Consider the following 56,460-nt stretch of genomic DNA (forward strand, 5'->3'; position numbering starts at 1 on the left):
CCAGGACCCCTTCGTTCACGGGGTATGGGCGTTCATGGGGCAGGAGTTGCCGGGCCATGGCCAGGTCCCCGTCCCGTACATGGGCGTGGATCGTACGTCCTCAAGGACCGGACAGGGCGCCGGACGCTCAGTCGCGCTCGCACACGAAGATCGCCGTGCCCGGGATGAGACCGCCCCGCAGCGGGGACCAGCCGCCCCACTCGGAGGTGTTCCAGACCGGCCACTCCGGCTCCACCAGGTCGACGAGGCGGAAACCCGAGGAGGCGATGTCCCGGACCCGGTCGCCGAGCGTGCGGTGGTGCTCGACGTACACCGCGTGGCCGTCCTCGTCCTGCTCGACGTACGGCGTCCGGTCGAAGTAGGAAGCGGAGACCGAGAGCCCTTCGGGGCCGGGCTCGTCGGGAAACGCCCAGCGGATCGGATGCGTCACCGAGAAGACGAACCGTCCGCCCGGCCGCAGCACCCGCCGCACCTCGCGCAGCACCTGGCGCGGATCGGCGACGAACGGCAGCGCGCCGTACGCCGAGCACGCCAGGTCGAAGGCGGCGTCCGCGAAGGGCAGCGCGCCCGCGTCGGCGCAGACCAGGGGAAACGATCCGCCGATGCGCAGCGCGTGCTGGAGCTGGCGGTGCGAGAGGTCCAGGGCGACCGGCCGGGCGCCCTGGACGGCCAGCCAGCGCGAGCACTGGGCCGCGCCGGCACCGATCTCCAGGACGTCCTTGCCCTTCAGCTCCTCCGACGGGCCGAGCAGCTCCGCCTCCACCTCGTCGAGGCCCTCGGGACCCCACACGAAACGGTCGTCGCCGAGGAACGTGCCGTGCTCGATCTGGTACTCGTCGGCGTTGCGGTCCCACCAGCCGCGGTTGGCCCGGCTGCTCTCCACGGTCCCGGCGGCACGCCGGGTGGCTTCGGGTTCGGCCTCGGTGCCGGTCGTCGCACCGGCCTCTGCGAGGTCGAACGAATCGGGCTCTTGGATGATCGGCTCCCTCGTCGTACTCTTCCGTGCAACCCGTCAGGGGTGTCTGTCACGGAGGAGGTCTCCCGGGCGTACGTGGCCTGGTGAGACGTTTCTTGTGCCGGGTATGCGGCGATCCGCCCCGGGTGTGCGCCTTCGCGCATTGACCCTGCCCGGCTGCCCCCGTATGCTACAAGTTGCGCTGCGGGCCTGCGCACCTCAGACGTAGCAGGCTGCGCTCGCATCTGTTGTATGTCCCCTCGGTTTTCGAGGCGCCACCAGTGGTTTTGGGTGTCGCTTCCTTGGCTGTCCGGCTTCATCAGAGCGAAACGGGCTCCTGGCGCAAGCAGTACCTACGACTTCAATGTCCGTACCGGAGCCCTTTCCCACATGACGAGCAGCACCGAGACCACCGCCACCACCCCGCAGGTAGCGGTCAACGACATCGGTAACGAGGAAGCCTTCCTCGCCGCGATCGACGAGACGATCAAGTACTTCAACGACGGCGACATCGTCGACGGCGTCATCGTGAAGGTCGACCGGGACGAGGTCCTGCTCGACATCGGTTACAAGACCGAAGGTGTCATCCCGAGCCGCGAACTCTCGATCAAGCACGACGTCGACCCGAACGAGGTCGTCGCCGTCGGTGACGAGATCGAGGCCCTTGTCCTCCAGAAGGAGGACAAGGAAGGCCGCCTGATCCTCTCGAAGAAGCGCGCCCAGTACGAGCGTGCCTGGGGCACCATCGAGAAGATCAAGGAAGAGGACGGCATCGTCACCGGTACCGTCATCGAGGTCGTCAAGGGTGGTCTCATCCTCGACATCGGCCTCCGCGGCTTCCTCCCGGCCTCCCTGGTCGAGATGCGCCGTGTGCGCGACCTCCAGCCGTACGTCGGCAAGGAGCTCGAGGCCAAGATCATCGAGCTGGACAAGAACCGCAACAACGTGGTCCTGTCCCGCCGTGCCTGGCTGGAGCAGACCCAGTCCGAGGTCCGCCAGACGTTCCTCACGACCCTCCAGAAGGGTCAGGTCCGTTCCGGTGTGGTCTCCTCGATCGTCAACTTCGGTGCCTTCGTGGACCTGGGTGGCGTCGACGGTCTGGTCCACGTCTCCGAGCTGTCCTGGAAGCACATCGACCACCCCTCCGAGGTCGTCGAGGTCGGCCAGGAGGTCACCGTCGAGGTCCTCGACGTCGACATGGACCGCGAGCGCGTCTCCCTGTCGCTGAAGGCGACCCAGGAAGACCCGTGGCAGCAGTTCGCCCGTACCCACCAGATCGGCCAGGTCGTGCCCGGCAAGGTCACGAAGCTGGTTCCGTTCGGTGCGTTCGTCCGCGTCGACGAGGGCATCGAGGGTCTGGTCCACATCTCCGAGCTGGCCGAGCGCCACGTGGAGATCCCGGAGCAGGTCGTCCAGGTCAACGACGAGATCTTCGTCAAGGTCATCGACATCGACCTGGAGCGTCGTCGGATCTCGCTGTCCCTGAAGCAGGCCAACGAGTCCTTCGGTACCGACCCGGCGTCGGTCGAGTTCGACCCGACCCTGTACGGCATGGCCGCGTCCTACGACGACCAGGGCAACTACATCTACCCCGAGGGCTTCGACCCCGAGACCAACGACTGGCTCGAGGGGTACGAGAAGCAGCGCGAGGAGTGGGAGCGCCAGTACGCCGAGGCGCAGCAGCGCTTCGAGCAGCACCAGCAGCAGGTCATCAAGAGCCGCGAGGCCGACGCCGCTGCCGCTGCCGAAGGCGGCGACGCCGCGGGTGCGGCTCCGGCCGCGGGCGGCGGTTCGTACTCCTCCGAGGGCGCCGACACCTCCGGTGCGCTGGCCTCGGACGAGGCGCTGGCCGCGCTTCGCGAGAAGCTCGCGGGCGGCCAGAGCTGATCGCTCGCCGGTGGGCTTAGCAGCCGATAACTGAGGGGCCGTACCTTTCGAGGTGCGGCCCCTCAGCGCTGTCCGGTTGTTCTTCGGCCGCCGGCCGGTGGCGGCTTGTCGCGTGTTCTTCGGCCGCCGGCCGGCGGCGGCTTGTGGCGTCTTCTTCGGCCGCCCGCCGGCGGGTGCTTGCCGCGCCGTTTCCCGCGCCCCTCGCGGAACGGCGGAGTCGCGCGTCGAAACGTGTGGGATACACCAACAGCCGCGGGGCCGTAACGCCGCGCTGGGACGCTTCCCCGGTCTTCGTTCAAGATCGGAAGGGGATCCGTCATGGCACAGCCTCAGGACAGGTCGGGGACGAGCCGGCGGGCGTTTCTGAGAAACGTCGGTCTCACCGGTGGCGCCGGCGCCATGTTCGCCACCATGGGAGCCCTCGGGCTCGCCCCCACCGCCCAGGCCGCCCAGCGCGAACAGCCCTTCCGGGCGCTCCGCGCGAGCGACTTCACCCTCACCGGGCGCGCCCCCGCCAAGGTCGTCGTCCTCGGCGGTGGCATCGCCGGCCTCGCGACCGCGTACGAACTGGGCAAGGCCGGCTACGACTGTACGATCCTGGAGGCCAGGGACCGCACCGGTGGACGCAACTTCACCGTGCGCGGCGGCGACTCGACCACCGACCTCTACGGCAACACGCAGACCGCGCGGTTCGCCGACGGCCACTACATGAACGCCGGGCCGGCCCGGATCCCGCAGTGGATGATCACCCTCGACTACTGCCGCGAACTCGGCGTCCCCATCCAGGTGTTCACGAACGTCAACGCCGACGCCTACATCTACAACGAGTCCGCCGGCATGACGAAGCCCGAGCGGTACCGCACCGCCAAGGCCGACGTGTACGGCTACGTCTCGGAGTTGCTCGCCAAAGCCACGAACAAGGGCGCGCTGGACGCGGCGTTGACGGCCACCGACCAGGAGCGGCTCGTCGAGTTCCTCAAGGACTGGGGCGAACTCGGCGACACACTGGCCTACGAAGGCGGTGAGCGGCGCGGATACACGACCGTACCGGCCGCCGCCGGCACCCCCGGCGTGCTCCTCGGCGACGTCCCGACCGCCTCCGCGGTGCTCGCGAGCGGCGTCGGACGCTACTTCTCCTTCGAGTTCGGCTTCGACCAGGCGATGCTGATGTTCCAGCCGGTCGGCGGCATGGACCACATACCGAAGGCGCTCACCCGGGCGATCGGCGCCGGGCGGATCCGTACCGGGGCCGCCGTCTCGAAGATCACCGACACGGGTCACGGCGTCACCGTGACGTACACCCAGGGCGGCCGTACCAAGGTCGTCGAGGCCGACTACTGCGTTGCCGCCATGCCGCCCAACATCCTCGCCAAGGTGCCGCACAACCTGGGCTCCTCGGTGCAGAGCGCCCTGGAGGCGATCACTCCCTCGTCGGCGGCCAAGATCGGCCTCGAATACCGTTCCCGCTGGTGGGAGCTGGACCACAACATCTACGGCGGCATCACCGAGACCGACCAGGACGTCACCCACATCTGGCACCCCTCCTACGGCTTCCACGGCGAACGGGGCGTCCTCATCGGCTACTACAACTACGGCGGCGACGCCGACTCCTACGCCAAGCTCACCCCGGCCCAGCGCGAACAGCGCGCCGTCGCCGCCGGCGTGAAGATCTACGGCGACAAGTACCGCACCGAACTGGCCTCCTCCTTCTCCCACCACTGGCGCCAGACGCCCCACCTGGAGGCCGCCTGGCACGACACCCCCGGCGGCCCCGACGACCCGCGCTACAAGCCCCTGAACGATCCCACCGGCCGCGTCTGGTTCGCCGGCGACTGGCTCAGCTACACGGACGCCTGGCAGCACGGCGCGTTCAGCTCGGCGCGCAAGGCGGTCACGGCACTCCACGCGCGCGTGATGGCGGCCTGACCCCGGCACGCGCGCGTGACCGCGTCCGGCGCGGACGCACGCGCGCGTGCACGCTCTCCCGGCAGGAGAAGGACCCCGGCAGCAGAACGCTCCTGGCAGGAGAAGACTCCCGGCAGGAGAAGGCGGTGAGAGACGCCTGTTCAGCGTGGCGGCGGGAATGCCGGTGGCCCGTGCCGCGTTGACCCGTACGGACACGAGGAGGAGCGGTCACAGTGTTTGATCCGCAGGGTTTGTACGCATGGGAGCCGAAGGGCCTGGCAGTCGTCGACATGGCGCTGGCCCAGGAGTCGGCCGGTCTTGTCATGCTCTACCACTTCGACGGATACATCGACGCGGGTGAGACCGGCGACCAGATCGTCGACCGGCTCCTCGACTCGCTGCCCCACCAGGTCGTCGCCCGCTTCGACCACGACCGGCTCGTGGACTACCGGGCCCGGCGCCCGCTGCTGACCTTCAAGCGGGACCGCTGGACCGAATACGAGGAGCCCGCCATCGAGGTCCGGCTGGTCCAGGACGCCACCGGCGCGCCGTTCCTGCTGCTGTCCGGTCCCGAGCCCGACGTCGAGTGGGAGCGCTTCGCCGCAGCCGTACGGCAGATCGTCGAGCGGCTCGGTGTCCGCCTGTCCGTGAACTTCCACGGCATCCCCATGGGCGTCCCGCACACCCGCCCCGTGGGCCTCACCCCGCATGGCAACCGCACCGACCTGGTCCCCGGACACCGCAGCCCCTTCGAGGAGGCCCAGGTGCCCGGCAGCGCCGAGGCGCTGCTCGAGTTCCGCCTCATGGAGGCCGGCCACGACGTCCTGGGCGTCGCCGCGCACGTGCCGCACTACATCGCCCGCTCGCCCTACCCGGACGCCGCCCTGACCGTCCTGGAGGCCGTCACGGGCGCCACCGGCCTGGTCCTGCCGAGCATCGCGCACGCCCTGCGCACGGACGCGCACCGCACCCAGACCGAGATCGACAGCCAGATCCAGGAGGGCGACGAGGAGCTGACCGCTCTCGTGCAGGGCCTTGAGCACCAGTACGACGCGGCCGCGGGCGCCGAGACCCGGGGCAACATGCTCGCCGAGCCGGTGGAGATCCCCTCGGCGGACGAGATCGGCCTTGAGTTCGAGCGCTTCCTCGCGGAGCGGGAGGGCGACAACTGAGGCCCTGCCTTCCGCACACGGCCCGCGCCGGCCGGGCGGCAAGCCTCGGCGGGGGTGGCGAACCCGTGGCCCGGGGCGCCGAGCCCCTGGCCGAGGGTGTCGTGCGTCGGGCGGGGGCAGGGCCGGGGCCCGTCAGGGACGGTGTCAGTGGCAGGGCCTAAGCTTCGGGGCATGCTGAAAGTTGGCCTCACCGGCGGGATCGGCGCCGGCAAGAGCGAGGTGTCGCGGCTGCTCGTCGGGCACGGCGCGGTGCTGATCGACGCGGACCGCATCGCGCGTGAGGTCGTCGCGCCCGGGACCCCCGGTCTGGCCGCCGTGGCCGAGGCCTTCGGTCCCCAGGTGCTGGCTGCGGACGGCAGCCTGGACCGGCCGAAGCTCGGCTCGATCGTCTTCGCCGACCCCGAGAGACTCGCCGTACTGAACTCGATCGTGCACCCCCTCGTCGGAGCCCGCTCCCGCGAGCTGGAGAGTGCGGCCGCAGCCGACGCCGTGGTGGTCCACGACGTCCCGCTCCTCACGGAGAACGGCCTCGCCCCGCTCTACGACCTCGTGATCGTGGTGGACGCCGCTCCCGAGACCCAGCTGGACCGGCTGACCCGGCTGCGGGGGATGACGGAGGAGGACGCCCGCGCACGCATGGCCGCGCAGGCGACGCGTGAGAAGCGCCTGGAGATCGCGGACATCGTGATCGACAACGACGTCCCCCTGGACGCGCTCCGCCGGCGCGTCGGGGAGGTGTGGGCCGACCTGGTGCGCCGGGCCCGGGCGGCCGGTTCGAACGAGCGGAATGCGTCTTCGAAATAGCGGGCACCCGTCCGGGCGTTGAACCGCGTCAGTGAGGGAAGGACTTCGCCGTGCCCGAGACCAGCGGTTCGACCGGACGTACTCCGGAGACGCATGTCATCGACTTCCGTGCCGCCGAGCAACTGCTCAACGCACGGGACCCGCGGGGCGCGGTGAAGCTGCTCGACGGAGTCATCGCCGCCCACCCCGAGAACACCGCCGCCCGGCTGCTGCGCGCGCGTGCCTTCTTCGCCGCCGCGCAGCTGCGCCCCGCCGAGCTGGAGTTCACCATCGTCCTGGAGCGCGAACCGGACAACGCGTTCGCCCACTTCGCGCTCGGCCGCACCTACGAGCGCCAAGGCCGCGCCGGCCTCGCGATACGCCACTTCCGGCTGGCGGCCGCCCTGGACCCGAACCCGGAGTACCTGAAGGCGGCCCGCTTCGACAGCGGCGCGTGAACCGGCGCCGTGAGGGCCGGTGCCAGGTGAGGCGGTGCCGCCTGCGTGGATGTTCCCTCACGAGTGACGGTGCCGCGGCGGGTGCCGGTACGGCGGCGGGCGGATGTCCGCGGGCCGGTACGGCGGCACGTCCCGGCCCGGCTGGAAGTGCGGGCCCTGCCGGATGTGCCTGATGATCACGACCATGTCGACGGTGGCCACCAGCCACACCACCCCGCAGGCGGCCGCCCAGCCGGGCCGCCCGAGCAGTGCGAACAGCACCGTGCCGAAGACCGCCCAGGCCAGCCCCCACACGCTCAGCCACAACCGCGCCCGCAGCGCACTGCGGGCGGTCACCGGTTCACTGCCTGTACGCATTCCGGATCACTGCTCCTGTCTGCAAACGTACTCTTCGAGTGGACTTTCACCAAGGGGGACCCCGCCGTGCTGCCGGACGCCGACGACCTGCCTGACCTGCTTCTCGACCTCGCCGTGCCGCACGAGGACATCAACGAGGTGGTGGCACTGCGGCGGACCGTGACCGCCGATCCCGGGTTGCGGCGGCTGCTGGAAGAGGGCGCCGAGGACGTGACCGGTGCCGTGCGGGAGGTGGACGACCCGGCCGGGCTCGCTGACCGGGCCGCCCAGGCTCCGGCCGCGCTGGGCGATTACTTCCTCGTGTACGTCTTCCTGGCGGCGGTGCCGCACGCCCGCGCGGTGCACCGGGCACGCGGCATCCCCGACGACGTCTCCCGCCACACGCTCGCCGACCTCGGCCGTGGCATGGCACTGCATCGCAGGCGGTTCGGCGGCGGTGGGCTGGGAGCGCGCCAGGGCCACTGGCTCACCCGCCACTTCTGCGGTCGCCTCTACCAGCTGGGACGCCTGCAGTACGAGCGGACGGGGCTCGGCGAGCGCACGGCACAGGCGATCAGTGCGGCCGGAATCGAGGTGACCGGCGGCGAGCCCTCCCTGGACCTGCACATCCCCGACTTCCGCGGGCCGCTCACCCCGCTCGCCTGCGACCGCTCGCTGGACCACGCCCGGGAGTTCTTCGCCCGGCACTTTCCCGAGGAGCCCCACGCCGTCGCGACCTGCCACTCCTGGCTGCTCGATCCGCAGCTGCGGCGACACCTCCCGGCGGGCTCCAACATCGTCCGCTTCCAGGAGCGGTTCCGGTCCGGATGGGAGGACCCGGAGCCGGCCGACACCACACCGGTCGGCTTCGTCTTCGGCGACCCGGACCTGCCGATACCGGACCTGCCCCGGCGGACGTCGGTGGAGCGGGTGGTCGGTGACCACCTGCGGGCGGGCGGCCACTGGTACGTCGGGCACGGATGGTTCCCGTGGGACCGGTGACAGCCGTCAACTGCGGCCTGCCGTCGAAAAGTTCCCGTCGGGCTTTCGAACTGCTCGAACGAGTGAACCGTCGAGATGCTGGAACCGCGGTGCGGCGACGGGCCGTTGTTCGGGCATGACGGTTGAAATGCGTGAGGGGTATGAGGGGACGGGGCCGGGAGCGATCACCCCGGACGGCTGCGCGGTCGAGCTCTACTCGCGGCTGACCGTCGGCGACGAGCCGGACATCATCGAGGCGGCGGTCCCGGCCGGCGCCCGCATCCTGGAGCTCGGCAGCGGTGTGGGGCGCATGACGCACCCGCTCGTGGAGCGCGGATTCACGGTCACGGCGGTGGACGAGTCGGCGGAGATGCTGGAGCGCGTGCGCGGGGCGCGCACGATACGGAGCACCATCGAAGGGCTCGGCCTGGGCGAGAAGTTCGACGTGGTGATGCTCGCGTCCTTCCTGGTGCACACCGGGGACGTGGAAGTGCGCCGGGGCATGCTGCGGACCTGCGCGGCGCACGTGGCGGACGGCGGCTGCGTGCTCATCCAGCGGGAGGGCGCGGACTACCACACGAAGGTGCCGAGGGAGCGGGTCGACCCCAGCGGCTACACCGTCCGGCTCGTGTCGGCCGAGCCGGTTGGGGACGGGGTGAACTCGGTGCGCGCGGAGTACGAGTTCCCGGACGCGACCTGGACCCAGACCTTCCTGGCCCGACCGCTCACCCGGGACCAGTTCGAGGAGGCACTCGCGGAAGCGGGACTGGAGGTGTCCGAGTACCTGACCGAGGACGGGACGTGGGTGAGGGCGGTGCCGTCGGCGTAGTGGTGCGCGACGGCCGGGCGGGTCACCGTCCGCCGGGGCGTCCACCGCTCGGGCGCCCTGCCGAGCCCATGCCGCCTCCGCTCATGCCACCGGGCCCGCTCATGCCGCGCAGCCGTTCCAGTTCGCGGCGATCGCGCTTGGTGGGGCGGCCGGTGCCGCGGTCGCGGATGCCCATGGGGGCGAGGGCCTCCCGGGGCGGGGGCGGCGGCGAGTTGTCGATGTAACACACGGCGGCCACCGGGGCACCGACCCGCTTGCGGATCAGCCGCTTCACGACGACGACCCGCTCTCGCCCCTCGTGGCGCAGCCGCACCTCGTCGCCGACGCGCACGGAGTGGGCGGGCTTGACCCGCTCGCCGTTCACCTGGACATGCCCGCCCCGGCAGGCGGTGGCTCCCATGGAGCGGGTCTTGACCAGGCGCACGGCCCAGATCCAGCTGTCGATCCGCACGTTCTCACCCGGAGCCGGCCCCGCGGCCTCGGCGGCGGCGACGGCCGCGGCGACAGCGGCGGGGTCGGCCGCGGCGACAGCGGCGGGGTCGGCCGCGGCGACTGGGCCGGGGGCCGGGGCACCGGAGGCCTCGGCTCCCTCGCCGCTCGCCTGCTCCCTGCCGTCGTCCGCATCCTCAGAACCCATAGCCCGACCTTAGCCCCCCGAGCCGGGCACCGACGGAACCGTTGCGCCGACGCCCGCCAGCGCACTCCGAGAGGGCGCGGGGCTGGCACCGATATGCGGCTACCGCCGCGTGGACACGATCAGCCCCCGGACAGCCCGCGGCCGCCACTCAGCACTTCGCGCGGACCGACATGGGTGCTCCCGCGCACTCCCGCCACCCCGACCGAGCCGCTCCGGCAAGCCTCGCCCTCGCCCCCGGCTCCCTTTCCCCGCCTCCGCCCGCCGGACCGGTCCTACCGTTGAAACGTGGACCCTACCCCCCTTACCCACCTCGACCAGCGTGTCAGCGGCTGCCGCGCCTGTCCCCGCCTGGTCGCCTGGCGGGAGGAGGTGGCGCGCACCAAGCGCGCCGCGTTCGCCGACTGGACGTACTGGGGCCGGCCCGTCCCCGGCTTCGGGCCCGCCGACGCCCGGCTGTTGATCGTCGGCCTCGCTCCGGCCGCGCACGGCGGCAACCGCACCGGGCGGATGTTCACCGGCGACCGTTCCGGTGACGTGCTGTACCAGGCGCTGTACGACGTCGGGCTCGCCTCGCAGCCGACGTCGGCGAGCGCCGGAGACGGCCTGGAGCTGAACGGCGTGCGCGTCACCGCGCCGGTGCACTGCGCCCCGCCCGCCAACAAGCCGACCCCCGAGGAGCGTGACACCTGCCGTCACTGGCTGGTCGAGGAGCTGACGCTGCTGCGGCCGACGCTGCGCGCCGCCGTCGTGCTCGGTGCCTTCGGCTGGCAGGCCGTGCTGCCGGCGTTCGCGGCGGCGGGCTGGACCGTGCCCCGGCCCCGCCCGGCCTTTGCCCACGGCGCCCGGGTCGGCCTTGACGGCCTGGACCTCTTCGGCTGCTTCCATGTCAGCCAGCGCAACACCTTCACCGGCCGCCTCACCCCCGAGATGCTCCGCGACGTGCTGCGGACGGCGGCGGAGGCGGCCGGGCTGGGGTGAGGGGCGGCGCTCGGCGGAGCCGGGAGACTCCTGTGCGAACCGGTGTTCCTGCCGGCGGGGGATTCGCGGCTAGCCGCCGGTGTCCTCGCCGAAGGCGCCGGCTTCGCCGCCGAAGAGGTGCCGCACCGTCGACCGGTAGTTGGCCTGGACATGGCCGAGCGCGCGGGCCCGGGCGCGGTCCGGGTCGCCGGAGGCGATCGCGGCGTACAGCTCGCGGTGCTCGGTGAGGAGCTGGGGCCACTCCTCGTTGCGCCGGGTGAGCCAGCGCAGGCGGCCGTCGACCGGCTCCATGACCGAGATGAGCAGGCTGTTGCCGGCCAGGGCCAGGATCCGGTCGTGGAAACGGGTGTTGATGTCGGTGATGGTCTCGGCGTCGCCCGCCTCGGTCGCGGTGGCCGCCCGGTCGAGCAGTTCCCGCAGCTCGGCCAGCGCCTCCGGTGTCGCCCGCGCCGCCGCCAGGCCGGCCGCGTACACCTCCAACGCCTCGCGCAGCTCGAAGAGTTCCTTGACGTCGGTCGGGGTCAGCCGGCGCACGACCGTACGGCGGGCCGACTCGAAGAGCACGAAGCCCTCGGCGACCAGGGCCCGGATCGCCTCCCGGACCGGCACCCGGGAGACTCCGAACCGCTCGGCGAGCTCCCGTTCCACCAGCCGGTCGCCGGGGCCCAGGCGACCCTCGATGATGTCCTGCCGCAGGGTCGCGAGAACACGCTCGCGCACCGCGCCCAACGGTTCGATCTTCGTGGTGGGGGAGCCCATGAGGTCATTTTCGCCGACCCGGGGGGCTTTTACGGAGCCGTAACGGGGCGGACATCGGTCGGAACGCTTGGCGGGAGCACCATGACGACAGTTTGGTATACCAAAAGCTGGTACACCGGTTGGTTCCCCTGGAGGCCCCGTGTCCCTCGCCGACCGCGCCGAAGCCACCGGCGCACCCGAGTTCGTCCCCGACCCCCGGCTCACCAACGAAGACCTCGCCCCCGCCGAACAGCGGAACTGGAAGGTCTTCGACCTCTTCGCCATGTGGATGTCCGACGTCCACAACCTCGGCAACTACACCTTCGCGGCCGGCCTGCTGGTCCTCGGCATGAACGTCTGGCAGGTCTTCACCTCCCTCCTCGTCGGCTTCGTGCTGATCTACGTCGGCATGAACTGGATGGGCAGGATCGGCCAGCGCCACGGCGTGCCGTTCCCGGTGGTCAGCCGGATCAGCTTCGGCGTCTGGGGCGCCAACGTCCCGGCGCTCATCCGGGCCGTGATCGCCATCATGTGGTACGGCATCCAGACCTATCTGGCGTCCGTCGCCGTCAACGTGATGCTGCTGGCGGCCTGGCCGGGCCTGAAGTCCCTGACGGAGAGCTCCTTCCTCGGCCTGGACACGCTCGGCTGGATCTCCTTCGTCTCGCTCTGGCTGGTCCAGGCGGCGATCATCAGCCGGGGCATGGAGTCGGTCCGCAAGTTCCAGGACTTCTGCGGCCCGGCGATCTGGCTGGTCATGATCGCGCTGGCGGTCTGGATCCTGGCCAAGGCCCACTGGACCATCTCGCTCACCTCCACCCCGCATCCCGTCTCCACCGGCGAGCAGTGGCGGCAGTGGTTCGGCGCGATCGGCCTGATCCTCGCCACCTACGGCACGCTGATGCTCAACTTCTGCGACTTCTCCCGCTTCGCGCCCGACTACCGGACCGTGCGCCGCGGCAACTTCTGGGGTCTGCCGGTCAACTCCACGGCCTTCGTGGTCGTCTCCGTGATCGTCACGGCAGGCTCCCTGGAGGTGTTCGGCGAGGCCATCACCGACCCGGCCGAACTGGTCGCCAAGGTCGGCAACACCTGGGTCCTGATCGTGGCGGCGCTGACCTTCGCGGTCGCCACCATGGGCGTCAACATCGTCGCCAACTTCGTCTCACCGGCGTACGACCTGGCCAACGTCTGGCCGCAGAAGATCAGCTTCCGGGTCGGCGGCATGATCAGCACGGTCGCCGCGCTGGTCGTCACCCCCTGGAACCTCTTCTCCAACCCCACCGTCGTCAACTACTTCCTCGGCGGACTCGGCGCCTTCCTGGGCCCGCTGTTCGGCGTGATCATGGTCGACTACTATGCGATCAAGCGCGGCAAGGTGGATGCGCGGGCGCTCTTCGACGCGGCCCCCGGCTCCCCCTACCACTACCGCAAGGGGGTCAACCCGAAGGCGCTGTGGGCGTTCCTGCCCTCGGCGGCGGTCGCGGCCGTGCTCGCGCTGGTGAAGACGTTCGGCGACGTGGCGCCGTACTCCTGGTTCATCGGCACGGCGCTGGCCGCGGGCCTCTATCTGACGCTGTGCCGCGGTGACCGCGCCGCCGCCTCTGCCGCCGCCCCCGTCACCGTGGCCGAGGAGGTCTGAAGGACGTGCGGATCGTCGTCACCAACTGCAACACCACGCAGGAGATGACCGCGGAGATCGTACGAGGTGCCCGGGCCGCAGCAGGCCCGGGCACCGCCGTGACCGGGCTGACCCCGCACTGGGGGCCCGAGTCGGCCGAGGGCTGGCTCGACAGCTACCTGTCCGCGGCGGCGGTCCTGGACGCGCTGAGGTCGTACGACGGTCCGGCGTACGACGCGGTGGTCCTGGCCGGTTTCGGTGAGCACGGGCGCGAGGGCGTACGGGAGCTGGTGGACGTGCCCGTCGTCGACATCACCGAGGCCGCGGCCCACCTGGCCTGTCTGCTGGGCCGCCGCTACGGCGTCGTCACCACCCTGGACCGGTCGCGCGGGCAGATCGAGGACAGTCTGGAGACCGCCGGGGTCGCCCGGAACTGCGTCGCCGTCGCCGGCACCGGCCTCGGCGTCCTCGACCTCGCCGCTGACCCCGGGCGCACGGAGGCCGCGTTCCTCGCGGCGGCCGAGCGGGTCCGGGACGCCGGCGCCGAGGTGCTGGTCCTCGGCTGTGCCGGGATGACGGGGCTCCAGCGGGCGGTGGGGGAGAAGCTCGGGGTCCCGGTGGTCGACGGGGTGGGCGCAGGGGTGAAGCTGGCCGAGTCGCTGGTGACGCTGGGACTCACGACGAGCAGGGCGGGGAGCTACCGCAAACCGCTGGCGAAGAGACGGGTGTGGGGGTCCGCACCGGGGCGGCCGTAGCGCGGGTGCCCGCGAGGGCGCGGGCCGCCGCGGCGGCGGGAGTGCCCGACCGTGCCGGCCACCGCCCCTGTGTCCAGGGCCCGGGCGGCGGCGGCCGGCTCAGGGCTGCCACACGTACCGCACATCGGGCTCCCGCTCCTCGTTCCCGCTTCCGTCCGTGTGCTCGACGGCGACGAAGCCGTGCCGCTCGTAGAAGCGGTGGGCGGGCTTGTTGACCTGGAAGGTCCAGAGCGCGAGCCCCCGCGGGGAGCGTTCCTTGGCCAGCGTGACGAACCGGTCACCGACGCCGCGGCCCCGCCACTCGGGGGCCAGGTACAACTGCGACAGCAGATCCCCCGCCAGCACCATCATGCCCACGACCTGGCCGCCGGCCTCCGCCACCCACGTCTCCCGCTCCGGCACCACGACGTCCCGGATGTACGCGCGCACCTCGTCGTCCGACCGCGGCCGGACGACGGTGGGCAGGGCGGCGCCGAACGAACGCAGCCAGACGTCGGCGACCCCGGCGGCATCCGGCCCACCGGCGCGGCGCAGTACGACCTCGGCGTTCATACCGGCGCCCGCTCGGGGACGACGGCCGTGGCCGTGATCTCCACCAGTTGCCCGGGGTAGCCCAGGCAGGCCACCCCGACCAGCGTCGACGCGTGCGGCCCGGCGCTGAGACCGGAGGCCTCGACGACCTCCCACACGCTGGACAGCACCGCAGGCTCATTGCTCACGACGTACACGTCGGTCGACAGCACATGATCCAAATCGCTGCCGACAGTGCGCAACTGCTCCCGCAGGTTCGAGATCACCTGCTCGGCCTGGAGCGGCGGATCACCCTCCCCGACGAGCCTGCCCTCGCCGTCCAGGGGGACGGCACCGGCGAGGAACGCCAGCTTCGTACCGGCCTCGACGACGCAGACGTGGGAGTAGCCGGGCGGCGGGAAGAGAGCCGGGGCGGTGACGCGCTGGATCACGGGGGCTCCTGGAGTGACGGCGGGCAACCTGCCGATCATCCGCGCTCGCGCCGGGCGCCCGCACCTGGATTTCCGGCGCGGGGTGTCACGCAGTCCCTCCGGTGCGCCGGTGTCACACCGGCGACGCCCCCCCCGCAGCGGGCGGACCGCCGCGCGGCACCCGCCACCACCCGGAACTCCGCACTCCGGGAGGCCGAGCTGCTATTCGGCTTCGTGCCACATATTCGTCCTGCTCGAAAAATGGCTGTGAATGGGAAAGTTGGCGCTGCTACCGTCCTTCTCGTGGCGAAACTCAATCAGATCATCGCGGTCGAGAAGGGCATCAAGTCCAAGGCTCATCAGGACCTGACGGCCGCTCATCACGGGTTGCAGAAACCCGCGTTGCTGGCCGGTATCTCGCGTACGTATCAGCCGAAGGACGAGGAGGGTGAGCAATTGCCGCCCGAGTCCACGCGGGTTCAGGTCAAGGCCGAGGACGTGCTGCGGGAGACCTCGGCCACGCTGACGCGGCTCTTCGACGTGACCGCCACCAAGGACTGGGCGAACTGCGAGGCCAGGGCCGATGTGAAGGTGGACGGACGGGTGCTGGTCGCCGGCGCGCCCGTCGCCTATCTGCTGTTCCTGGAGAAGCAGCTCGTCGATCTCAGCACTTTCGTGAGGAAGCTGCCTGTCCTCGACGCCTCCGAGTCGTGGGTGCAGGACCCCTCGACCGACGCGTGGAAGACCGAGCCCGTGCGGACCCTGCGCACCAAGAAGGTGCCCCGCAACCACGTGAAGGCCGAGGCCACCGAGAAGCATCCGGCCCAGGTCGAGGTGTACTACGAGGACGTGCCGGTGGGGTATTGGACCACCGTGAAGTTCTCGGGTGCCCTGCCCGCCCGGCGCGTCAACGGACTCCTCGACCGGGTCGAGAAGTTGCAGCAGGCCGTCAAGTTCGCCCGGGAGGAGGCGAACGGCGCCGACGTCGTCGACCAGCGGGTCGGGGACGCCGTGTTCGGCTATCTCTTCGGATAGCCCTTCCAGACTCCCCGGCCCCTGCGGCCGGGGTGCGCGAGGAGCGCAAAGCTGAAGCTGAGGCTTGTCGTGAAGAGCGGTCGTACCCACAGTGCGCATCGGGCGGGCCGCGTTGAATCTCAGACTCTCGCTCCAGACTCAGCATTCGCCGCCGATCGCCGGATCGACCGGGCCCGGGCCCCAGTACGTCGAAACGCAGGTTCAAGTCCTGCCCGCGCAGCTCGATGCGTGGTGGTCCAAAGGAAGGACGCGACGACCTCACGACTGACCCGGGTTCTCAAGTGTGCCGGCGTGTGACGATGGGTGGCATTCCAGGGCCCGGGGGCAGGCTACGCCCTCGGGCCCGTTCCTCTTCCGCCCCGAATCGGGCCCGCGTTCCGCCCCGAATCGGGCCCGCGCGGAATTGCGTTCATAAAGAACCCGGCTCTCCGGGGCACTTGTCACACCCGCGAAATGCGAACGTACCTTTCCGCACCGGAACACGATCTACCGTGGACACACAAGCCAACAGCCCGGCCACCGTCGCCCGAAGGCACACCCCGCCCTCGTCCGGACAGGAGCCCCGTGTCGCGTCGTATCGCCCTGCCGCCCTGGCTCGCCCACGCCCTGCGCGCCCAGCGCGGGCCCGTGCCCTGGAGCGCGGTGACGAGAGGGGCGCTGGCCGCCGGGCCGTTGCTGCTCGCCGCCGTCCTGCTCCACCGCACCTCCCTGGGCGTCGTCGCCGCCATCGCCGCCATGCTCGCCGGGGTCAACGACCGGCCGGGCAGCCGGCGGTCCGCCGTACGGCGGCTCGGGGTACCCGCGGCGGCCGGGGCGGTGGGGCTGCTCGTCGGGACGTACGGCGGGGAGCACCTGACCGCCGTACCCCTCACCCTGCTGCTCACCGGGCTCGGGCTGGTCGCCGGCGGAACGAGTGCCGTCGGGCCCGTCGCCTCCGGGGCCGGGACCCAGTTGCTGGTCGCCGCCGCCATCGGGGCCGGGATGCCGGTCGCCGAGGCGGGCTGGCAGCGGGCCCTCGCCTTCCTCGCCGGCGCCGGGTGGCTGGTCGCGCTGCGGCTCGCCCTGCCCACCCCGGGCGCGATCGCCGGTGACTTCCGCTTCGACGGGGAGCGGGACGCCGTCGCCGCCGTGTACGACGCCGTCGCCGATCTGCTCGACGCGGTGGGCGGCGAGGCCGCGGGCCACCGGCGCGCCGCCCTCACCGCCGCGCTCGATCACGCCCAGGACGCGCTGACCGGGCCCCGGCTGCGGCGGTACGCCAGTTCCGCCGCCGAACGCCGGCTGCACGCGCGGTACGCCGCCGCCCTGCCCCTCGCCGAGGCGGCCACCGCCCTCGCCTGGGCCGGGGAGCCGATATCCGCGCGGGCGGCCGAGGGGCCCCGGCGGCTCGCCGTCGCCGTGCGGGGCAACGGCAGTACCGGCCCGCTGCCCGCGCCCTCCCGCTCCGCGCCCGCTCTGCGGGCCCTCGACGACGCCCTGCTGCGCGCCGCCGAGTCCTTCGACCGGGCCGAGCCGGGGGAGCAGCGGCCGCCCGCCCGGCGCCGCGGCCCGACGGAGATCCTGCGGGCCGCGCTCGGCAGCGGCGGACGGGAGTACGGGCTGCGGGTCGCCCTGTGCTTCGGGGCCGGCGCCGCCATCGCGCAGGCCCTGCACCACGCCCGCTGGTACGGCGAGCACCAGCACTGGTACTGGCTGCCCGCCACCGCCGTCTTCCTCGTCAAGCCCGACCTCGGGCCGCTCGCCTCCCGGGTGCTGTGCCGGGCCGCGGGAACCGTGCTCGGCGCGCTCGTCTTCGCCGGCCTCGCCGCCGTACTGCCCCGGCCCGAGGGACTCATCGCGCTGGTCGCCGTCTGCGGGGCGGTCATCCCGGTGTCCACGCGGCACTTCGGCGCCCAGACCGCCGTCGTCACCGTCCTCGTGCTCGCCCTGGTCATGGTCGGCGGCGAACCGCAGGCCTCCGTCAGCCGGATCGGCGAGACCCTGCTGGCCTGCGCGCTGGTGCTGATCGTCGGGCACCTGCCGATGACGGGGAAGCGGGGTGGCGGGGTACGGGCCCGGCTCGCGGCTGCCGGGCGGGCCGCACACGCCTATCTGGACCACGTCCTGGGCGGGTCCGGCGACCGCGGCGAACGCTGGGCCCTGCGCCGCGAGGCCTACCGCACCCTCGCCGAGGCCCGTACCGCCATCGCCCTCGCCGCCGCCGAACTCCCCGCCCTCGCCCGGCACACCGAGGGCACGGACGCGGTGGCCGCCGTACTCGAACGGCTTGTGGACACCACCACCGCGTGTGCCGTGCACCTCGACGAGACGGGCCGGCTCACCCCCCGGCACACCCGGCAACTCGAAGACCTGACCGCCGAGTTGGAGCGGGACGGGCAGCGCCTCGGGCTCGTGGTGCCCCGGATGCCGGCCGCCGTGTGAAGCGGCGCGGCGCCTCGGACGCCGCGCAGTCAGCGGCCCGAGGTGCCCTCCGGCGCCGTCACCGGGACGGGCGGGCGGTTCCGGACGGCGGGGATCTCGCCGGCCAGAGCGACGATCGACAGGGGCGGCCGGTCGCCGTGCACCTCGACGGCGGCCGCCGAGAGGCGGCCGCGGAACCGCCGACGCGTCCGGCGACGCGTCCGCCGACGCGGAAAAGATCTCCGGCCGCACCGATGAGTTTTCTTCCCTCCCGCGGTCACCACCCGGAACCGACCGTTGCACAGGAGGGCCCATGTCGCTTCCGGAGATCGTCTCGCGTGGGCGGTGGCGTGCCGCGCGCGCGGAGTTACTGCGCAAGGAGGAGGCGCTCACGCGCGCGCGGGACGCGCTCAGCGCCGAGCGGCGCCGGCTGCCCATGGTCGAGGTGGACGCCGAGTACGTCTTCGAGGGCGGCGACGGCAAGGCGACGCTGCTGGACCTCTTCGACGGGCGGCCCCAACTCGTCGTCCACCACTACATGTTCGCCCCGGAGTGGGAGGCCGGCTGTCCCGGCTGCGCCGCATTCCTGGACCAGGTCGGCCACCTCGCCCATCTGCGGGCGCGCGGCACCTCGTTCGCGGTGGTCTCCCGCGCGCCGTTCACCAGGATCCTGCCGTTCAAGGCGCGGATGGGCTGGACGGTGCCCTGGTACTCGTCCTGGCACAGCGACGGCATCCGCGACTTCAACCGTGACTTCGAGGCGACCATCGTCGTGGACGACGAACCGGTCGAACGGCCCGGGATCAGCTGCTTCCTGCGGGAGCACGACCGGGTCTTCCACACCTATTCCGTGTACGACGGCGGCCTCGACGGACTCGGTCCGACCACCTCCCTGCTCGACCTGACGGCCCTCGGCCGGGTACCGGAGGGCAGTGACCGCGTCCGGTATCACGACGAGTACGAGGACTGACACGACCGGTCACGAGCGTGGCCGAAAGTCAACGGACCCTCACCGTCCGCCCCCACGGGGTGTCGGCTATGTCTCAGTAGTGTCACCGGGCGAGCCGTTCGCGTTCTCCAGAGCGTTAACTCCTACAGGTACGACGCTTTTCTGGAGGTGCAGGATGGTGAACGGGCGAACCGTGCTCGAATGCTTTCCCGCAGGCGGACCGCGAGGATCATGGCCTGCGGAGGAGTTCGCGCAGGCCCGGCGGCTGGAAGGGCTGCCCGCCGAGGTCGTGATGGATCTGGCCACGGACACGTTCCTGGTCATCGTGCGCGGCACCGGCGGTGTCGAGAGCTAGCCGGCCTCGACGGCTTGCGATCCGGACGGCTGAGCGGTCTGGACGGCTGAGCGGTCTGGACGGCTGAGCGGTCTTGACAGCTATCCGGCCTTGCGGACCGGCAGCTTCGCCGTGAACTGGTTCGCCTGGAGCGCGTACAGCTCCGCGTAGACCCCGCCGTTCGCCAGGAGTTCGTCGGGAGTGCCCGACTCCACCACCCGGCCCTGGTCGAGGACGTGCACCAGGTCGGCGTGGCGGACCGACGCCAGCCGGTGGGTGATCAGTACGACGGTCTGCCCGTTGCCCGCCAGCGCGCGGATCTTCTCGAAGACCTCCAGCTCGGCGCGGGCGTCCAGGGCGGCCGTGGGCTCGTCCACGATCAGGATGTGACCGCGCCGGTAGGCGGCCCGCGCGATGCCCAGCCGCTGCCACTGCCCGCCGGACAGCTCGTGCCCGCCGCTGAAGTTGCGGGCCAGCAGGGTGTCCAGGCCGCGCGGCAGATCCTCCACCACCTCCTCCGCGCCCGCCTCCGTGACCGACGCGGCCAGCCGTTCGTCGGTGAGCGGTGCCGACGAGCGGCCGACTGCCACGTTGACCTTGGCGGTGAACGGCCAGCGTTTGAAGTCCTGGGCGACCATGGCGATGCGTTCGGCGAGCCGCTGCCGGTCGGCGCGCGCCGCGTCGACGCCGTCCCACAGGATGCGGCCGCGGTCCGGCTGGTACAGCCCGGCCAGCAGCTTGACCAGGGTGGTCTTGCCGGATCCGTTCTCGCCTACCAGGGCGACGATCCGGCCGAGGGGGAGGGTGAGCGTGACGTCGTCCAGGGCGGGACGGCGGTCGGCATCGCCCGGGTGGTCGCTCGGATAGGCGAAGGTGACGTTCTCGAAGCGGATCTCCCGGGGATCGTCCGGGAGCGGGTCGCCGCCGACCGGGATCGCCCGTTCGGCCGCCTCGACGTACAGCCGTTCCAGGTCCCCCACGAACAGCGCCTCCTCGTGCAGCGTGTTGATCTCCAGCACGAGGGTGTTGAGGCTCGCCGAGCCGCTGCGGATCGCGATCACCGCCGTACCGGCCACCGACAGGGCCATCGCGCCGCTCAGCAGCAGGCCGCCCAGCGTCGCGTACGTGGCGACGGTGGCGAGGCCGGTCCAGGCCGCCGCGATCAGGCCGGTGCGGGCCGCGAGCCGGGCCAGCCGGGCCTGCTCCGCCTCCGCGGTCTCCGACATGGCCCGGTAGTGCCGCAGCAGGAACGGTCCGACCCCGTGCACCCGGATCTCCGGCGCCGCCTCCGGCTCGGTGAGCAGGGCGCTGATCAGGTGACCGGCGCGGGCGTGCTGCACCCAGGTGTGGAACGACTCGTAGCGGCGCCGGGCGTTGGTCAGGGCGCCCCAGGCGCTCGGGATCGTCATCGTGATCAGCAGCGGGAGCAGGGCCGGGTGCAGCACGGTCAGCACACCGGCCGCGGTGATCAGCGAGATCATCGCGTTCACCACGCGCGTGCCGTACATGATCATGCGGCGGGCCGAGGAGGCGCCGTACTGCGCGGTGTCCAGCAGCTTGTGGAAGGCGTGGTCCTCGATCGCGGCGAGCTCGACGGCCGCGGCCCGCTCCAGGTACATCTCGGTCGCCACCCGTTCGACCTTGGGTTCCAGGCGGCCGGTGGCGTACGTGGAGGCCGCGCGCAGCACGGCGGCCACGAACAGGACGGCGGCCATGGTCACCAGGGCGGGGGCGGCGCCGCGCAGCCGTTCCTCGATGGTGCCGGTGCCGATCAGCCGGCCCAGCACGCTGTTCACGGCGAGCAGGCTCACCGCCTGGGCCGCCCCGACACCCACCTGCGAGGCCAGGACGATCCGCGCGGCCCGGGCGTCCGCCTGCCGGGCCAGCCGCAGACTGGACGCGAGCATGCCGGGCAGCCGGGTCATCATGGCGCGGAAGTCCAGCTCCAGGAAGGCGTCCCGGTGCTGGTTCCAGCCCATGTCGTAGCGGAGCGGTCCCCCGAACAGCAGCTGCTCCGACTCCGACACCTCGGGCGCCGGCGTGTCCCGCCTCTTCCTCACCGCGATCCTCCCCGGGGCCGTGTCCGTGGACGAACGGCCACTATCGCGGCCGGAGCCGTCCCCGGGCAGGGCGCGCGACGAAGCTCGCGGGGCGCGGGGGAGTGCGCGAGGGGTGCGGACCGAGGCCGCCCCGGACCGCGCCATGGACGGACAGGGGCCGCCTTGGACGACCACGGGAGGATGGTGGCCCCCTTGGACCGGGTCACGGCCGGACGGAGGCGGCCTTGGACCGGGTCACGGGCGGATGCAGGCCGCCTCGGCCCACTTACGCCCGATCCGGTCGGCCCCACCCCTGGCGTCCGAAGGCGCGCGGCGTCACGCGCTCAGCGGGCGGGTCCACTCCGGTGTCGCCCCCGTCACCCGGCACAGGGCGACGTACAGCGGTATCGGTGGGGTGTACGGCAGCGTGCCGTCGGGGCGGTGGATGAGGCGGGCGGTGCCGGGGAGCGGGGCGCCCGGGCTGTAGTGGGCCGGGGCGGGCCAGGTGAGGGCGTCGTCGGAGTCCGACGGGACGATCCACCACCAGTGCGTGCCATCGGCGAACACGCAGCCCACTCGCGGCAGCCGCGACACGACCAGTGGCCCGAGTCGCGCCGGTACCGCCACGGCGTCGCAGCCCAGCGGTGCCGTCATGCCCTCGGGCAGCGGGAACGACCCGTGTCCGCCGGCGCCGTCGGCGGGCGACGACCGCCGGTCGCGCTTCAGGCGGACCAGGGTGTCGAGGCCCAGCGACTGGCCGGAACCGGGCGCGCCGTTCATGCCTGCCTCCGCCGGGGGTCGTACCCCTGCGCCCCGGACCGCTCCTGCGCGCCGGAGCCCGACGACGGTGGGTGCGCCGGAGTGTGCGCGGGCCCGGGCGACGAGCCGCGCGACGGCCCCGGAGCGGGGCGAGCGCCCCAGCCCAGGTCGTTGCGTGGCTCGGCGGTGTCCTGGGCGGCGTCGGTCTGGCGCGGCAGCTCCGCCCAGACCAGCAGCCCGGGCCCGTGCTCCTGAGCCCCCCAGGCCTGACACAGCGCGTCGATGAGGAGCAACCCCCTCCCGTGCTCCTCCTCCGGGCGCTGCGGGGACGGGTGGGGCTCATCGGGCGCACAGCCCTCGTCGTGCACGGCAATGCGTACCGTGTCGTCGTGGTCGTGCAGCTCGCACACGACGTGACTGCTCGCGGTGTGCACGATCGCGTTGGTGACCAGCTCGGATATGACCAGGGCGGCGGTGTCGCAGGTGTCCGCGCAGACCGACCAGCCGGTCAGTCGGGCACGCACCAGGCGTCTCGCCTGGGCGGGGGAACCCGGATGAGCGGCCAGCTCGAACCGGAACCGGCGCCTGGCGGTGCCCTCACCTGGGCCGGCTGCCTCTCCCACGCTCGAACCAGTGCGCACGGGAGGACTCCCATCGGCGCCGAGACCAAGTCGGCCTGCGGCGGCGTCTGTTCCTAAGGGCGCGGACGGAATCACGCTTGCCACTATCGCCCTGCCGTGAACACTTGGCAAGTATCACTCTGAAAAATGCAGAGTGCTGTGTGACGCGGTGAAGGGCCGTGGCACACTGCTCGCAACAGCATGTCGAGCGGCGCCAGTTGGGATCAGTGCGGATCCGGCGGACCGATCCGGCCAATGCGACCGATGTCACCGAACAGGACTGTTCCGGCTGTTCGGGTCGGTTCGGTCTCCCTGGTCGTCACGGTCATTCCGTCAGGTCTTCGAATGAGTCTTCGAGTGGCGCCGCTGGGCTGTCAGCATGCCGGGTGACACCTGTATGCGCGTTGACGGCCAGGACGCCGGCGAGCCCGACGGGCGAGCCCGGCCAGGGAACTTGTGGAGGTGGGGCGTGAGCGAGCCGCGGTCCGCACCGACGGTGGGCCAGGTGGTCCTCGGCCGTCGCCTCCTCGACTTGCGTGAACGCGCGGGGCTCAAGCGCGAGGAGGCCGCCCGGGTGCTCCGCGTGGCGCCCGCCACCGTCCGCCGTATGGAGATGGCCGAGGTCGCCCTCAAGATCCCGTACGTCCAACTGCTCCTGAAGGCCTACGGAGTGGCCGACGACGAGGCCGACCTCTTCGTCCGGCTGGCCGAGGACGCCAACAGGCCGGGCTGGTGGCAGCGGTTCCACGACATCCTGCCGAGTTGGTTCTCCATGTACGTCAGCCTGGAGGGCGCGGCGAGCCTGATCCGCTCCTACGAGCCGCACTTCGTGCCCGGACTGATGCAGACCGAGGACTACGCGCGCGGGGTGCTGAAGTCGGGCGCCGTCGGCCAGACCGAGCCGGAGGAGATCGAACGCCATGTCGCCCTGCGCATGCAACGCCAGCAACTGCTCACCCGCACCGATGCCCCCCGCTTCTGGGTGGTGATGGACGAGACCGCCCTGCGCCGCCCGGTCGGCGGTCCGGAGGTGATGCGCGCGCAGATCGACCGACTGCTCGAAGTCACGAAGCTGCCCAATGTGACGCTCCAGGTCGCCCCGCTCTCCAGCGGGCCGCACCCGGGGACGTACGGGCCCTTCGTGCTGTTCCGATTCGCCATGCCCGAACTGCCGGACATGGTCTACAGCGAGTACCTGACCGGCGCCGTCTACCTGGACGCGCGCACCGAGGTGGCGACCCACCTCGAGGTCATGGACCGCATGGCGGCGCAGGCCGCTACGGCACAACGCACGAAGGAGATCCTCCGGGATCTCCGCAAGGAGCTGTGAATGGATCGCACAAAGCCCCAGTCCGGGCCGCGGAACCGCATAGGGCGGATCTACAACGGCATGCCTGCCCGGGAACTGGGCAGCGAGGGCTGGCACAAGCCGTGGAGCGGTGGCAACGGGGGCAACTGCCTGGAGGCGATGAAGCTGGCCGACGGCCGGATCGCCGTCCGCCAGTCGACCGACCCGGACGGGCCGGCGCTGATCTACACCACGGACGAGATGACGGCCTTCATCGAGGGCGCCAAAGCGGGGGAGGCCGACTTCCTGCTCTCCTGACCCTGTTCCCTTGCCTCTTTTTCCTTTTCCTCGTGGTTCAACTTCTTTGTAATGGTGCTGAACTGGTCATCCACCGCACAGGACGCTCCCGGAGCGCATGACTCCGTGGTCAACCTGTGTCATCCGCGCCGATCTGCCCCGATCGACGGCGGTCCGGCCGCGACAAGCGGGCCGGACCGCCGGCTTCGGCGGGACGGCGACGGGGTCAGGTGGGGGGCGCCCACGTCACACCGCCGCTGAACTCCATGCCGTCCGGACCCGCAGGGACTGCGCCTACACCGTCATCGGCCGGTCGTGCGGCGATATCGGCGACGGCAGTCGCGAACTCCCCGTCAGATAGTGGTCGACGGCCGTCGCCACCGCCCGCCCCTCCGCTATCGCCCACACGATCAGCGACTGCCCGCGCGCCGCGTCCCCGGCGGCGAACACGCCGGGCACGTTCGTGGCGAACCCCGTGTCCCGGGAGATGGTGCCGCGCGGCTCCGTCGCCACCCCGAGCTGGTCGAGGAGTCCGTCCTCACGGTCGGGCCCGGAGAAACCGAGCGCCAGCAGCACCAGGTCGGCGGGGAGTGTCCGCCCGGTCCCCGGCACCGGCCGCCGCGCCTCGTCCACCTCCACCAGGTGCAGCGACCGCACATGCCCGCTCCCGTCGCCCGTGAAGCGAAGCGTCGACGCGGCGAACAGCCGCGCGTCCGCGTCCGCCGAGGGCGCCGTCTCCAGGTCCCGCGCCTCCTCGTGAGCCGCCGACAGCCGGTAGATCTTGGGATACGTCGGCCACGGCTCGGCATCCTCGTCCCGCTCCGCGCCGGGCTGCGCGTAGATGTCCAGCTGGGTCACCGACGCGGCCCGCTCCCGTACCGCGGTCCCCAGGCAGTCCGCCCCCGTGTCACCCCCGCCCACGATCACCACGTGCTTACCGGCCGCCGACATCGGCGACTCGGCCAGATCCCCCTCGCACACCCGGTTGGCCAGCGGCAGATACTCCATCGCCTGGTGTATTCCGTCCAACTCCCGACCCGGCACCGAAAGTTCCCGCCACGCCGTCGCCCCGGTCGCGATCACCACGGCGTCGTACCGGGCCCGCAGCTCCGCCGCCCGCAGGTCCCGCCCGACCGCCACCGACGTACGGAACTTCGTCCCCTCGGCCCGCATCTGGTCCAGCCGCCGTTCCAGGTGGTGTTTCTCCATCTTGAACGCGGGGATGCCGTACCGCATCAGCCCGCCGAGCCGGTCGTCCTTCTCGTACACGGCGACCGTGTGCCCGGCCCGGCTCAGCTGCTGCGCGGCCGCGAGCCCGGTCGGCCCGGAACCGATCACCGCCACGGTCCGCCCGGACAGCCGCTCCGGCGGCCGCGGCGAGGCGAGCCCCTCCGCCCACGCATGGTCCGCGATGGCGCACTCGACGTTCTTGATCGTGACGGCGGGCTGGTTGATCGCGAGCACGCACCCCGCCTCGCACGGCGCCGGGCACAACCGTCCCGTGAACTCGGGGAAGTTGTTCGTCGCGTGCAGCCGGTCGCTCGCCGCCCGCCAGTCCTCCCGCGACACCAGGTCGTTCCACTCGGGGATCAGGTTGCCCAGCGGACACGCGTCGTGGCAGAACGGCACCCCGCAGTCCATGCAGCGGTCCGCCTGCTTGCTGATGATCGGCAGCAGCGCCCCGGGGACGTACACCTCGTCCCAGTCCCGGACCCGCTCCTCGACGGGCCGCCGCGGCCACTCCTCGCGCGGCGTGGTCATGAACCCCTTGGGATCGGCCATGGTCGTCTTCCTCGCATGCGGTTACCCCAGGCCGTGCTTCAACTTGCGGCGCTCTTTCGGCCACGATACGTCCCCTCGGTCAGGCCCGCAGGGTGGCTGACAGCGCTTTCTGGCAGGGCTTCCTCAGGGTGGAGCCAGCCGGGATCCGGTCTGGAGCCGGCGGGGGGCCGGCGGATGGCCAGAGAGGTGCCGGAGAGGGGCCGGAAAGGATCCAGGCCGAAGCCGGCCGGGGTCAGTTCTTCTCCCCTGTCTCCCTCAGGACAGGGCCAGGACATAGACGACCGCCGCCGCGGCCGCCGCGACCGTGCGCACGTGGTTCCAGAGCGTCCACTCACGCACATACACGGGCCAGTAGGAGACGGCTTCCGGGATGCCCGGCTCCAGCTTGGCCAGCGCCTCGTTGCGGGGCACGTTCGCCATCGCGGTCAGCCCGAAGGAACCGAACAGGTACAGCCCGCTGCCCAGCAGCAGCTCCGCCTTGCCGTGGTCCGGCCACACCACGAACGTCACCACCGCGATCATCGCGCACAGCACCGCCGACCCCACGAACACCAGCATGAACGCCGGGGCCAGGGCCGCCCGGTTGACCGCGTTCATCGCGGCGACGCCCTGCGCCGGCGGCAACGAGGCCAGCCCGCGCATCACGAAGGTCGAGAACCCGCAGAACACCCCCGCCACCAGTCCGGTCCCCAGCACTCCCACCAGAACCAGCACGTAATACGGCCCGTCGATCACGACCACCACACCCACTCTCGCCCCCGGACACCTCCGCCACTCAGGTCAATGCCCACGAGTCGCCCCTCCCCATGGCTGTGAAGCCCCTCCACACACACATCCGACCGGAAACACCCCACGCCCACCTCCATACTTTTCCCAGGCAGCGGCGTCCCGGCATCCCAGGGGCCTGAAGGGCCGCTCCCTGCGGCGACGACGCGCGCATCCTCCCGACGGATCACGCCGCCTCGCCGTCCCGTCCCTGCCCGGCGTCACCCGCTCAAGCGGATCTCCACCCCGGCCTCCCACTCCCGCAGCACCGCCTCCACCGTCCGCGCGATCCGCCGCCGCGCCTCGTACCGCGGCACCCCGCTCATCAGCAACTGGTCGTACGGCGTGTCCACGTGCCGTACCCCCGCCACCACCGCCGAAACCACCGCCCCCTCCGACAGCGCCCGCCCGGCCGCCGTCCGCCCGACCCGCCCGCTGCCCCGCACCGACGCGTGCGCCGCGATCGCCCAGGCCCGCTCCGCCGGACAGCCCGGGAACAGACGCAGGATCTCCGCCGCGAACGCGTCCGTGAACCGCACGTCCTCGGCCGCCCGCCGCTTGGCGTCCCGCGCCCGGCGCCGCCGCCGCGCCTCGGCGTCGGCCAGACACCGCGCCTCGGCCCGGACCAGCGCGGCCTCCTCCACCAGGACGCCCCGCCGCTCGTAGCGGCTCTTGCGCCGGTTGAACCGCACCACCACCGCCGACAGCGTGCTCTCCTCACACGACCGCCGGGTCAGCGCCGTGTCCCCACGTGGCAGGAACACCAGATGCCCGAGATCGGCACACTCCAGGCACCGCGGCACCCCGTCCTCCACCACCAGGAGCGGCAGCGGCCCCCGCCGGCACGCCGCACACCGCTTGTGCCGCAGCGGCTGCACGACGAGAAGTCCACCGCGCTCAGAGGGAGTTGCAAGGCGCGTCATATGCGGTACCTTCCCCTCGCCGGGGGGTGATCCCACGTGGTTCGCGCCACCCTGTGAGCCGGACTGCGTCGTTCTTCCGCCCTGCTCGCGGACCGTCCCGCCGCCGCCGTCACCGCCGCCGCGCCCGGCACCGCCCCGCCGTGTCGAACGGCCGACCCGGCATCATGATCCTGTGCGACTCGAAGCGATCACCTGGGACCGGCTCGCCGAGCGTCTCGCCGAGCGGTTGGCCGACCTGAAGCCCGCCGACGGGAGTGCCTGGCCACGCGTCGCCTTCGACGGCGCTCCGGCGGCCCGGCCGGGCGACCTCGCGGAGCGCGTCGGCGAGGCGCTGCGCGTCCGGGGCCGGCCGTCGCTCGTCGTGGGCACCGAGGGCTTCCTGCGCCCCGCCTCGCTGCGCCTGGAGCACGGGCGCCGGGACGCGGAGTCGTACTACGGCGGCTGGTTCGACACCAACGCCCTGTGGCGCGAGGTCTTCGGCCCCCTCGACCCCGGCGGGACCGGCCGTGTCCTGCCCGATCTGTGGGACCCGGCCACCGACCGCGCCACCCGCAGCCCCTATGTCCCACTCCCGCCCGGTGCCCTCCTGTTGCTGCACGGGCCGCTTCTGCTGCGGCACTGGTTCCCGTTCGACCTGACCGTCCACCTCCTGCTGACTCCCGGCGCCCTGCGCCGCCGTACCCCCGAGACCGACCACTGGACCCTCCCCGCCTTCGAGCGCTACGCGGCCGAGACCGACCCCGCCGGTACGGCCGACGTCCTGGTCCGCGCGGACGACCCGCGGCATCCGGCGTGGAGCGGCTGAGCCGTCCTGCGCGGGGCATGCTCCGGCACACCGCGCTCACGGTCTTCGACCCGCCTGCGGAGAAGGACGAGGAGACCCGCCTGATCGTCAGGGTCGTGCCGCGCAGGGGCGCCTTCCCGGCCTGAGGCGCCGCTCGCGGGCGGACGGCTCAGAGCCAGCCGTTGCGCCTGAAGCCCCGGTACAGCGCCAGACACGCCGCGGCTATGACGCCGATGACGAGCGGATAGCCGAACCGCCAGTGCAGCTCCGGCATGTGATCGAAGTTCATGCCGTACACACCGCACACCATCGTCGGCACGGCGATCACCGCGGCCCAGGCCGTGATCTTCCGCATGTCCTCGTTCTGCGCGACCGTCACCTGTGCCAGATGGGCCTGGAGAATGGAGTTGAGCAACTCGTCGAAGGCCGCGATCTGTTCCTTCGCGCGCATCAGATGGTCGAGCACATCCCTGAAGTAGGCCTGTATCTCCGGAGCGATCACCCTTATCGGCCGGGTGGTCAGCTCCTCCATCGGTCTGCCGAGCGGCACCACCGCCCGCTTCAGTTCCAGGAGTTCACGCTTCATCTGGTAGATCCGGCCCGGGTCGGCCCGCGCGCCGTTCTCCGCGAACACGTCCGCCTCGACCTGGTCGATGTCGCCCTGCACCGCGTCCGTGACGTTCAGGTAGTCGTCGACCACATGGTCGGCGATGGCGTGCAGCACCGCCGCCGGCCCCTTGGCGAGCTGGTGCGGCGCGGCCTCCAGTTCCTCGCGCAGCGGCCCCAGCGAGCCGTGCCGGCCGTGCCGTACCGTGATCACGAAGTCCTCGCCGACGAACACCATGATCTCGCCGGTGTCGACCACCTCGCTGGTCGCCGTCAGCTTCTCGTGCTCGACGTAGCAGACGGTCTTGAACACCGCGAACAGCGTCTCGCCGTACCGCTCCATCTTCGGGCGCTGATGGGCCTCGACCGCGTCCTCCACGGCCAGCGGGTGCAGGTCGAACAGTTCGGCGATGTCCGCGAACTCGGTGTTCGTCGGTTCGTGCAGTCCCAGCCAGACGAACCCCTCGCCCTTCCTGCGCACCCGTTCCACGGCGGAGAACAGATCGCTGCACTCCGGGACCCGTACCCCGTCCTCGTACGTCACGCAGTTGACCACCGAGGAGCCGAGCGGGGACCGCGCGTGATGGTTCAGGTCGACGCGCGGCAGCCGCCGGGCCAGCCGCGCCACCCTGCGCAGGCCGCCGGACCTGCCCAGCCCCGTGACCTTCCGCAGATTCCCTGCCATCGTCATCCGGATCTCCTCGCGTGGATCCACTCTTGCAACGCTTCCCGCCTTGCCCGGCAAGTCTGCCAGCCCGGTGTGAGACACGGGTAAGCCTGTGGGAACGGCGAGTTCCGCTTGGTTCCCGCCTGTGGACAACCGGATGCCCGGCTCGGACACCCGCAGGTCGACAGCTGGTTGTCCCAGTTACCCGGGTTCCCCGTCTCCGTCGGCGGCACGCTCGCCGCGGCCAGGCGCCGGCTGCCCCGGACAAGCCGGGCAACTGGGATCATCGCTTCATGACCCAGGCCGACGGATATCTCCTCGACAACCGCCAGAGCGAGGCCGGACAGCGCTTCGACGCCTTCGCGGACCTCTTCGACCCGACCACCTTCCGCCACCTTGAGGCACTCGGTCTCGGACCGGGCTGGCGCTGCTGGGAAGTCGGGGCCGGCGGCACCTCCGTGGTGTCCTGGCTCGCCGAGAAGGTCGGGCCGGCCGGTCGGGTCGTCGCCACCGACATCGACGCCTCGCTGCTGGCCGCGGCCGCCCAGGCGCCGGTCGAGATCCGCACCCACGACGTCGGCGCCGAGGAGCCGCCGGAGGAGGGCTTCGACCTGGTGCACGCCCGGCTGGTCCTGGTCCATGTGCCGGACCGGGAACGGGCGTTGAGCTCGATGGTCAAGGCCCTGCGCCCCGGTGGACGACTGCTGATCGAGGACGCCGACCCCGCCCTCCAGCCCCTCACCTGCCCGTACGAGTACGGCCCCGAGCAGCGGCTCGCCAACCGGCTGCGCCAGGGCTTCCGCAAGCTCCTCGCCGAACGCGGCGCCGACCTCTCGTACGGCCGCAAGCTCCCCCGGCTGCTCCGCGAGGCCGGGCTGCACCAGGTGGAGGCCGACGCCTACTTCCCCGTCGCCTCGCCCGCCTGCACCGCCCTGGAGACCGCCACGGTCCGGCAGATCCGCGACCGGCTCGTCACGGCCGGTCTGGCCACCGACGCGGACATCGACCAGCACCTGGCCAATGTCGCGACGGGCAGCATGGACCTCGCCACCGCCCCGATGATCTCGGCATGGGGCCGCAAGCCGTAGCCCGCCGCTTCCGGACGCGGTGCCGTGGCCGGTCGCGCCGATTCCCGGCCGGTGCCGTGGTCACTCGCGGGCGGGCGGTCTCGCGCCCACGCGCTCCACCGCCCGGGCACCCGCCCGGCAGCCCCGCGCCGCCGCCTGCCGCGCATCCGCGCCGGCGACCAGCGCGGCGAGGAACGCCCCGGTGAAGGCGTCGCCGGCGCCCGTGGTGTCCCGGGGCGTCGCCGGTGCGGCCGGGATACGCGCGAGGACTTCGCCCGACCGCGCCACCAGCGCACCGTCCGCCCCCGCCTTGGCCACCACCAGCGGCACCTGGCGGCTCAGCTTGGCCGCGGCGTCCGCCGGATCGGGCAGCCCCGTCAGCAGACAGGCCTCGTCCCGGCTCGGCAGCAGGACGTCCACCCCCTCGACGAGCGCCAGAAAGCGGTCCACGCCCAGCGCCACGAGGAACCCGGCCGACGCCGGGTCTAGGCTCACCGGCACGCCACGCGCGCGTGCCGCCGCCAGGGCCACCGCCACCAGCGCCCGGCTTGGTTCGGAGAACAGCAGATATCCGGAGAGATGCAGCCGGGCCACTCCGTCGAGCAGCGCGTCCGACCAGTCGGCGGGCTCCAGCCGCAAAGAGGCCCCGCTGTCCGTGAGGAAGGTGCGCTCGGCCGAGGCACCGTGGTCGACCAGGCAGATCACCGTTCCCGTCGCCGCCTCCGGGTCCACCACGAGCCGGGGCCGCACCCCGGCGGCGACCAGCTCCCGCTCGTGCCACCGTGCCGCGTCCGCGCCCACCCGCCCCAGCAGCCGTACGTCCGCACAGCCTGTGTGGGCGGCCCAGCTGGCCACATTGGCGCCCGCCCCGCCGGGCAGCGTCCGGATCCCGGCGGCCGTGTCGGTACCGGCCGCGAGCGGCCCCCGGTACCGCGCGACGACATCGGTGACGACGTCCCCGACGACCAACAGCGCCCCGCCTCCGCCCCCGCCCTGCTCCCGGTCGCCGCGAGGTGTCACCTCGCCGCCCGGTGCCGCCTCCCGACCGGTCGTCACCCCCTGGCCCACGCCGAGGCGATCCGCGCCGCCAGCCGGACGTTGCCGCGCACGGCCGCGAGGTTGGCCTCCAGCGAGGCGCCGTCCGTGTGCCGGACCAGATAGCCGAGCAGGAACGGTGTGACCGCCTGACCGGTGATCCCTTCCGCGTCGCACGCGTGCAGCGCGTCGGCGAGCACGCGCGCGTGCAGCACCGGGTCGAGCTGCTCCGCCTCCGGGACGGGGTTGGCGACGATCAGCGCCGTGTCCGACGCGTCGAGCGCGTCCTGTGCCCGCATGACGTCCGCGACCTGCTCCGGGGTCTGCAGCGTCCAGTCGACCGGATGCCCGGAGTCGGACAGGTAGAAGCCGGGGAAGCGGTCCGTACCGTATCCGGCGACGGCCACGCCCAGGGTCTCCAGCCGCTGGAGGGTCGCCGGCACGTCCAGGATCGACTTCACGCCCGCGCACACCACCGTGATCCGGGTGCGGGCCAGCAGGCCCAGGTCGGCGGACTCGTCCTGGGTCACCGTCCACTCCCGGTGCACGCCGCCCAGACCGCCCGTCGCGAACACCCGGAGGCCGGCCAGCGCGGCCAGCTGCGCCGTCGCCGACACGGTGGTCGCCCCGCTCGCCCCCGCCGCCACGGCGAGCGGCAGGTCGCGGTGGCCCAGCTTGCGGATCCCCTCCTCGTTCGCGACCCGCTCCAACTGGTCCTTGTCCAGGCCGACACGGGGCCGCCCGTCCAGCACGGCGATGGTCGCGGGCACCGCGCCCGCACGCCGTACCGTGTCCTCCAGCTCCAGCGCCACCTGGAGGTTGCGCGGGCGCGGCAGCCCGTGCGCGATGATCGTGGACTCCAGGGCGACCACCGCGCGGCCCGCGTCGAGCGCCTCCCTGACCTCTTCCGACACCACCAGCACCACGCCTGCCTCCTGTCCGTCGGTCTTCCCTCATCTCTGGCGGGGGGCACCCCCGGATAAACGCTTGCGGCCTGTGGGGGACGCCACCAGCCTGGGCGGCATGACGCATCACCCGGCACGTCTCGACCACGTCGTCCTCTGGGTCGCCGACCCGGCCGCCGCGGCCGGCTTCTACGAGCGGATGCTCGGCCTGGAGCCGCTGCGGGTTTCCGAGTTCACCGCGGGAGCGGTGCCCTTTCCCTCCGTACGCGTCAACGAGGAGACCATCATCGACCTCGCGCCGCTCACCCTCGCCGAGCGCATGCCCGCGCTGCCCGGCGCCGCCGACAGCGCGGGCCACCCCGTGAACCACGTCTGTCTGTCCCTGCCGTCCGACGCCTTCGACGCCCTGCGCGCCCGCCTCGCCGAGTACGCCGTCCCCATGACCGGCATCGGACACGACTCCTTCGGCGCCCGCGGCCCGGCTCCGCGCAACTTCTACTTTGGGGACCCCGACGGAAACGTCGTGGAGGTACGGCACTACGGCTGACCGCGCGGGCGGGGCGCCGCACGACCGGGGCCGGCCGCGACGGCGGGGCGTCGCACGACCGCGGCCCGGAGCCGTGTCTCAGAACAGCGGCTCGGGCAGCACACCCTCCAGGGCGAGCAGTCTTCGCTTGGTCTCCAGACCGCCCCCGAACCCGCCGATCCCGCCGTCGCTCTCCACCACCCGGTGACACGGCACGACGACCGGCAGCGGGTTGGCTCCCATCGCCGCGCCCACCGCCTGCGCCCCGCCGGGCTGCCCGACCCGCCTCGCCAGATCGCCGTATCCGACCACCGTGCCGTACGGGACACCGGCGGCCAGTTCGCGCAGCACCTGCCGGTTGAAGCCCGAGATCAGCGACCAGTCCAGTGGCAGGTCGAAGTCCTGCCGGCGGCCCGCGAAGTACGCCTCCAGCTGGGATACGGCCTCGGCCAGCAGCGGGTCCGCGGGATCCTCGACGGGCTCGGTGCCCAGCCGGGCCGCCAGCCGCTCCACGGTCCGCTCCCGTATCGCGTCGGTGGCGTGGAACACCACGTTGACCAGCCCGCTGCCGGTCGCCGCGAGCAGCAGCGGACCGATGCCGGTGCCCACGACGGCCCACACCACCCGCTGCCCGTCCTGCCCTTCGCTGTCCATGCGTCCCACCGTACGGCCCGCCACTGACAATGCCCGCCGCCCCGGCCCGGGTCAGCTCGCGCGCAGCGCGGCCCGCACCACGTCCGGCTTGTTGGTGATGATCCCGTCGACGCCGTAGCCGACGGCCTTCCAGGTGGTGACCGCGTCGTCCACCGTCCAGGTGAAGACGCGCAGTGGCCTGCCGTGCGGCCCGTCGAGCGCGTGCACGGTGTTCACATAACCGGCGGAGATCGAGTTCACCGAGGGGTTGACGAGGTCGGTGAAACCCGCGTACCGGTGCAGGGACGCCACGGACGGTGTGCCGAGGTAGCCGGTCGTCACAGCGGGCCGCAGACCGTGCACGATACGCAGGCTGTCCGCGCTGAAGCTCTGCACGACGAGCCGGTCCAGGTGCCGGCGGTCCAGCCAGCCCTCGTCGCCCAGCAGCCCGAGGATCTGCCGCTCGATGCCGGGATACAGCTCCGGGTTCTTGATCTCCAGAAGCAGCTTCTCGTGGTTGTGCTCGACCCGGCGCAGGTACTGCGGCAGCGTCGGCACGCGCGTACCGGTGTACGAACGGGAGAACCAGCTGCCCGCGTCCAGCCGGGCGATCTCGGCCGCGGTGAAGTCCTTCACCTTCCAGGGCGCCCGGCCGGGGAAGACCTGTTCGACGTCGGTGGTGCGCCGAAGGCTGTCGTCGTGGATGACGACGAGCCGGCCGTCCTTGGTGCGCTGGACATCGTTCTCGACCCAGGTGAAGCCCAGCGCGGCCGCCCTGTCGATGGCGGCCAGCGTGTTCTCCGGGGCGTAGGCGGCCGCACCCCGGTGCGCGAGCACCGTGGGCTCGGCGACGTCACCGGCCCGGGCGGCGGGGACGGGGCTCAGCAGGGCGGCCGTTCCCAGCAGCGCGGTGGCCGTGGCGGCGACTGCGCGCGCGTGCATGCGTAGTCCTCACGTCGAACGAATACGGACAGCACCAGAGTGACAGCAGTGAGTCAACAGCGGTCGGGTACGGGATGGCCACAGATTGAATGGAGTTGCCCAAGCCCGCTCACTGTTGCCGCACAACTGCGGCAAGGGCGTGTTTCTTTGCCGGAAAATCGTTCGACCATTCCGGTGCGGGTCATACTCTCTGCGTCGACCCTGACCGCTCGGGCGGTCCTGGGGCGGGGGCGCATGGCACATATTCCGGGTCGCAAAGGGTGAAGGGCAGCCGCGCATGCAGGGCACGGTCGACGGATTCAGCTATGGGGTCGTCACCCCGCTGGTGGCCTATGTGATGGCCTGCCTCGGTGGCGCCCTCGGGCTGCGCTGCACGACCCGGGCGCTGCTGGTGGCCCACTCCTGGCGGCCCGCCTGGCTCGCCCTGGGCTCGGCGGCGATCGGCTCCGGCATATGGACCATGCACTTCGTCGCCATGATGGGGTTCAGCGTCAAGGAGACGCCGATCCACTACGACAAACCGATCACCTATGCGAGCCTCGGCCTCGCCATCGTCATGGTGAGCGTCGGGATCTTCATGGTCGGCTACCGTGGCGCCACCGGGACCGCGCTCTTCACGGGCGGCACCGTCACCGGTCTGGGCATCGCCTCCATGCACTACCTCGGCATGGCCGGCCTGCGCCTCAACGGAAACCTGGCGTACGACACGCCCACGGTGGCCGCGTCCGTGCTGATAGGGGTCGTGGCCGCCACCTCGGCCCTGTGGGCGGCTGGGCAGGTCCGCGGCTTCCTGTGGAGCGTCGGCGCGAGCCTCGTCATGGGACTCGCCGTCAGCGGCATGCACTACACCGGCATGGCCGCCCTCTCCGTCCACCTCCACAGCGCCGGCGTGACGACGCCGGGCGACTCACCGGCCTCGCTGCTCGCCCCCATGCTGATCGGCCCGCTGGCCTTCCTCTGCCTCGCCGCCGCCGTCGTGATCTTCGACCCGCTGATGGTCATGGGCAAGCCCAGCCGGCTCCGCGTGGAGCACAAGCCGGGCGTCCCGGCCGACGCGGTCACCCACCACCCGAGCCGCCGCCCGTCCCTCCGCGTCGGCCGCCAGCAGAGCCACCACGCTTCGCGAACCCCGCAGAACCGCTGATCAGAACCGGTTGTCAGTGCGGGGTCGTACGGTGGAACCCATGCGGCCCGTTTCCCACATCGAACGCACGGTGGCGCCCTTCGAGGTCGTCAGCCCGTACCAGCCCAGCGGCGACCAGCCGGCGGCCATCGCCGACCTGGCCAGGCGCATCGAGGCCGGTGAGAAGGACGTCGTCCTCCTCGGCGCGACCGGCACCGGCAAGTCCGCCACCACCGCGTGGATGATCGAGAAGCTCCAGCGCCCCACCCTGGTGATGGCGCCGAACAAGACGCTGGCCGCCCAGCTGGCCAACGAGTTCCGCGAGCTCCTCCCGAACAACGCGGTCGAATACTTCGTCTCGTACTACGACTACTACCAGCCCGAGGCGTACGTCCCGCAGTCGGACACCTACATCGAGAAGGACTCCTCGATCAACGAGGAGGTCGAGCGGCTGCGCCACTCCGCCACCAACTCGCTGCTCACCCGCCGCGACGTGATCGTGGTCGCCTCCGTCTCCTGCATCTACGGCCTCGGTACGCCGCAGGAGTACGTCGACCGGATGGTCCCGCTGCGGGTCGGCGACGAGATCGACCGCGACGACCTGCTGCGTCGCTTCGTGGACATCCAGTACACGCGCAACGACATGGCGTTCACCCGCGGCACCTTCCGCGTGCGCGGCGACACCATCGAGATCTTCCCGGTCTACGAGGAGCTCGCGGTCCGCATCGAGATGTTCGGCGACGAGATCGAGGCGCTGTCCACGCTCCACCCGCTCACCGGCGAGATCATCAGCGACGACCGGCAGCTGTACGTCTTCCCGGCCTCCCACTACGTCGCCGGCCCCGAGCGCATGGAGCGGGCCGTCAACGACATCGAGAAGGAGCTGGGGGAGCGCCTGGCCGAGCTGGAGAAGCAGGGCAAGCTCCTGGAGGCCCAGCGGCTGCGCATGCGTACCACGTACGACATCGAGATGCTCCGCCAGATCGGCACCTGTTCGGGCGTGGAGAACTACTCGATGCACTTCGACGGCCGCGCCCCCGGCTCCCCGCCGAACACCCTGCTGGACTACTTCCCCGAGGACTTCCTCCTCGTCATCGACGAGTCGCATGTCACCGTGCCGCAGATCGGCGCCATGTACGAGGGTGACGCCTCCCGCAAGCGCACCCTGGTCGACCACGGCTTCCGGCTGCCCTCCGCCCTGGACAACCGCCCGCTGAAGTGGGAGGAGTTCCAGGAGCGGATCGGACAGGCCGTGTACCTGTCGGCGACCCCCGGCACGTACGAGATCTCCCGTGCGGACGGTGTCGTCGAACAGATCATCCGCCCCACCGGCCTCGTCGACCCCGAGGTCGTCGTCAAGCCCACCGAGGGCCAGATCGACGACCTGGTGCACGAGATCCGCAAGCGCACCGAGAAGGACGAGCGCGTCCTGGTCACCACGCTCACCAAGAAGATGGCCGAGGACCTCACCGACTACTTCCTGGAGCTCGGCATCCAGGTTCGCTATCTGCACAGCGACGTCGACACCCTGCGCCGCGTCGAGCTGCTGCGTGAGCTGCGCTCCGGCGAGTACGACGTCCTGGTCGGCATCAACCTCCTGCGCGAGGGCCTCGACCTGCCCGAGGTGTCCCTGGTGGCGATCCTCGACGCGGACAAGGAGGGCTTCCTGCGCTCCGGCACCTCACTGATCCAGACCATCGGCCGCGCGGCGCGCAATGTCTCCGGTGAGGTCCACATGTACGCCGACAAGATCACCCCGGCGATGGAGAAGGCCATCGACGAGACCAACCGGCGGCGGGAGAAGCAGGTCGCCTACAACACGGCCCACGGCATCGACCCGCAGCCGCTGCGCAAGAAGATCAACGACATCGTCGCCCAGATCGCCCGCGAAGAGGTCGACACCGAACAGCTGCTCGGCTCGGGCTACCGCAAGCTGAAGGACGGCAAGGCCGCCAAGGCCCCCGTCCCGGCCCTGGGCGACAAGGCGGCCAAGGGCGCGAAGGCCGGCAAGGCCGCCAAGGGCAAGGCCAAGGAAGCGGTGCCCACCGACCGTCCGGCGGCCGAACTCGCCGAGCAGATCGAGGAGATGACGGAGCGTATGCGTGCCGCCGCCGCGGATCTGCAGTTCGAGATCGCGGCCCGGCTGCGCGACGAGGTCTCCGAGATGAAGAAGGAACTGCGCCAGATGAGAGAGGCAGGCCTGGCCTGACCCCCGGGCCGCTGCCGAACCCCGGCAAGGGCGCGAAGTGTTGCAAGACCGACACAAAGCGCGGGCCGGGGTTCGGCACTGTCAGCGGCGCTGCATAGGGTTTCGGGCAACCGCGCACTTCGCGGCAACCGGGGACATCCGACGAGGGGAAGCAGCCGTGACCGTCAACATGACCAAGGGTCAGGCCATCAGCCTGGAGAAGAAGGACGGCGGCTCCCTGAGCGCGGTCCGCATGGGTCTTGGCTGGAAGGCGGCACCCCGGCGCGGGCTGTTCGGCTCGCGCACCCGTGAGATCGACCTGGACGCCTCGGCGGTGCTGTTCGCCGACAAGCAGCCCGTCGACGTGGTGTTCTTCCGGCACCTGGTGAGCGACGACGGCTCGGTCCGCCACACGGGCGACAACCTCGTCGGCGGCGCCGGCCAGGGCGGCGACGACGAGGCCATCCTCGTCGACCTCGCGCGCGTCCCGGTCCACGTCGACCAGATCGTCTTCACCGTCAACTCCTTCACCGGGCAGACCTTCCAGGAAGTGCAGAACGCCTTCTGCCGACTGGTCGACGAGACCACCGGCCAGGAACTCGCGCGCTACACGCTCGACGGCGGCGGGGAGTACACCGCCCAGATCATGGCGAAGGTCCACCGGTCGGGATCCGGCTGGACGATGACGGCCCTGGGCGTCCCGGCCAGGGGCCGCACCTTCCAGGACCTGGTGCCGGCGATCCTGCCGAACCTCTAGCAGCGGCCCGACGGCACACGAGGACACGACACACAGGGGGACGTGCGCAATGGCGGCCGAGCTGGTGCGTGGGCAGAACCATCCGCTCTCGCGGAACCGGATCGAGATCCGGATCTCGGCCGACGCGCCCGTCGTGGCCGGCGCCACCCTCGCCGACGAGAGCGGCCGGGTTCGGGGCGCCGACGGGGTGGCCCATCCGGGCGCGCCCACGCTGCCCGGGATCGAGGTCTCCCGGCAGGCGGCCGCCGAGCACCGGCTCGCCGTCGACCTCGACGCCATGCCCGAGACCGTGCACCGGGTCAGCGTCCTGATCGCCCTGCCCGCCACGCCCGGCGGCCCGACCCGCTTCGGCGCCCTCGCGGCACCGCGCGCCGCGGTGACCGGACTCGACGGCACCGAGGTCGCCGGCTACACCCTCACCGGCCTGGACGCCGAGTCCGCGGTCGTCGCTCTGGAGCTCTACCGCCGCCACACCGCCTGGAAGATCCGCGCGGTCGGCCAGGGGTACGCGGCGGGCCTCCCGGCGCTCCTCGACGACCAGGGCCTGCCCCAGGCCGCCGAACTCGCCCGCGGGATCGAGGAAGCGGTGGCGCGGGGCCTGGCCCGCTCGGTCCCGGCGCACACCACGGACGCCGACCGCTCCCGCCGCACGGCCGCCTCCGCCAGTGGCCCTGACCTGCCGGGCACCGCCATCGCCGCCGGATCGCCGTACGACGTCCAGACCCCCGGCAACAGCGCGGTCCGGCCCGCTCCTCCCGAGGGACCGGCGGCCGCTCCGCCCTCCGGCGGCCCCATCGACTACACGCATCCGAAGCGACGTCAGCCCCCTGGGCCCCCGGCCCAGGGGGCTCCAGCCCCGGCGGACGGGCCCGTGCCGCCCGTCGCGGGCGACGCGGTCGGCTGGTCCATGGACGAGCGGCTCTACAACCAGGTCTGGGGCATGTTCGAGGACCTGGCCCGGTCCACCGCCGCCTGTCGCAGCGCTGTCGACTTCGCCGATTCGCGCCTGGAGAAGGAACTCGACCAGGTCCTCTCCGACCCGCGCAGCCGACTGGGGTCGGCGGGTGACGCCGCCCGCGAGGCGGCCCAGGCCCGGCACGCCCAGCTGGTCGACCAGGCGCAGGCGGCTCTCGACCGGGACCTCGCCCAGCTCACCGCCGAGTCCGAGGTCGTCGAGCCCGCGCTGCCACCGGCGTACGCCCGCTGGGACAACCCGGCCTGGCACGGCTACCGGGTGCCGACGGAGCCGCCGATGGCCGTCCGGCTGGGCGACCTTCACCTTCCGGAGAGCGACCCGCTGCGCATTCCGATGCTGGTCCGGCTACCCCTGGAGCGGGGCCTGTGGATCGACAGCGGGGCGCCCGACGAGTCCCGGTCCGAGGAGGCGGGTGAGCTGCGGCACCTCGCCCTGCAGACGGCGGTGGCGCTCGCCGCCCGGCTGCTCGCCGTCCATCCGGCGGGGGAGTTCGGCGTGCGGGTCATCGATCCGGCGGGAGCCGGCGCGTCCGCGCTCGCACCGCTGACGGGGACCGGTGCGCTGGACGCGCCGCCCGCGACGGGCGCCACCGGAGTGGCCGGCACGCTGGGGCCGCTCACCGAGCGCGTCGACCTGGTGCAGATGGCGGTGCGCGGCGGTGCCGCCGACGCGCTGCCGCCCGGTCTGGACACCTCACGGCAGCTGCTGATCGTGCACGACTTCCCGCACGGCTTCGACGACCGGGCCGTCACCCAGCTGCGCTATCTCGCGGACGAAGGCCCGGACGTCGGCGTCCATCTCCTGCTGGTCGCCGATCGTGAGGACGCCGCCGCCTACGGCCCGCTGCTCGATCCGCTCTGGCGTTCACTGATGCGACTCACCCCGGTCCCGGACGATCACCTGGCCGACCCGTGGGTGGGGCATGCCTGGACGTACGAGCCCTGCCTCGTACCGCCTGGCAGTCACGTGCTCCAGCGGGTGCTCACCCAGGTCGTGGCAGCCCGCACGAAGCTCGCGTAGGGCGCCTTGACCAGGGAGTTTGGTCTTTCTTTTACTGAGTTCTTTACCTTTCCTTGGTGATTGGGGTACTGTTTTCCGTACGGAGGGGAGTACTCCCTGTCTGCTGCGGCGTACCCGTCAATACGGATCCGATCGGATCCCGGGGCGTCGGCCCGTCCCGGGTGGAAGAGACCTCCGGTAGCGCAACGCCGAATCTTTGCCGTTCACTAACCGGAGGCGACAGTGGATGTATCCGCGACCCTGTGGGTCCTCACCGTCCTGGGGCTGGCCGCCCTGATCGCGGTCGACTTCCTCATCGGCCGCAAGCCCCATGACGTATCCGTCAAGGAAGCCGGCATCTGGACCGTCGTCTGGATCGCCCTGGCCGGGCTCTTCGGCCTCGGCCTGCTCGTCTTCGGCGGCGGCCGGCCCGCCGGCGAGTTCTTCGCGGGCTTCATCACCGAGAAGTCGCTGAGCGTCGACAACCTCTTCGTCTTCGTCCTGATCATGGCGAAATTCGCCGTGCCCTCGCAGTACCAGCAGCGGGTGCTGCTCGTCGGCGTCCTCATAGCCCTGGTGCTGCGGGCCGCCTTCATCGCCGCGGGCGCCGCGATCCTCGCCAGCTTCTCGTGGGTCTTCTACCTCTTCGGCGCCTTCCTGATCTGGACCGCCTGGAAGCTGATCCAGGAGGCCCGGGCCGACCAGGAGGAAGAGGAGTTCGAGGAGAACAAGCTGCTCAAGGCCGCGGAGCGCAAGTTCGGTGTGGCCGACCGCTACCACGGAACCAGGCTGTGGATCCAGCAGAACGGCAAGCGGGTCATGACGCCGATGCTCGTCGTGATGCTCGCGATCGGTACGACCGACGTCCTGTTCGCGCTGGACTCCATTCCCGCCATCTTCGGCCTGACTCAGGACCCGTACATCGTCTTCACGGCCAACGCCTTCGCGCTGATGGGTCTGCGGCAGCTGTACTTCCTCATCGGCGGACTGCTGAGGAAGCTGGTCCACCTCTCCTACGGCCTGTCGATCATCCTCGGTTTCATCGGCGTCAAGCTGGTGCTGCACGCGCTGCACGAGTCCGGCGTCCACGTCCCGGAGATCAGCATCCCGGTCTCGCTCGGCGTGATCTGCGCGGTCCTGACCGTCACCACGATCACCAGCCTGAGGGCCTCAAGGAAGCAGGCGGCGGCCGAGACGGCGCAGGCTCGGAGCGAAGGCGCTCCGAAGGACAGCATCGACGTCTGACCACGTCAGACGTAGGAACAACCACCCCGCGCAGCGGTGCGAAGCCGAGTTCAACTCCTGACCTGGGGGCCGTGCCGCGTCGGCGGTGGGCCCCGGGAGCCCGAAAGGACCCGAATGGGAAGCCCGCACGCCTCTGCCGCCATCGCTGCATGATCACTCGGCTCAGGTCGCTCACCACCCAGTGGACGCTCCTCGTGCCGGTGCTCGCGGTCGTCCTGCTCCTGTTCACCTGGGGCCGTGATCTGCCCGGCGCGGCCGTCGCGCTGAACCCGTAGCCGGTCCGCAAACGCTCACCCGGCGACCGGCTCGACCGTGGCCACCGGCACCGGACGCGTCTCCGGCAGCAGCGCGAAGCACCCCAGACTCAGCAGCGCGATCGCCGTCAGATAAGCCCCCACAGCCCACGGCACGCGTCCACTGTGTTCCGCCAGAGCAGTCGCCACGATCGGCGTCAGCGCGCCCCCGAGGACGCCGCCGAGGTTGTACCCGACGGCGGCACCGGTGCAGCGCACCCGGGGTTCGTAGAGTTCCGGCAGATAGGCGGCGACCACCGCGAACATGGTGATGAAGGCGACCAGGGCCCCCGTGAACCCGAGGAACATCAGAAGCGGTTGTCCGCTCGCGAGCAGCGCGACCATCGGGCACATCCACAGCGCCGAGGCCGCGCACCCCACCAGGCACAGCGGCCGCCGCCCGTAGCGGTCGCCCAGCAGGGCCATCACCGGGGTGAGCGACCCCTTCACCACCACGGCGGCCATCACACAGGTCAGCATGACGGTACGGCTCACCCCGAGCCGCTCCGTCCCGTACGCCAGCGACCAGGTCGTCACCGCGTAGAACACCGCGTACCCGACCGCGAGCGCCCCCGCCGTCAGCAGCACCAGCCGCCAGTGGTGCCGTACGACCTCTGCGAACGGCATGCGCGCGGGCTCGTCGATCTCCAGGAACTGCGGGGTCTCGGCGAGCGACGAACGCAGCCAGAGCCCGCCCAGCGCCAGCGCCCCGGCCGCCCAGAACGGCACCCGCCACCCCCACCGCGCGAACTGGGCGTCGGTCAGGGACGCCGAGAGGCCGAGCATCACGCCGTTGGCGAGGAGAAAACCGATGGCCGGACCGATCTGCGGAAAGCTCGACCACAGGGCGCGCCGCCCGGCGGGCGCGTGCTCCGCGGTGAGCAGCACCGCCCCGCCCCACTCCCCGCCGAGCCCCAGCCCCTGCAGAAAGCGCAGCAGCAGAAGCAGCAGCGGAGCGGCGACGCCGATCCTGTCGTAGGACGGCACGAACCCGACCGCGACCGTCGACGCACCCGTCAGCAGCAGGGACGCGAACAGCACCGGCCGCCGGCCGCGCCGGTCCCCGACATGCCCGAACAGCACCGAGCCCAGCGGCCGGGCCACGAACCCCGCGCCGAACGTCCCGAACGCCGCCAGTGTCCCCGCGAGCGGCGAGAACGTCGGGAAGAACAGCGGTCCCAGGACGAGCGCCGCGGCCGTCCCGTAGACGAAGAAGTCGTAGAACTCGATCGCGGTCCCGGTGAGGGAGGCGGCGGCCAGCCGCAGCATCGAGGGGGTCCTTACGGTGCGTGCATCATGCATGCTCCGTCAACTACCCAGGGTGATCTCCGGTTACGGGGCGCACGGTGGTGAGACGCCTCGCGCGGGAGCCGCCGCGGACCGTGATAGACCGGACCGAGCGGCGCCTGCCCGGGCCGTCCGCCTTCACCCACCGGACCGGAGGAATCGTGCCCCGCACCCTGGCCAACGCCCCGATCATGATCCTCAACGGACCCAACCTGAACCTGCTGGGCCAGCGCCAGCCCGAGATCTACGGCTCCGACACCCTCGCCGACGTCGAGGCCCTGTGCGTCAAGGCGGCGGCCGCACACGGCGGCACCGTGGACTTCCGGCAGTCCAACCACGAGGGCGAGCTGGTCGACTGGATCCACGAGGCACGCCTCAACCACTGCGGGATCGTCATCAACCCGGGCGCCTACTCGCACACCTCGGTCGCGATCCTGGATGCCCTCAACGCCTGCGACGGGCTGCCCGTGCTGGAGGTCCACATCTCCAACATCCACAAGCGCGAGTCGTTCCGGCACCACTCCTACGTCTCCCTGCGGGCCGACGCGGTGATCGCCGGATGCGGCGTGCAGGGCTATGTGTTCGGCGTGGAGCGGGTGGCGGCGCTGGTCGGCCCCACCACCGCGGACGCGTAGCGGCTCAGAGCCGTCCGGCCTCCACGATCCGCCGCAGGAAGCGCCGGGTGCGCTCCTGCTGCGGGTCGCCGAACACCTGCTCGGCCGTGCCGCGTTCGAGTACGACGCCGCCGTCGAGGAAGCAGACCTGGTCGGCGACGTCCCGGGCGAAGCCCATCTCGTGCGTCGCCAGCACCATGGTCATCCCCTCGCCCTTCAGATCCCGGACCACGGCGAGCACCTCGCCCACCAGCTCCGGGTCGAGGGCGGCGGTGACCTCGTCGAGCAGCAGCAGCCGGGGCCGTACCGCCAGGGCGCGCACGATCGCCACCCGCTGCTGCTGGCCGCCGCTCAGCCGGTCGGGGTAGGCGCCTGCCTTGTCACCCAGTCCGAGGCGTTCAAGCAGTTCCCCTGCCCGCTCCTCGGCCTCCGCGCGGGCGACGCCGTGCACCCGGCGCGGCGCCAGGGTGATGTTGTCCAGCACGGTCATGTGCGGGAAGAGGTTGTAGGCCTGGAAGACCACGCCGATACGGCGGCGCACCGCGTCCTGGTCGGCGCGCGGGTCGGTGATCTCCTCGCCGTCCAGCCAGATCGCGCCGTCGTCGATCTCCTCCAGAAGGTTGGCGCAGCGCAGCAACGTCGACTTGCCGGAGCCGGAGGCGCCGATCAGTGCCGTCACCGTGTGCGGGGCGACCTCCAGGTCCACGTCCCGCAGCACGACCGCATCCCCGAACGTCTTGCGGACGGACTCCATGCGCAGGACAGGCGCGTCGCTCATATGGATCCTCCCTGGGCCCGCCGCCGGTCCATCCGGGCGGTCACCCAGTCCGTGAAACGGGTCATCGGGATGGTCAGCGCCACGAAGACCAGCCCGGCGACGATGTACGGCGTGTAGTTGAGGCTGCGCTGGGCGATGATGTCGGACGCCCGTACGGCATCGATCGCGCCGCCGATGGACACGAGCCCCGTGTCCTTCTGCAGCGACACCAGGTCGTTCAGCAGCGGCGGCACCTGACGGCGCACGGCCTGGGGGAGCACCACGTACCGCAGCGCCTGCCGGTTGGTCAGCCCCAGCGAGCGGGCCGCGGCGCGCTGCGAGGGGTGCACGGACTCGATGCCCGCACGGAACACCTCGGCCACGTAGGCGGAGTACGTCAGCGTCAGCGCCGTACCGCCCAGCAGCACGGGATCGACGGTCACGCCCTGGAGGCGCAGCGCGGGTACCCCGAAGACCACGATCATCAGGTTGATGATCAATGGCAGACCGCGGAAGAAGTCCGTGTAGGCCGCCGCCAGCGCTCGCAGCGGGAAGAACACCGGCCCCGGCAGGGTGCGGGCGATGGCGATCAGCATGCCGAGGACGAGCACCAGCACGCCGCAGATCAGCAGCAGCCGGACGTTGAGCCACAGGCCTTCGAGGACCTTGGGGAACGCCTCGCGCGCGTACTGCCCGTCGAAGAAGGTCTCCTTGGTGCGCTCCCAGCCCGGCGCGCTGACCACGACCATGTACAGGACGACGGCCGTGACCAGGGTCGACAACGCGGCGATCGTGGTCGCGCGACGGGCGCGGGCACGCTTGTAGCGCTCCCGTTCCAGTCGTCGTCCGGAGGGGGTGTAACCGAGGGCGCCCGCAGGGGCACCGGCCGGCATGTCGCCCTTGTCGTCCGCGTCCTCCTGGCCGGACTCGTCCTTGGTGACCGTCACTTGAGCACCGGAGCGTCGACGGCGTCGGACAGCCACTGCTTGTCCAGCTTCGCCAGCGTGCCGTCCTTGCGCAGGGCGTCCACGGCCGACGTCACGCAGGACGTGAGGTCGCTGCCCTTGTCCAGGACGAGCCCGAACTGCTCGGGCGTGCCGCCCTGGTTCTCGAACTGGCCGACGATCTTGGCGTTCGTCACCTGGGCCGCCGTGACGTAGAAGGCGGTCGGCAGGTCGGTGACGATCGCGTCCACCTGGCCGTTCCTGAGCGCCGAGACGGCCTGGTCGTTCTTGGAGTAGGCGGCCGCCTCCTGGGACGGCTTCACCACGTCGCTGATGTAGTTGAGGCTCGTCGTGCCGACCTGGGCGCCCAGCTTGAGGCCCTTGAGATCCGCGATGCTCGTCGCCTTCGCGGCCTTGCCGCCCTTGAGCGCGATGACCGCCTGGCGGACGTCGTAGTAGCCGGACGAGAAGTCCACGGCCTTCTTGCGCTCGGTGCTGATGGACACCTGGTTGATGTCGAAGTCGAAGGTCTTCACGCCGGGCGCGAACGCCTTGTTGAACGGCACCCGCTGCCAGACGACCGCGCTCTTGTCGTACCCCAGTTGCTTCGCCACGGCGTACGCGACCGCCGACTCGAAGCCCTCGCCGTTGGCCGGCTTGTCGTCCTTGAACCACGGCTCGTACGCCGGTTCGTCCGTCGCGATCGTCAGCTTGCCGGAGGTCTTGGTGGCCAACTTGCCCTTGGCGCAGGTGGTTCCGGCCGAGGAGGAGGACCCGCCGGACGCCTTGTCGTCCGGCTGCGGAGCGCAGCCGACAGCGGTGGCGAGCAGGGCTATGGTGGCGGCGGCGACAGCGCGACGCAGCGCGCTCGGGGCAGGGTGCATGGCGGGAGAGTGACAGCGAAAGCCGCGTTTGTCCACGTCAAGCGGGCATCTGTCCGCATAGTGGGAACGGGTGTTGCAGTCTTGTGAACGTCGCCGCGCAGGGCGGACGTGCCGAGGCCGCCGGCCGAGGGCGGGGAATGATGGCCGGCGGCCCGTACCGCGCAGGAGCCGTCATCCTGTGCGGGGCTGCAACCAGTTGACTGCGCGACGACGCGCGCCGGGAGCGTGCGCCGGGGGCCGGCGCGTGCGAACCGTTCACACGGGGCGCGCGTGGAAGGAATGCGCGCCCGCGCTCAGCACGGGGACGCGCGCCCGCGGCTCACCATCCGCGCGCGTGCCACTCCGGCAGATGCGGGCGCTCCGTGCCCAGCGTGGTGTCGTTGCCGTGTCCCGGGTACACCCAGGTCTCGTCCGGCAGCACGTCGAAGATCTTCGTCTCGACGTCGTGGATCAGGCTGGCGAAGGCCTTCGGGTTCTTGAACGTGTTGCCGACGCCACCGGGGAAGAGGCAGTCCCCGGTGAAGAGGTGCGGGTGGCCGTGCGGGTCGTCGTAGACCAGGGCGACGGAGCCCGGGGTGTGACCGACCAGGTGGCGGGCGGTCAGTTCGACGCGGCCGACCCGGATCACGTCGCCGTCGTCCACGAGGACGTCGGTGCTGACCGGGATGCCGGGGGCGTCCTCGCGGCCCGCGTACGTCCGCGCGCCGGTCGCGGCGACGACCTCGGCCAGTGCCTGCCAGTGGTCGCCGTGCCGGTGGGTGGTGACGACGGACGCGATGCCGTCGTCACCGATCATGCCGAGGAGCGTCTCCGCGTCGTTGGCCGCGTCGATCAGCAGTTGCTCGTCGGTGGCGCGGCAGCGCAGCAGATAGGCGTTGTTGTCCATGGGCCCGACCGCGATCTTGGTGATCATCAGGTCCTTGAGCTCGTGCACGTCCGCCGGTCCGCCGACCGTGACCTCTCCGCTGTACGTCATGGTGATCAGCCTATAGCGGGAAGAGGGCGCCGACGTGCCGCGCTACAGCGGCGGAAGCGCGGGCAGGGTGCCGCCCTTCACGATCAGGGCCGAGCCGTCGCGGCGGCCGGCGAGCCAGCCCAGCAGGTCGGCGGCGGACCCCTCGACGGCGATCGGACCCCCCGGCGCGCCGCCGCCGGTCGTCCAGACCCGGCCGCTGTCGCTGCGCAGTCCGGTCGACGGGACCTCCGGGTGCCCGCCGAAGCGCTCCGCGAGAAAGTCGATCTCCCGCTCGGTGAACTCCTGCGGCAGGTCCTCCAGCTCGTATCCGATCCCGAGGTCGACATGGTGCAGTTCGACCTCGGCCCACCGGCGGAACGGCACCCTTGCCGCGGTGTCGGTGACCCCGTTGCGCAGCTCCACCGTGCGCGACCAGTCCGCGGGCTCGGCCGCCCGGGCCCGGAATCCGGCATGGCTCGCCCGCAGGTCGTCCAGCTGCACACCGAGCGGGCGCGGCGCGTCGCGCTCGATGTCGGCGTCCCGTGCCTCGGCGGAGGCGTACATGGGACGCCCGTCCAGGACGTTGGCGAGCGCGTCCGCGTTGCGGGCGAGGTGGGCGAGGACATGTCCGACCGTCCAGCCGGGCAGCCGTGACGGTCGCGCGCCGGCCGCGTTGTCCAGGGCGGCGACCGCGGTGAGGAGCCGCTCGGTCGCTTTCTGTACAGACGCCAGGTCATGAGCGTGATCAATCATGGGGCTGACAGTAGCCCTGCCACACCTTCGGGTGAAGGTTTCGCGCGAGCTCCGTAAATCGAATGGGCGTGCTATATCGTCGGAGGCGGCGTCGGGCATGCTGGATGGTCCGGGATTGTTTACGCATCCAGGAATCCGACCGGCGTTGTCAGTGGCTCCCCCTAGTCTGAAGAAGCACGGGGCCCTGCCCCTGTCAGCTTCTCTCAAGAAAGGTGCGGACCGGCTGTGGCCGACCGTCTCATCGTCCGTGGCGCGCGCGAGCACAATCTGAAGAACGTCTCGCTCGACCTGCCTCGTGACTCGCTCATCGTCTTCACGGGCCTGTCCGGGTCGGGCAAGTCCTCCCTGGCCTTCGACACGATCTTCGCTGAGGGCCAGCGTCGCTACGTGGAGTCGCTCTCCTCGTACGCCCGCCAGTTCCTCGGGCAGATGGACAAGCCGGACGTGGACTTCATCGAGGGCCTGTCCCCGGCGGTGTCCATCGACCAGAAGTCGACCTCGCGCAACCCGCGCTCGACGGTCGGCACCATCACCGAGGTCTACGACTACCTGCGTCTGCTCTTCGCGCGCATCGGCAAGCCGCACTGCCCCGAGTGCGGCCGCCCGATCTCGCGCCAGTCGCCGCAGGCCATCGTGGACAAGGTCCTGGAGCTGCCGGAGGGGAGCCGCTTCCAGGTGCTCTCGCCCCTGGTGCGCGAGCGCAAGGGCGAGTTCGTCGACCTCTTCGCCGACCTCCAGACCAAGGGCTACTCCCGCGCGCGCGTGGACGGCGAGACGATCCAGCTCTCCGAACCCCCGACGCTGAAGAAGCAGGAGAAGCACACCATCGAGGTGGTCGTCGACCGCCTCACGGTGAAGGACACCGCCAAGCGCCGCCTCACCGATTCCGTGGAGACCGCGCTCGGCCTGTCCGGCGGCATGGTCGTGCTCGACTTCGTCGACCTCCCCGAGGACGACCCCGAGCGCGAGCGCATGTACTCGGAGCACCTGTACTGCCCGTACGACGACCTGTCCTTCGAGGAGCTGGAGCCCCGCTCCTTCTCCTTCAACTCGCCCTTCGGCGCCTGCCCCGAGTGCACCGGCATCGGCACGCGCATGGAGGTCGACCCGGAGCTGATCGTCCCGGACGAGGACAAGTCGCTCGACGAGGGTGCCATCCACCCCTGGTCGCACGGCCACACCAAGGACTACTTCGGCCGCCTGATCGGCGCCCTCGCGGACGCGCTGGGGTTCCGCACCGACATCCCCTTCGCCGGGCTGCCGCAGCGCGCCAAGAAGGCCCTGCTCTACGGCCACAAGACGCAGATCGAGGTCCGTTACCGCAACCGGTACGGCCGCGAGCGCGTGTACACCACGCCCTTCGAGGGCGCCGTGCCGTTCGTCAAGCGCCGGCACAGCGAGGCCGAGAGCGACGCAAGCCGCGAGCGCTTCGAGGGCTACATGCGCGAGGTGCCCTGCCCCACCTGTCAGGGCACCCGCCTCAAGCCGATCGTCCTCGCGGTCACGATCATGGAGAAGTCGATCGCCGAGGTCTCGGCGATGTCCATCAGCGACTGCGCGGACTTCCTGGGCGAGCTCAAGCTCAACGCGCGCGACAAGAAGATCGCCGAGCGCGTGCTCAAGGAGGTCAACGAGCGGCTGCGGTTCCTGGTCGACGTCGGCCTGGACTACCTCTCGCTGAACCGCGCGGCCGGCACCCTGTCCGGCGGCGAGGCCCAGCGCATCCGCCTGGCCACCCAGATCGGCTCCGGCCTCGTCGGCGTCCTGTACGTCCTCGACGAGCCGTCGATCGGCCTGCACCAGCGCGACAACCACCGGCTGATCGAGACCCTGGTCCGGCTGCGCGACATGGGCAACACGCTCATCGTCGTCGAGCACGACGAGGACACCATCAAGGTCGCCGACTGGGTCGTCGACATCGGCCCCGGTGCCGGTGAGCACGGCGGCAAGGTGGTGCACAGCGGCTCTTTGAAGGAACTGCTCGCCAACGCCGAGTCCCAGACCGGCCAGTACCTGTCCGGCAAGAAGTCGATCCCGCTGCCCGACGTCCGCCGCCCGCAGGACCCGTCCCGTCGGCTCACCGTGCACGGCGCCCGGGAGAACAACCTCCAGGACATCGACGTGTCCTTCCCGCTGGGCGTGTTCACGGCAGTCACGGGAGTGTCCGGCTCCGGCAAGTCGACGCTGGTCAACGACATCCTGTACACGCACCTGGCGCGCGAGCTGAACGGCGCGCGGAACGTCCCTGGCCGGCACACGCGCGTGGACGGCGACGACCTCGTCGACAAGGTCGTGCACGTCGACCAGTCGCCCATCGGCCGCACCCCGCGATCGAACCCGGCGACGTACACCGGCGTCTTCGACCACATCCGCAAGCTGTTCGCCGAGACCACCGAGGCGAAGGTCCGGGGCTACCAGCCGGGCCGCTTCTCCTTCAACGTCAAGGGCGGCCGCTGCGAGAACTGCGCGGGCGACGGCACCATCAAGATCGAGATGAACTTCCTCCCGGACGTCTACGTCCCGTGCGAGGTCTGCCACGGCGCCCGGTACAACCGGGAGACCCTGGAGGTCCACTACAAGGGCAAGTCCATCTCCGAGGTCCTGAACATGCCCATCGAAGAGGCCATGCACTTCTTCGAGGCCGTCCCGGCGATCAACCGCCACCTCACTACGCTGAACGACGTCGGTCTCGGCTACGTCCGCCTCGGCCAGTCGGCGACCACCCTGTCCGGCGGTGAGGCACAGCGTGTGAAGCTCGCCAGCGAACTGCAGAAGCGCTCCACCGGGCGCACGGTCTACGTCCTCGACGAGCCGACCACCGGTCTGCACTTCGAGGACATCAGCAAGCTGCTGAAGGTCCTCGGCGGCCTCGTCGACAAGGGCAACACGGTCATCGTCATCGAGCACAACCTCGACGTGATCAAGACCGCCGACTGGGTCGTCGACATGGGTCCGGAGGGCGGCGCCGGCGGCGGACTCGTCGTCGCGGAGGGCACCCCCGAGGAGGTCGCCGGGGTACCGGCCAGCCACACCGGCAAGTTCCTGCGCGAGATCCTCGGCGCCGACCGTGTCAGTGACGCCAGCTCGGTGAAGGCCCCGCGCAGGACGGCGGCGAAGAAGACGGTCGCGGCGAAGTCGACGGCCAGGAAGACGGCGACCGCGACCGCCACGACGGCCGACAACACGGCCACGAAGAAGGCGGCCGGCGTCACGGCGAAGGCGACGCCCGCGAAGAAGACCACGCCCGCGAAGAAGACGACGCGAGCCCGCAAAGCCTGAGGCCCAGCCGGTTCGCCTGCTCAGGCGGATTCCGGCGGATCCCGGCAGATCAGATCAAACGCGGCGCCCCACGGGAACTTCCCGTGGGGCGCCGCTCGTTCCATGATCAGCCGCCCGATCCCCGCGGCCATGACGGACCTTGACTCCTCAACAGAGAGTGCTAGACAGGCAGGTCTCCGAGTTCGGAGGCATACGGCGGTTCCGCACCCGCCCGGGAGCAGGTGATCGCGGCCGCCCGCGCCGCGAATCGCAGCAACCTCGTCCAGCCGTCGGCGCCCAGTCCCAGGAGCGCCTCGGCGGACAGAGCGTCCTGCACGGCCAGGCCGTGCAGCAGGGCCGCGTTCACCGTGTCACCGGCGCCGATCGTGTCCACGACGGCGACCTCCTCGCCGGGGACGGCGTACACGGTGCCGTCGCGGGTGAAGGCACTGAGGCCGTCACCGCCGTGGGTGATCACCACGGCCGAGGGGCCCGCAGCCAGCCATTCGTGCGGCGTGCCGCCCAGCCACAGCGCGTCCTCCTCCGAGAGCTTGAGGAGAGTCACCGAGGGCAGCCAGCTCTTGAAACGCGCCCGGTAGGCGTCCGGATCCGCGACCAGACCCGCCCGGATGTTCGGGTCGAGTGCGGTGAACAGGCCCTGCCCGGCCGCGTCGCGCATCAGCTGCTCGTAGGCGCTCGCCCCCGGTTCCAGGACGAGCGAGAGCGTGCCGAAGGAGACGGCACGGGTGGCGGCGGGGAGGCCGCCGGGGGCGGTGAACAGGCGGTCGGCGGTCCCCTCGACGTAGAAGGAGTAGGAGGCGGAGCCCTGCGGATCGATCGTGGCGGCCGCGAGAGTGGTCGGTTCCGGGCCGCGCGCCACGAGGGAGACGTCCACGCCCGCCCGCCGCAGCCCGTCCAGCAGGGCCTCGCCGAAGGCGTCGCGGGAGGCACGGGAGCAGAACGCGGTGGGAGAGCCGAGGCGGCCGAGGGCCACGGCCGTGTTGTACGGGCCGCCGCCGAGCGCCGGCTGCAGGGCCGCGAGGGCGCCCGTGCCCTGCGGTACCAGATCGATCAGTGCTTCACCGGCGACGACGATCACGAGAGGGTCCCTTTCTCGGGGTGCTGGAGGTCCTGGGGGCACTGGGGGTGTCCGCGACGCCGTCCTTCTCCCGGCACCCGCACGACGTCCGGTGCACGAAGGCACACGGCAGCCGTAGGGTCCCGGCGGGCCGGTCGGGTGCGGCCAGCCGTTCGAGGAGCACCCGGACCGCCTCGGCGCCGAGTTCCCTGCTGGGCTGGGCGATGGCGGTGAGCCGGGGCGAGAAGAGGTCGGCCCAGGCGAAGTCGTCGAAGCAGCACAGGGCGATGTCGTCCGGTACGGACAGACCCCGCGCCCGCAGGGTGCGCAGGGCACCGATGGTCATCGCGTTGTTGGCGGTGACGAGCGCCGTGGGCGGGGCGGCGAGCGACAGCAGAGCGGCGGTGGCCTGCTCGGCGCCCGTGGATTCGGAGTTCCCGGGGGCGATCAGGTCGTCGTCGAGGGCCAGCCCGGCCGTGGACAGCCCCTGCCGGTAGCCGGTGATCCGCTCGCCGGTGGTGCTCAGCCCGGGCAACCCGGCGACCAGGCCGATCCGGCGGTGCCCGAGACCGGCGAGGTGGGTGACGAGCCGGGCCATCGGTGCGGTGTTCTCGGCGCAGACCTGGTCGAAGGGCGGGGCGGTGTCCGCGCCGCCGATGACCCGGTCGAGGAGGACGGTCGGTACGGCATGACGGCCCAGGTAGGCGAGGAGTGCGCGCGGGTCGGCGGAGGGGGCGACGATCAGGCCGTCGACGCGGCGTTCGTGGAGGAGCTGGACGACCTTGCGTTCGTGCTCGGGATCGTCGTGCGGGTCGGCGATGAGCAGGCTGTAGCCGTGCTCCAGGACAGCGGCCTCGACGCCCTGGAGGATCTCCGTGAAGTAGGGGTTGCTGATCGCCGACACCGCGAGCCCGATGGACCGGGTGCGGGAGGTCACCAGGGAGCGGGCGAGGGTGTTGGGCGTGTAGCCCAGTTCCTCGACGGCGTCGAGCACGGCCTGACGGGTGTGGGGCAGCACCGGGCGGGTCCCGTTCAGCACATGGGAGACCGTCGCCACCGAGACACCGGCGCTCCGGGCGACGTCGGCCATGGTGGGCATCGGGCTCCCCTCGTCGCTTCCCGCCCCGGGCCGGGGGCTCGCTGGTGCCGGCTCGGGCCGCCGGGTTCCGCTCGGGCCGCAATGCCCCCTTCGGCCGGGAAGCTACCTCATCGGACAGGGGCGCGTAAACGCTTGCGCAAGCGTTTACGCCCTATGGGGTGAGCCCTCGCCCCCCGCCCCGAAGCGGGACGATCCGCCCAGGTAGTGTCGTCCCGGACCGCACCGCCCCGATCCACCTGGAGCCCCTCGTGCCCACCCGCCCCTTCGCGAGTCGCCGTACCGTCCTGCGCGGAGCGGCCGTCACATCGGTCGCCGGGCTGGGGGTGGCCGCCTGCAAGGCACCCGGCGGTGCGGCCACGGCCGGAGCCGCCGGAGCCGCACCGACCGCGCCTGTCGACCTCGGAGCCGAGAGCGAGGTCGCCAAGGGCGGCGCTCAGCTCTACCGGGAGCACAACGTGGTGGTCAGCAGGTCCGCCGACGGCGCCCTGAAGGCGTACAGCACGATCTGCACGCACGCGGGGTGCCCGATCAACAAGCTCCAGGGCACGACGCTGGTCTGCCCCTGCCACGGCAGCGAGTTCGACGCCCTGACCGGGAAGGTGGTGCGGTCGCCGGCCACCGAGCCGTTGGACGAACTGCCGGTGAAGGCCGCGAACGGTCGGATCGTGGCGGGCCCCGGCGCCTGATCGGCGAGGTCTGGATCCCAGCGCCGGTTCAGTCCCAGTCCCAGCCGATCCCCAGCAGGCCCGGCCGTACCCGGGGCTCGACCAGGTGGACGGAGCGGTGCGGCCCGCTCAGCGGCAGGGCCTGCCGGCCGCCGCGCGGGGCCGCCGCCGAGTGCTGGGCGAACCGGTGGCAGCGGGTCGGCAGCGCGTCGGCGGCGAAACGCACCTGAAGGCTGTACTGGCCGCCGGGAAAGCCGAAACCGCGGACGTACTCGCGTGAGACACCGGCCGTGCCGTCCTCGACGGCGTAGCGGAAGAGAAAGGTGTCGCCGGAGCGCAGCCGGGTGCCGAAGAGGAGTTCGGCGACGAGGAGACCGGTCTCCTCGTCCGAACGGACGCGTCCCGCGCGGCAGTTCTCCAGCGCGTGCACGGTCATGTGCCGCGGGGCGCAACCGGGGTCGCCGTGGTGGACGGCCACGAAGCGGTCGACGCCGTCCCGGTGGGCGCGCACGATGTGCTGGGACTCGCGGGCGGCCAGTTCCCGGTGACCGCCGATCCGCACCCGGTCGTGGTGCCCCAGGGTGTGCAGGCCGCCGTCGAGGGACCAGCCGAGCTCGGCCTGCAACCGGTCCAGGACGTCACAGGCCTCGATGAACGAGCGGTACGAGCGGGCGGAGGGCCGGCGCACGGCGGGATCCTGCTCGGTGTCGGCGAGCAGCCGGATCAGGGACTCGTCCGGGAGCTGGAGGATCTCCTCCAGCGCGCGAACGGCCCGCAGTGACTCCGGGCGCTGGGGGCGGCGGGCACCCTGTTGCCAGTAACTGAGGCTGGTGACGCCCACTTTGACGCCATAGCGCGACAGATGATGCTGCACGCGCTGGAGCGGCAGCCCGCGGGCGGCGATCGCGGCGCGCAGGGCCACATGGAAGGGGCCGCCCCGCAGGGCCGAGTCCAGTTCCGCGGTGGCGACGTCCGCGTGCTGTGTGCCGTGCCGCATGCAGGGGGCCTTTCTGTCGGGGGCAACGGCTGGTCAGGCCGTTGACGCGGTTCGGGGCCACCCGGTCGGCGCCGGGGACGGCCGCACCTGGGCATGCCGCGTCCGCAGGCCGTCGCTCACGGCCCCGAGTTCCCCCGCATTGAAGCGTGTTGACCAATCACCGACAACACCTTCGACCGGTCGAGAACGCCCGCCTGGCCGAGGCGCGACCCCCTGACCGGCGGGATCGTGCGCGCAGCGGCGGTGCCGCCGACGG

General features: G+C 71.5%; 53 protein-coding genes and 1 pseudogene. 28 read left to right on the top strand and 26 right to left on the bottom strand.

Features of this window, described 5'->3' with window-relative positions; genetic code table 11:
* Positions 1-127: 127 nt before the first annotated feature.
* The gene (locus AB0P24_RS34395; RefSeq protein WP_365801101.1) at positions 128-976 is read right to left on the bottom strand and encodes a class I SAM-dependent methyltransferase; all 849 of its coding nucleotides are present in this window, start codon (positions 974-976) and stop codon (positions 128-130) included.
* Positions 977-1,345: 369 nt separating this feature from the next.
* Between AB0P24_RS34395 and rpsA the strand changes: the two genes are divergently transcribed.
* The 5 genes from rpsA (at position 1,346) to AB0P24_RS34420 (ending at position 7,160) form a co-directional block, all read left to right on the top strand.
* A complete protein-coding gene (gene rpsA / locus AB0P24_RS34400; RefSeq protein WP_365800994.1) occupies positions 1,346-2,842 on the top strand; it encodes a 30S ribosomal protein S1 in 1,497 nt (498 codons plus the stop codon).
* 318 nt (positions 2,843-3,160) lie between these two features.
* Complete coding sequence (locus AB0P24_RS34405; protein WP_365800996.1) at positions 3,161-4,768, top strand: NAD(P)/FAD-dependent oxidoreductase; 1,608 nt, start codon at positions 3,161-3,163, stop codon at positions 4,766-4,768.
* A 212-nt stretch (positions 4,769-4,980) separates the two neighbouring features.
* A complete protein-coding gene (locus tag AB0P24_RS34410) occupies positions 4,981-5,919 on the top strand; it encodes a PAC2 family protein (protein ID WP_365800998.1) in 939 nt (312 codons plus the stop codon).
* A 171-nt stretch (positions 5,920-6,090) separates the two neighbouring features.
* Entirely contained in the window at positions 6,091-6,723 is a 633-nt protein-coding gene (gene coaE, locus AB0P24_RS34415; protein WP_365801000.1) for a dephospho-CoA kinase, read from the top strand.
* 50 nt (positions 6,724-6,773) lie between these two features.
* Entirely contained in the window at positions 6,774-7,160 is a 387-nt protein-coding gene (locus AB0P24_RS34420) for a tetratricopeptide repeat protein (RefSeq protein WP_234541140.1), read from the top strand.
* Between the two features lie 57 nt (positions 7,161-7,217).
* Here AB0P24_RS34420 and AB0P24_RS34425 read toward each other — a convergent pair whose 3' ends face one another.
* Positions 7,218-7,517, bottom strand: coding sequence for a DUF6343 family protein (locus AB0P24_RS34425; protein ID WP_365801002.1), 300 nt, complete (start codon positions 7,515-7,517; stop codon positions 7,218-7,220).
* A gap of 66 nt (positions 7,518-7,583) precedes the next feature.
* Here AB0P24_RS34425 and AB0P24_RS34430 point away from each other — a divergent pair, with 66 nt between their 5' ends.
* A complete protein-coding gene (locus AB0P24_RS34430; protein ID WP_365801004.1) occupies positions 7,584-8,498 on the top strand; it encodes an acyltransferase domain-containing protein in 915 nt (304 codons plus the stop codon).
* A gap of 127 nt (positions 8,499-8,625) precedes the next feature.
* Positions 8,626-9,306 (top strand): class I SAM-dependent methyltransferase, encoded by a 681-nt coding sequence (locus AB0P24_RS34435; protein WP_365801006.1) that lies wholly within the window; start codon positions 8,626-8,628, stop codon positions 9,304-9,306.
* Between the two features lie 22 nt (positions 9,307-9,328).
* Here AB0P24_RS34435 and AB0P24_RS34440 read toward each other — a convergent pair whose 3' ends face one another.
* Complete coding sequence (locus AB0P24_RS34440) at positions 9,329-9,943, bottom strand: RNA-binding S4 domain-containing protein (protein WP_365801008.1); 615 nt, start codon at positions 9,941-9,943, stop codon at positions 9,329-9,331.
* Positions 9,944-10,228: 285 nt separating this feature from the next.
* Between AB0P24_RS34440 and AB0P24_RS34445 the strand changes: the two genes are divergently transcribed.
* On the top strand, positions 10,229-10,921 hold the full coding sequence (locus AB0P24_RS34445; RefSeq protein WP_365801010.1) for a uracil-DNA glycosylase: 693 nt from the start codon (positions 10,229-10,231) through the stop codon (positions 10,919-10,921).
* A gap of 69 nt (positions 10,922-10,990) precedes the next feature.
* Here AB0P24_RS34445 and AB0P24_RS34450 read toward each other — a convergent pair whose 3' ends face one another.
* Complete coding sequence (locus tag AB0P24_RS34450) at positions 10,991-11,680, bottom strand: GntR family transcriptional regulator (protein ID WP_365801012.1); 690 nt, start codon at positions 11,678-11,680, stop codon at positions 10,991-10,993.
* A 139-nt stretch (positions 11,681-11,819) separates the two neighbouring features.
* Here AB0P24_RS34450 and AB0P24_RS34455 point away from each other — a divergent pair, with 139 nt between their 5' ends.
* Positions 11,820-13,301 (top strand): NCS1 family nucleobase:cation symporter-1, encoded by a 1,482-nt coding sequence (locus tag AB0P24_RS34455; RefSeq protein WP_365801014.1) that lies wholly within the window; start codon positions 11,820-11,822, stop codon positions 13,299-13,301.
* A 5-nt stretch (positions 13,302-13,306) separates the two neighbouring features.
* Entirely contained in the window at positions 13,307-14,035 is a 729-nt protein-coding gene (locus AB0P24_RS34460; protein WP_365801016.1) for an aspartate/glutamate racemase family protein, read from the top strand.
* A 99-nt stretch (positions 14,036-14,134) separates the two neighbouring features.
* Here AB0P24_RS34460 and AB0P24_RS34465 read toward each other — a convergent pair whose 3' ends face one another.
* Positions 14,135-14,587 carry a GNAT family N-acetyltransferase gene (locus tag AB0P24_RS34465; RefSeq protein WP_365801018.1) on the bottom strand — a complete coding sequence of 151 codons (453 nt, stop codon included), beginning with the start codon at positions 14,585-14,587 and terminating at the stop codon, positions 14,135-14,137.
* Positions 14,584-14,997, bottom strand: coding sequence for a RidA family protein (locus tag AB0P24_RS34470; protein WP_365801020.1), 414 nt, complete (start codon positions 14,995-14,997; stop codon positions 14,584-14,586). The genes AB0P24_RS34465 and AB0P24_RS34470 overlap by 4 nt, the downstream gene beginning before the upstream one ends.
* Positions 14,998-15,279: 282 nt before the next feature.
* On the opposite strand from AB0P24_RS34470, the gene AB0P24_RS34475 reads away from it, so the two are divergent.
* The 4 genes from AB0P24_RS34475 to AB0P24_RS34490 all read left to right on the top strand — a co-directional run bounded on the left by AB0P24_RS34475 (position 15,280) and on the right by AB0P24_RS34490 (position 19,715).
* Positions 15,280-16,011 (top strand): hypothetical protein, encoded by a 732-nt coding sequence (locus AB0P24_RS34475; protein ID WP_365801022.1) that lies wholly within the window; start codon positions 15,280-15,282, stop codon positions 16,009-16,011.
* A gap of 564 nt (positions 16,012-16,575) precedes the next feature.
* Positions 16,576-18,432 carry an FUSC family protein gene (locus AB0P24_RS34480; protein ID WP_365801024.1) on the top strand — a complete coding sequence of 619 codons (1,857 nt, stop codon included), beginning with the start codon at positions 16,576-16,578 and terminating at the stop codon, positions 18,430-18,432.
* Between the two features lie 292 nt (positions 18,433-18,724).
* Positions 18,725-19,381, top strand: a complete 657-nt coding sequence (locus AB0P24_RS34485) for a DUF899 domain-containing protein (protein ID WP_365801026.1) — start codon at positions 18,725-18,727, stop codon at positions 19,379-19,381.
* A 154-nt stretch (positions 19,382-19,535) separates the two neighbouring features.
* Positions 19,536-19,715 carry a hypothetical protein gene (locus tag AB0P24_RS34490; RefSeq protein ID WP_365801028.1) on the top strand — a complete coding sequence of 60 codons (180 nt, stop codon included), beginning with the start codon at positions 19,536-19,538 and terminating at the stop codon, positions 19,713-19,715.
* An 80-nt stretch (positions 19,716-19,795) separates the two neighbouring features.
* Here AB0P24_RS34490 and AB0P24_RS34495 read toward each other — a convergent pair whose 3' ends face one another.
* The 3 genes from AB0P24_RS34495 to AB0P24_RS34505 all read right to left on the bottom strand — a co-directional run bounded on the left by AB0P24_RS34495 (position 19,796) and on the right by AB0P24_RS34505 (position 23,217).
* Positions 19,796-21,673: an ABC transporter ATP-binding protein gene (locus tag AB0P24_RS34495; protein ID WP_365801103.1), complete on the bottom strand. Its 1,878-nt coding sequence runs from the start codon at positions 21,671-21,673 to the stop codon at positions 19,796-19,798.
* Positions 21,674-22,069: 396 nt separating this feature from the next.
* A complete protein-coding gene (locus AB0P24_RS34500; protein WP_365801030.1) occupies positions 22,070-22,513 on the bottom strand; it encodes a hypothetical protein in 444 nt (147 codons plus the stop codon).
* The gene (locus AB0P24_RS34505; protein ID WP_365801032.1) at positions 22,510-23,217 is read right to left on the bottom strand and encodes an ATP-binding protein; all 708 of its coding nucleotides are present in this window, start codon (positions 23,215-23,217) and stop codon (positions 22,510-22,512) included. The genes AB0P24_RS34500 and AB0P24_RS34505 overlap by 4 nt, the downstream gene beginning before the upstream one ends.
* A 364-nt stretch (positions 23,218-23,581) precedes the next feature.
* Between AB0P24_RS34505 and AB0P24_RS34510 the strand changes: the two genes are divergently transcribed.
* Both AB0P24_RS34510 and AB0P24_RS34515 read left to right on the top strand, forming a co-directional pair.
* Positions 23,582-24,442 (top strand): helix-turn-helix transcriptional regulator, encoded by an 861-nt coding sequence (locus tag AB0P24_RS34510; protein WP_365801034.1) that lies wholly within the window; start codon positions 23,582-23,584, stop codon positions 24,440-24,442.
* The gene (locus AB0P24_RS34515; protein WP_365801037.1) at positions 24,443-24,718 is read left to right on the top strand and encodes a DUF397 domain-containing protein; all 276 of its coding nucleotides are present in this window, start codon (positions 24,443-24,445) and stop codon (positions 24,716-24,718) included.
* Positions 24,719-24,991: 273 nt separating this feature from the next.
* Here AB0P24_RS34515 and AB0P24_RS34520 read toward each other — a convergent pair whose 3' ends face one another.
* The 3 genes from AB0P24_RS34520 to AB0P24_RS34530 form a co-directional block, all read right to left on the bottom strand.
* Positions 24,992-26,479 (bottom strand): glutamate synthase subunit beta, encoded by a 1,488-nt coding sequence (locus AB0P24_RS34520; RefSeq protein WP_365801039.1) that lies wholly within the window; start codon positions 26,477-26,479, stop codon positions 24,992-24,994.
* A 255-nt stretch (positions 26,480-26,734) separates the two neighbouring features.
* Positions 26,735-27,214, bottom strand: a complete 480-nt coding sequence (locus AB0P24_RS34525) for an anthrone oxygenase family protein (RefSeq protein ID WP_365801105.1) — start codon at positions 27,212-27,214, stop codon at positions 26,735-26,737.
* A 251-nt stretch (positions 27,215-27,465) separates the two neighbouring features.
* Complete coding sequence (locus AB0P24_RS34530) at positions 27,466-28,167, bottom strand: DUF2293 domain-containing protein (RefSeq protein ID WP_365801041.1); 702 nt, start codon at positions 28,165-28,167, stop codon at positions 27,466-27,468.
* 172 nt (positions 28,168-28,339) lie between these two features.
* Here AB0P24_RS34530 and AB0P24_RS34535 point away from each other — a divergent pair, with 172 nt between their 5' ends.
* Positions 28,340-28,972 (top strand): uridine kinase, encoded by a 633-nt coding sequence (locus AB0P24_RS34535; RefSeq protein ID WP_365801043.1) that lies wholly within the window; start codon positions 28,340-28,342, stop codon positions 28,970-28,972.
* A 148-nt stretch (positions 28,973-29,120) separates the two neighbouring features.
* Here the strand turns inward: AB0P24_RS34535 and AB0P24_RS34540 are convergent, their stop codons facing one another.
* Positions 29,121-30,248: a magnesium and cobalt transport protein CorA gene (locus AB0P24_RS34540; protein WP_365801045.1), complete on the bottom strand. Its 1,128-nt coding sequence runs from the start codon at positions 30,246-30,248 to the stop codon at positions 29,121-29,123.
* A gap of 269 nt (positions 30,249-30,517) precedes the next feature.
* On the opposite strand from AB0P24_RS34540, the gene AB0P24_RS34545 reads away from it, so the two are divergent.
* The gene (locus AB0P24_RS34545) at positions 30,518-31,312 is read left to right on the top strand and encodes a methyltransferase domain-containing protein (RefSeq protein WP_365801047.1); all 795 of its coding nucleotides are present in this window, start codon (positions 30,518-30,520) and stop codon (positions 31,310-31,312) included.
* Between the two features lie 60 nt (positions 31,313-31,372).
* Here AB0P24_RS34545 and AB0P24_RS34550 read toward each other — a convergent pair whose 3' ends face one another.
* Together AB0P24_RS34550 and AB0P24_RS34555 are read right to left on the bottom strand one after the other, a co-directional pair.
* Positions 31,373-32,311: a PfkB family carbohydrate kinase gene (locus AB0P24_RS34550; RefSeq protein ID WP_365801107.1), complete on the bottom strand. Its 939-nt coding sequence runs from the start codon at positions 32,309-32,311 to the stop codon at positions 31,373-31,375.
* A 32-nt stretch (positions 32,312-32,343) separates the two neighbouring features.
* Positions 32,344-33,252: a pseudouridine-5'-phosphate glycosidase gene (locus AB0P24_RS34555; RefSeq protein WP_365801049.1), complete on the bottom strand. Its 909-nt coding sequence runs from the start codon at positions 33,250-33,252 to the stop codon at positions 32,344-32,346.
* 97 nt (positions 33,253-33,349) lie between these two features.
* On the opposite strand from AB0P24_RS34555, the gene AB0P24_RS34560 reads away from it, so the two are divergent.
* Complete coding sequence (locus AB0P24_RS34560) at positions 33,350-33,778, top strand: VOC family protein (protein ID WP_365801051.1); 429 nt, start codon at positions 33,350-33,352, stop codon at positions 33,776-33,778.
* 78 nt (positions 33,779-33,856) lie between these two features.
* Here AB0P24_RS34560 and AB0P24_RS34565 read toward each other — a convergent pair whose 3' ends face one another.
* Together AB0P24_RS34565 and AB0P24_RS34570 are read right to left on the bottom strand one after the other, a co-directional pair.
* Positions 33,857-34,411 carry a methylated-DNA--[protein]-cysteine S-methyltransferase gene (locus tag AB0P24_RS34565; protein WP_365801053.1) on the bottom strand — a complete coding sequence of 185 codons (555 nt, stop codon included), beginning with the start codon at positions 34,409-34,411 and terminating at the stop codon, positions 33,857-33,859.
* 51 nt (positions 34,412-34,462) lie between these two features.
* Entirely contained in the window at positions 34,463-35,332 is an 870-nt protein-coding gene (locus AB0P24_RS34570) for a glycerophosphodiester phosphodiesterase family protein (RefSeq protein WP_365801055.1), read from the bottom strand.
* Between the two features lie 277 nt (positions 35,333-35,609).
* Between AB0P24_RS34570 and AB0P24_RS34575 the strand changes: the two genes are divergently transcribed.
* The 6 genes and pseudogenes from AB0P24_RS34575 to AB0P24_RS34600 all read left to right on the top strand — a co-directional run.
* Entirely contained in the window at positions 35,610-36,476 is an 867-nt protein-coding gene (locus tag AB0P24_RS34575; RefSeq protein ID WP_365801057.1) for an MHYT domain-containing protein, read from the top strand.
* A 40-nt stretch (positions 36,477-36,516) separates the two neighbouring features.
* Entirely contained in the window at positions 36,517-38,664 is a 2,148-nt protein-coding gene (gene uvrB / locus AB0P24_RS34580) for an excinuclease ABC subunit UvrB (protein ID WP_365801059.1), read from the top strand.
* 157 nt (positions 38,665-38,821) lie between these two features.
* The gene (locus tag AB0P24_RS34585; protein ID WP_234544350.1) at positions 38,822-39,400 is read left to right on the top strand and encodes a TerD family protein; all 579 of its coding nucleotides are present in this window, start codon (positions 38,822-38,824) and stop codon (positions 39,398-39,400) included.
* 49 nt (positions 39,401-39,449) lie between these two features.
* Complete coding sequence (locus AB0P24_RS34590) at positions 39,450-41,396, top strand: TerD family protein (protein ID WP_365801061.1); 1,947 nt, start codon at positions 39,450-39,452, stop codon at positions 41,394-41,396.
* A gap of 222 nt (positions 41,397-41,618) precedes the next feature.
* Entirely contained in the window at positions 41,619-42,620 is a 1,002-nt protein-coding gene (locus tag AB0P24_RS34595) for a TerC/Alx family metal homeostasis membrane protein (protein ID WP_365801063.1), read from the top strand.
* 149 nt (positions 42,621-42,769) lie between these two features.
* Positions 42,770-42,886 (top strand): annotated as a pseudogene (locus AB0P24_RS34600) (ionic transporter y4hA); the annotation flags it as partial.
* A 24-nt stretch (positions 42,887-42,910) separates the two neighbouring features.
* Here the strand turns inward: AB0P24_RS34600 and AB0P24_RS34605 are convergent.
* Positions 42,911-44,182, bottom strand: coding sequence for an MFS transporter (locus tag AB0P24_RS34605; RefSeq protein ID WP_365801065.1), 1,272 nt, complete (start codon positions 44,180-44,182; stop codon positions 42,911-42,913).
* Positions 44,183-44,361: 179 nt separating this feature from the next.
* Here AB0P24_RS34605 and aroQ point away from each other — a divergent pair, with 179 nt between their 5' ends.
* Positions 44,362-44,835, top strand: coding sequence for a type II 3-dehydroquinate dehydratase (gene aroQ, locus AB0P24_RS34610; RefSeq protein ID WP_365801067.1), 474 nt, complete (start codon positions 44,362-44,364; stop codon positions 44,833-44,835).
* A 4-nt stretch (positions 44,836-44,839) separates the two neighbouring features.
* On the opposite strand, the gene AB0P24_RS34615 is transcribed toward aroQ, so the two are convergent.
* The 5 genes from AB0P24_RS34615 to AB0P24_RS34635 all read right to left on the bottom strand — a co-directional run bounded on the left by AB0P24_RS34615 (position 44,840) and on the right by AB0P24_RS34635 (position 49,107).
* Positions 44,840-45,592, bottom strand: a complete 753-nt coding sequence (locus AB0P24_RS34615) for an amino acid ABC transporter ATP-binding protein (RefSeq protein WP_365801069.1) — start codon at positions 45,590-45,592, stop codon at positions 44,840-44,842.
* On the bottom strand, positions 45,589-46,518 hold the full coding sequence (locus AB0P24_RS34620) for an amino acid ABC transporter permease (RefSeq protein WP_365801071.1): 930 nt from the start codon (positions 46,516-46,518) through the stop codon (positions 45,589-45,591). The genes AB0P24_RS34615 and AB0P24_RS34620 overlap by 4 nt, the downstream gene beginning before the upstream one ends.
* Positions 46,515-47,399, bottom strand: coding sequence for an ABC transporter substrate-binding protein (locus AB0P24_RS34625; protein WP_365801073.1), 885 nt, complete (start codon positions 47,397-47,399; stop codon positions 46,515-46,517). Before AB0P24_RS34625 ends, AB0P24_RS34620 begins: the two co-directional genes overlap by 4 nt.
* Positions 47,400-47,718: 319 nt before the next feature.
* Complete coding sequence (locus tag AB0P24_RS34630) at positions 47,719-48,375, bottom strand: MBL fold metallo-hydrolase (RefSeq protein ID WP_365801075.1); 657 nt, start codon at positions 48,373-48,375, stop codon at positions 47,719-47,721.
* Positions 48,376-48,417: 42 nt separating this feature from the next.
* A complete protein-coding gene (locus AB0P24_RS34635; protein WP_365801077.1) occupies positions 48,418-49,107 on the bottom strand; it encodes a maleylpyruvate isomerase family mycothiol-dependent enzyme in 690 nt (229 codons plus the stop codon).
* 225 nt (positions 49,108-49,332) lie between these two features.
* Between AB0P24_RS34635 and uvrA the strand changes: the two genes are divergently transcribed.
* The gene (gene uvrA / locus AB0P24_RS34640) at positions 49,333-52,386 is read left to right on the top strand and encodes an excinuclease ABC subunit UvrA (RefSeq protein WP_365801079.1); all 3,054 of its coding nucleotides are present in this window, start codon (positions 49,333-49,335) and stop codon (positions 52,384-52,386) included.
* A gap of 160 nt (positions 52,387-52,546) precedes the next feature.
* Here the strand turns inward: uvrA and AB0P24_RS34645 are convergent, their stop codons facing one another.
* The gene (locus tag AB0P24_RS34645; protein ID WP_365801081.1) at positions 52,547-53,464 is read right to left on the bottom strand and encodes a carbohydrate kinase; all 918 of its coding nucleotides are present in this window, start codon (positions 53,462-53,464) and stop codon (positions 52,547-52,549) included.
* A complete protein-coding gene (locus AB0P24_RS34650) occupies positions 53,445-54,542 on the bottom strand; it encodes a LacI family DNA-binding transcriptional regulator (protein ID WP_365801083.1) in 1,098 nt (365 codons plus the stop codon). Before AB0P24_RS34650 ends, AB0P24_RS34645 begins: the two co-directional genes overlap by 20 nt.
* 248 nt (positions 54,543-54,790) lie before the next feature.
* Between AB0P24_RS34650 and AB0P24_RS34655 the strand changes: the two genes are divergently transcribed.
* Positions 54,791-55,228, top strand: coding sequence for a Rieske (2Fe-2S) protein (locus AB0P24_RS34655; protein WP_365801085.1), 438 nt, complete (start codon positions 54,791-54,793; stop codon positions 55,226-55,228).
* A 28-nt stretch (positions 55,229-55,256) separates the two neighbouring features.
* On the opposite strand, the gene AB0P24_RS34660 is transcribed toward AB0P24_RS34655, so the two are convergent.
* Positions 55,257-56,204 (bottom strand): hypothetical protein, encoded by a 948-nt coding sequence (locus AB0P24_RS34660; protein ID WP_365801087.1) that lies wholly within the window; start codon positions 56,202-56,204, stop codon positions 55,257-55,259.
* Between the last annotated feature and the right edge of the window lie 256 nt (positions 56,205-56,460).

Source organism: Streptomyces sp. NPDC086519 (assembly GCF_040686075.1).
Lineage (GTDB): Bacteria > Actinomycetota > Actinomycetes > Streptomycetales > Streptomycetaceae > Streptomyces > Streptomyces shenzhenensis.

What these genes read in the sequence shown, in the direction of transcription:
- rpsA (WP_365800994.1), top strand. Translation starts at nt 1,346, where the DNA reads ATGACGAGCAGCACCGAGACCACCGCCACCACCCCGCAGGTAGCGGTC.
- AB0P24_RS34405 (WP_365800996.1), top strand. Translation starts at nt 3,161, where the DNA reads ATGGCACAGCCTCAGGACAGGTCGGGGACGAGCCGGCGGGCGTTTCTG.
- coaE (WP_365801000.1), top strand. Translation starts at nt 6,091, where the DNA reads ATGCTGAAAGTTGGCCTCACCGGCGGGATCGGCGCCGGCAAGAGCGAG.
- AB0P24_RS34425 (WP_365801002.1), bottom strand. Translation starts at nt 7,517, where the DNA reads ATGCGTACAGGCAGTGAACCGGTGACCGCCCGCAGTGCGCTGCGGGCG.
- AB0P24_RS34435 (WP_365801006.1), top strand. Translation starts at nt 8,626, where the DNA reads ATGCGTGAGGGGTATGAGGGGACGGGGCCGGGAGCGATCACCCCGGAC.
- AB0P24_RS34440 (WP_365801008.1), bottom strand. Translation starts at nt 9,943, where the DNA reads ATGGGTTCTGAGGATGCGGACGACGGCAGGGAGCAGGCGAGCGGCGAG.
- AB0P24_RS34450 (WP_365801012.1), bottom strand. Translation starts at nt 11,680, where the DNA reads ATGGGCTCCCCCACCACGAAGATCGAACCGTTGGGCGCGGTGCGCGAG.
- AB0P24_RS34465 (WP_365801018.1), bottom strand. Translation starts at nt 14,587, where the DNA reads ATGAACGCCGAGGTCGTACTGCGCCGCGCCGGTGGGCCGGATGCCGCC.
- AB0P24_RS34485 (WP_365801026.1), top strand. Translation starts at nt 18,725, where the DNA reads ATGTCGCTTCCGGAGATCGTCTCGCGTGGGCGGTGGCGTGCCGCGCGC.
- AB0P24_RS34490 (WP_365801028.1), top strand. Translation starts at nt 19,536, where the DNA reads ATGGTGAACGGGCGAACCGTGCTCGAATGCTTTCCCGCAGGCGGACCG.
- AB0P24_RS34495 (WP_365801103.1), bottom strand. Translation starts at nt 21,673, where the DNA reads ATGGGCTGGAACCAGCACCGGGACGCCTTCCTGGAGCTGGACTTCCGC.
- AB0P24_RS34500 (WP_365801030.1), bottom strand. Translation starts at nt 22,513, where the DNA reads ATGAACGGCGCGCCCGGTTCCGGCCAGTCGCTGGGCCTCGACACCCTG.
- AB0P24_RS34515 (WP_365801037.1), top strand. Translation starts at nt 24,443, where the DNA reads ATGGATCGCACAAAGCCCCAGTCCGGGCCGCGGAACCGCATAGGGCGG.
- AB0P24_RS34520 (WP_365801039.1), bottom strand. Translation starts at nt 26,479, where the DNA reads ATGGCCGATCCCAAGGGGTTCATGACCACGCCGCGCGAGGAGTGGCCG.
- AB0P24_RS34530 (WP_365801041.1), bottom strand. Translation starts at nt 28,167, where the DNA reads ATGACGCGCCTTGCAACTCCCTCTGAGCGCGGTGGACTTCTCGTCGTG.
- AB0P24_RS34540 (WP_365801045.1), bottom strand. Translation starts at nt 30,248, where the DNA reads ATGACGATGGCAGGGAATCTGCGGAAGGTCACGGGGCTGGGCAGGTCC.
- AB0P24_RS34545 (WP_365801047.1), top strand. Translation starts at nt 30,518, where the DNA reads ATGACCCAGGCCGACGGATATCTCCTCGACAACCGCCAGAGCGAGGCC.
- AB0P24_RS34560 (WP_365801051.1), top strand. Translation starts at nt 33,350, where the DNA reads ATGACGCATCACCCGGCACGTCTCGACCACGTCGTCCTCTGGGTCGCC.
- AB0P24_RS34565 (WP_365801053.1), bottom strand. Translation starts at nt 34,411, where the DNA reads ATGGACAGCGAAGGGCAGGACGGGCAGCGGGTGGTGTGGGCCGTCGTG.
- AB0P24_RS34570 (WP_365801055.1), bottom strand. Translation starts at nt 35,332, where the DNA reads ATGCACGCGCGCGCAGTCGCCGCCACGGCCACCGCGCTGCTGGGAACG.
- AB0P24_RS34575 (WP_365801057.1), top strand. Translation starts at nt 35,610, where the DNA reads ATGCAGGGCACGGTCGACGGATTCAGCTATGGGGTCGTCACCCCGCTG.
- uvrB (WP_365801059.1), top strand. Translation starts at nt 36,517, where the DNA reads ATGCGGCCCGTTTCCCACATCGAACGCACGGTGGCGCCCTTCGAGGTC.
- AB0P24_RS34590 (WP_365801061.1), top strand. Translation starts at nt 39,450, where the DNA reads ATGGCGGCCGAGCTGGTGCGTGGGCAGAACCATCCGCTCTCGCGGAAC.
- AB0P24_RS34605 (WP_365801065.1), bottom strand. Translation starts at nt 44,182, where the DNA reads ATGCTGCGGCTGGCCGCCGCCTCCCTCACCGGGACCGCGATCGAGTTC.
- AB0P24_RS34615 (WP_365801069.1), bottom strand. Translation starts at nt 45,592, where the DNA reads ATGAGCGACGCGCCTGTCCTGCGCATGGAGTCCGTCCGCAAGACGTTC.
- AB0P24_RS34625 (WP_365801073.1), bottom strand. Translation starts at nt 47,399, where the DNA reads ATGCACCCTGCCCCGAGCGCGCTGCGTCGCGCTGTCGCCGCCGCCACC.
- AB0P24_RS34630 (WP_365801075.1), bottom strand. Translation starts at nt 48,375, where the DNA reads ATGACGTACAGCGGAGAGGTCACGGTCGGCGGACCGGCGGACGTGCAC.
- AB0P24_RS34635 (WP_365801077.1), bottom strand. Translation starts at nt 49,107, where the DNA reads ATGATTGATCACGCTCATGACCTGGCGTCTGTACAGAAAGCGACCGAG.
- AB0P24_RS34650 (WP_365801083.1), bottom strand. Translation starts at nt 54,542, where the DNA reads ATGCCCACCATGGCCGACGTCGCCCGGAGCGCCGGTGTCTCGGTGGCG.
- AB0P24_RS34660 (WP_365801087.1), bottom strand. Translation starts at nt 56,204, where the DNA reads ATGCGGCACGGCACACAGCACGCGGACGTCGCCACCGCGGAACTGGAC.